The sequence below is a fragment of the Cellulomonas carbonis genome (assembly GCF_014636275.1).
Classification (GTDB): Bacteria; Actinomycetota; Actinomycetes; order Actinomycetales; family Cellulomonadaceae; genus Actinotalea; species Actinotalea carbonis.
In genome coordinates this window covers 167982-214697 of sequence record NZ_BMEB01000005.1, presented here as the reverse complement: position 1 = coordinate 214697, position 46716 = coordinate 167982, and the positions used below count along the sequence as shown (strand labels likewise).

The 46716-nt window shown below is 72.6% G+C and carries 35 protein-coding genes, 1 tRNA gene and 1 pseudogene (1 of these 37 cut by a window edge); 14 read left to right on the top strand and 23 right to left on the bottom strand.

Annotated features, from left to right (window positions below; translation table 11 throughout):
* Window positions 1-340 (bottom strand): annotated as a pseudogene (locus IEV86_RS15090) (hypothetical protein); the annotation flags it as partial.
* Between the two features lie 191 nt (window positions 341-531).
* The gene (locus tag IEV86_RS15085) at window positions 532-1125 is read right to left on the bottom strand and encodes a DUF6318 family protein (protein WP_152605512.1); all 594 of its coding nucleotides are present in this window, start codon (window positions 1123-1125) and stop codon (window positions 532-534) included.
* A 136-nt stretch (window positions 1126-1261) separates the two neighbouring features.
* Here IEV86_RS15085 and IEV86_RS15080 point away from each other — a divergent pair, with 136 nt between their 5' ends.
* Both IEV86_RS15080 and IEV86_RS15075 read left to right on the top strand, forming a co-directional pair.
* Complete coding sequence (locus IEV86_RS15080; RefSeq protein WP_229734677.1) at window positions 1262-4444, top strand: ATP-dependent helicase; 3183 nt, start codon at window positions 1262-1264, stop codon at window positions 4442-4444.
* Window positions 4441-7776, top strand: coding sequence for an ATP-dependent helicase (locus IEV86_RS15075; RefSeq protein WP_043602164.1), 3336 nt, complete (start codon window positions 4441-4443; stop codon window positions 7774-7776). The genes IEV86_RS15080 and IEV86_RS15075 overlap by 4 nt, the downstream gene beginning before the upstream one ends.
* Window positions 7777-7839: 63 nt before the next feature.
* Here IEV86_RS15075 and IEV86_RS15070 read toward each other — a convergent pair whose 3' ends face one another.
* Window positions 7840-9090, bottom strand: a complete 1251-nt coding sequence (locus IEV86_RS15070) for a phosphotransferase (protein ID WP_152605511.1) — start codon at window positions 9088-9090, stop codon at window positions 7840-7842.
* 123 nt (window positions 9091-9213) lie between these two features.
* On the opposite strand from IEV86_RS15070, the gene nudC reads away from it, so the two are divergent.
* The gene (gene nudC / locus IEV86_RS15065; protein ID WP_052425766.1) at window positions 9214-10179 is read left to right on the top strand and encodes an NAD(+) diphosphatase; all 966 of its coding nucleotides are present in this window, start codon (window positions 9214-9216) and stop codon (window positions 10177-10179) included.
* A gap of 65 nt (window positions 10180-10244) precedes the next feature.
* Here the strand turns inward: nudC and IEV86_RS15060 are convergent, their stop codons facing one another.
* On the bottom strand, window positions 10245-10469 hold the full coding sequence (locus IEV86_RS15060) for a mycoredoxin (protein ID WP_052425765.1): 225 nt from the start codon (window positions 10467-10469) through the stop codon (window positions 10245-10247).
* 169 nt (window positions 10470-10638) lie between these two features.
* On the opposite strand from IEV86_RS15060, the gene IEV86_RS15055 reads away from it, so the two are divergent.
* The 3 genes from IEV86_RS15055 (at window position 10639) to IEV86_RS15045 (ending at window position 13639) form a co-directional block, all read left to right on the top strand.
* Window positions 10639-12690: an ATP-dependent helicase gene (locus tag IEV86_RS15055; protein WP_043602031.1), complete on the top strand. Its 2052-nt coding sequence runs from the start codon at window positions 10639-10641 to the stop codon at window positions 12688-12690.
* Window positions 12691-12905: 215 nt separating this feature from the next.
* A complete protein-coding gene (locus tag IEV86_RS15050) occupies window positions 12906-13142 on the top strand; it encodes a hypothetical protein (RefSeq protein ID WP_152605510.1) in 237 nt (78 codons plus the stop codon).
* 140 nt (window positions 13143-13282) lie between these two features.
* A complete protein-coding gene (locus IEV86_RS15045) occupies window positions 13283-13639 on the top strand; it encodes a WhiB family transcriptional regulator (RefSeq protein ID WP_043602027.1) in 357 nt (118 codons plus the stop codon).
* Between the two features lie 54 nt (window positions 13640-13693).
* On the opposite strand, the gene IEV86_RS15040 is transcribed toward IEV86_RS15045, so the two are convergent.
* Both IEV86_RS15040 and IEV86_RS15035 read right to left on the bottom strand, forming a co-directional pair.
* A complete protein-coding gene (locus IEV86_RS15040; protein WP_052425759.1) occupies window positions 13694-14752 on the bottom strand; it encodes a ThiF family adenylyltransferase in 1059 nt (352 codons plus the stop codon).
* A 202-nt stretch (window positions 14753-14954) separates the two neighbouring features.
* The gene (locus IEV86_RS15035) at window positions 14955-15110 is read right to left on the bottom strand and encodes a DUF5679 domain-containing protein (protein ID WP_188484738.1); all 156 of its coding nucleotides are present in this window, start codon (window positions 15108-15110) and stop codon (window positions 14955-14957) included.
* Window positions 15111-15304: 194 nt separating this feature from the next.
* On the opposite strand from IEV86_RS15035, the gene IEV86_RS15030 reads away from it, so the two are divergent.
* A complete protein-coding gene (locus tag IEV86_RS15030) occupies window positions 15305-15943 on the top strand; it encodes a M48 metallopeptidase family protein (protein WP_043602025.1) in 639 nt (212 codons plus the stop codon).
* 66 nt (window positions 15944-16009) lie between these two features.
* Here the strand turns inward: IEV86_RS15030 and IEV86_RS15025 are convergent, their stop codons facing one another.
* Window positions 16010-17530, bottom strand: coding sequence for a zinc-dependent metalloprotease (locus IEV86_RS15025; protein WP_052425758.1), 1521 nt, complete (start codon window positions 17528-17530; stop codon window positions 16010-16012).
* A 234-nt stretch (window positions 17531-17764) separates the two neighbouring features.
* Between IEV86_RS15025 and IEV86_RS15020 the strand changes: the two genes are divergently transcribed.
* A complete protein-coding gene (locus tag IEV86_RS15020; RefSeq protein WP_229734676.1) occupies window positions 17765-18970 on the top strand; it encodes a YlbL family protein in 1206 nt (401 codons plus the stop codon).
* 51 nt (window positions 18971-19021) lie between these two features.
* On the opposite strand, the gene IEV86_RS15015 is transcribed toward IEV86_RS15020, so the two are convergent.
* A complete protein-coding gene (locus IEV86_RS15015) occupies window positions 19022-19636 on the bottom strand; it encodes a PPA1309 family protein (RefSeq protein WP_043602023.1) in 615 nt (204 codons plus the stop codon).
* A 123-nt stretch (window positions 19637-19759) separates the two neighbouring features.
* Here IEV86_RS15015 and IEV86_RS15010 point away from each other — a divergent pair, with 123 nt between their 5' ends.
* The 3 genes from IEV86_RS15010 (at window position 19760) to IEV86_RS15000 (ending at window position 24663) form a co-directional block, all read left to right on the top strand.
* Window positions 19760-22765, top strand: a complete 3006-nt coding sequence (locus IEV86_RS15010) for a UPF0182 family membrane protein (protein WP_043602021.1) — start codon at window positions 19760-19762, stop codon at window positions 22763-22765.
* A gap of 154 nt (window positions 22766-22919) precedes the next feature.
* A tRNA-Met gene (locus tag IEV86_RS15005) sits at window positions 22920-22996 on the top strand.
* A 224-nt stretch (window positions 22997-23220) separates the two neighbouring features.
* Complete coding sequence (locus tag IEV86_RS15000; RefSeq protein WP_229734675.1) at window positions 23221-24663, top strand: hypothetical protein; 1443 nt, start codon at window positions 23221-23223, stop codon at window positions 24661-24663.
* Window positions 24664-24768: 105 nt separating this feature from the next.
* Here the strand turns inward: IEV86_RS15000 and IEV86_RS14995 are convergent, their stop codons facing one another.
* The 3 genes from IEV86_RS14995 to IEV86_RS14985 are packed head-to-tail and all read right to left on the bottom strand — an operon-like array spanning window position 24769 to window position 27062.
* A complete protein-coding gene (locus IEV86_RS14995; RefSeq protein ID WP_043602019.1) occupies window positions 24769-26133 on the bottom strand; it encodes a hypothetical protein in 1365 nt (454 codons plus the stop codon).
* Window positions 26130-26552: a hypothetical protein gene (locus IEV86_RS14990; RefSeq protein WP_043602018.1), complete on the bottom strand. Its 423-nt coding sequence runs from the start codon at window positions 26550-26552 to the stop codon at window positions 26130-26132. Before IEV86_RS14990 ends, IEV86_RS14995 begins: the two co-directional genes overlap by 4 nt.
* A gap of 45 nt (window positions 26553-26597) precedes the next feature.
* Complete coding sequence (locus IEV86_RS14985; RefSeq protein WP_052425757.1) at window positions 26598-27062, bottom strand: hypothetical protein; 465 nt, start codon at window positions 27060-27062, stop codon at window positions 26598-26600.
* A 328-nt stretch (window positions 27063-27390) separates the two neighbouring features.
* On the opposite strand from IEV86_RS14985, the gene mobF reads away from it, so the two are divergent.
* On the top strand, window positions 27391-30972 hold the full coding sequence (gene mobF, locus IEV86_RS14980; protein WP_052425756.1) for a MobF family relaxase: 3582 nt from the start codon (window positions 27391-27393) through the stop codon (window positions 30970-30972).
* A gap of 446 nt (window positions 30973-31418) precedes the next feature.
* Here mobF and IEV86_RS14975 read toward each other — a convergent pair whose 3' ends face one another.
* From IEV86_RS14975 to IEV86_RS14930, 11 genes are all read right to left on the bottom strand, one after another.
* On the bottom strand, window positions 31419-32291 hold the full coding sequence (locus IEV86_RS14975) for an SMODS domain-containing nucleotidyltransferase (RefSeq protein ID WP_043602016.1): 873 nt from the start codon (window positions 32289-32291) through the stop codon (window positions 31419-31421).
* The gene (locus IEV86_RS14970; protein WP_052425754.1) at window positions 32288-33214 is read right to left on the bottom strand and encodes an S-4TM family putative pore-forming effector; all 927 of its coding nucleotides are present in this window, start codon (window positions 33212-33214) and stop codon (window positions 32288-32290) included. The genes IEV86_RS14975 and IEV86_RS14970 overlap by 4 nt, the downstream gene beginning before the upstream one ends.
* Before the next feature lie 10 nt (window positions 33215-33224).
* On the bottom strand, window positions 33225-34061 hold the full coding sequence (locus IEV86_RS14965) for an SMODS domain-containing nucleotidyltransferase (RefSeq protein WP_081978405.1): 837 nt from the start codon (window positions 34059-34061) through the stop codon (window positions 33225-33227).
* A 64-nt stretch (window positions 34062-34125) separates the two neighbouring features.
* Window positions 34126-35370, bottom strand: a complete 1245-nt coding sequence (locus IEV86_RS14960) for a transglycosylase SLT domain-containing protein (RefSeq protein ID WP_052425753.1) — start codon at window positions 35368-35370, stop codon at window positions 34126-34128.
* Complete coding sequence (locus IEV86_RS14955) at window positions 35367-36944, bottom strand: type IV secretory system conjugative DNA transfer family protein (RefSeq protein ID WP_202595125.1); 1578 nt, start codon at window positions 36942-36944, stop codon at window positions 35367-35369. Before IEV86_RS14955 ends, IEV86_RS14960 begins: the two co-directional genes overlap by 4 nt.
* 242 nt (window positions 36945-37186) lie before the next feature.
* Complete coding sequence (locus IEV86_RS14950) at window positions 37187-38281, bottom strand: DnaB-like helicase N-terminal domain-containing protein (protein ID WP_161784007.1); 1095 nt, start codon at window positions 38279-38281, stop codon at window positions 37187-37189.
* A gap of 11 nt (window positions 38282-38292) precedes the next feature.
* Window positions 38293-38997: a putative type IV secretion/conjugal transfer ATPase gene (locus IEV86_RS18015; RefSeq protein WP_229734674.1), complete on the bottom strand. Its 705-nt coding sequence runs from the start codon at window positions 38995-38997 to the stop codon at window positions 38293-38295.
* Complete coding sequence (locus IEV86_RS18010; protein WP_229734673.1) at window positions 38970-39404, bottom strand: putative type IV secretion/conjugal transfer ATPase; 435 nt, start codon at window positions 39402-39404, stop codon at window positions 38970-38972. Before IEV86_RS18010 ends, IEV86_RS18015 begins: the two co-directional genes overlap by 28 nt.
* 152 nt (window positions 39405-39556) lie before the next feature.
* Window positions 39557-40978 (bottom strand): SCO6880 family protein, encoded by a 1422-nt coding sequence (locus tag IEV86_RS14940; protein ID WP_202595124.1) that lies wholly within the window; start codon window positions 40976-40978, stop codon window positions 39557-39559.
* Complete coding sequence (locus tag IEV86_RS14935) at window positions 40975-42186, bottom strand: type IV secretion system protein (RefSeq protein ID WP_188484737.1); 1212 nt, start codon at window positions 42184-42186, stop codon at window positions 40975-40977. The genes IEV86_RS14940 and IEV86_RS14935 overlap by 4 nt, the downstream gene beginning before the upstream one ends.
* Window positions 42116-42409: a DUF6112 family protein gene (locus IEV86_RS14930; protein WP_043602010.1), complete on the bottom strand. Its 294-nt coding sequence runs from the start codon at window positions 42407-42409 to the stop codon at window positions 42116-42118. The genes IEV86_RS14935 and IEV86_RS14930 overlap by 71 nt, the downstream gene beginning before the upstream one ends.
* 538 nt (window positions 42410-42947) lie before the next feature.
* Between IEV86_RS14930 and IEV86_RS14925 the strand changes: the two genes are divergently transcribed.
* Entirely contained in the window at window positions 42948-44339 is a 1392-nt protein-coding gene (locus IEV86_RS14925) for a hypothetical protein (protein ID WP_152605509.1), read from the top strand.
* Between the two features lie 331 nt (window positions 44340-44670).
* Complete coding sequence (locus IEV86_RS14920; RefSeq protein WP_043602008.1) at window positions 44671-44940, top strand: hypothetical protein; 270 nt, start codon at window positions 44671-44673, stop codon at window positions 44938-44940.
* A 69-nt stretch (window positions 44941-45009) separates the two neighbouring features.
* On the opposite strand, the gene IEV86_RS14915 is transcribed toward IEV86_RS14920, so the two are convergent.
* Window positions 45010-46716, bottom strand: partial view of a LysM peptidoglycan-binding domain-containing protein gene (locus IEV86_RS14915; protein ID WP_043602006.1) — the 3' portion only. The gene runs 1356 nt beyond the window's last position; 1707 of the gene's 3063 nt are visible here — the last part of the coding sequence; its start codon lies beyond the right edge, outside the window; its stop codon occupies window positions 45010-45012.

Sequence of the window (46716 nt, the reverse complement as noted above, 5' to 3'; positions counted from 1 at the left end):
TGAGGGTCTGGGGTGTGGGGTCGGTCCACAGGATGACGGGTTTGCCGATGAGGTTGCGGCCGTCGGCGGGTTGGTGGTGGGTGGGGGAGGGGGTCAGGGGCAGGCGGCGGAAGTCGGTGGCGGTGAGCACGACGGTGGTGGCGGGGTCCTCGGGGCAGCCGCCGTTGTCGACTTGCTCCCAGGGGCCCGTGAAGGCTCCGGACGCGTCGACGGGTCGGCGGAAGAGGGGGTCCAGGGCGGTCGTCCCGTCCTGGCACTGGCGCACGACGACGCCGCCCTCGTCGGCGTCGGTGCACGGAGCTGAGGACAGGCCACGGTCCGTCGCGCCGCAGTAGGACACCGGCCGACGCTCGAACCGGTACTCGGCTCGCGACGTGCCCTCTCGCGACTGTGCCGCCTGCGCGGACGCGGCTCGCGTGGAGCCCCCGATGGTGACGCTGCTGTCGCTCGCTCGACCGGAGATGCTCGAACGGTCGTCCGATGAGCCGGGGGACAGTACGAGCAGCCCTGCCAGGAGGACAGCGCCGCCGATCACGCGACCGCCTCCTCGCGGGCGCTGCCCGTGACGAGCTTCCAACCGTCGCCCGGCAGATATCCGACCTCGAGGAGCAGGTAGCCCTCCTCCGCCGGGTACCGGTGGTCGACCGCCCCGTCAGGCCCGAGCTCCACCGCTTCCTCGGCGCGGAAATGGACCTCCACCGCGAAGATCTTGAACGTCTCGTCGAACGCGACGCTCCTGGCCGTGAGGACCTCGAGGTCGCCCCCGTCCTGCCGCCCCCCGCTGTCATACAGGGCGCGAACCTCGGTCGTCGTGGTCGTGCAGAACCCGCATGCGGCCTCGCCCGAGGCCTCCCACGTCGTTGTGTCACCCGTCTTCGTCACGTACTCGTACAGCTCCACGAAGTAGGTCGCCGCGGCCTCGGCCCCCGAGTCGTCGGCGGTCGCCATCGCTGCGGTCTGCTGGGGCGGGGTGGGGACGTGTGACGGCTCCGGCGTCGGGCTCGCGACGGTCACCGGCCGTGGCGTGGGTGACGGTGCGACGTCGTCGGCGCACGCCGAGAGCGCGAGGACGGCGAGCAACCCCGGCGCGAGCGCGGTCAGCACACCCCGCAGCCGACCGGACACACCATGACGAAACGCCCCCTGTCCCATGGTCACGGGACCCTAGCGGGGAGCGGCGCGCCGGTGGGGCGGGTCGTGGACCCTGTGGACGAGCGCGCCGCTGCGGGCCGTGTCGGTGGGGTGTGGTGGACTCACCGCCGTGCCGCTCACCCTCCTGCCGCCCGTCGGGCACGCCGCGCTGCCCGCGGCGGACCCGGCGCAGCAGGCGGTCCTCGACCACCGCGGCCCGGCGCTGCTGGTGCTCGGGGCGGCCGGGACGGGCAAGACGACGACGGCGGTGCGCCTGGTGGCGGACCGCGTGGCACGGGGCGACGTCACCACCGACGACGTCCTTCTCGTCGCCCCCACCCGGCGCGCCGCGGCCGACCTCCGGGACCGCGTCTCCGCCGTCCTCGGCCGGACCACGGGGCGTCCCGTCGTCCGCACGGCCGCGTCCGCGGCGTTCTCCGTCCTGCGTGTGCGGGCGGCGCTGCTCGGCGACCCGCCGCCCACGCTGATCTCCGGGCCCGAGCAGGACCTCGTCCTCGGTGACCTGCTCGCGGGCCACGCGCTGGGCGAGGGTGCCCGGGTCGCGTGGCCGGCCTCGGTACCGCCCGAGGCGCGCGCGCTGCGTGCGTTCCGGGACGAGCTGCGCGACCTGCTCATGCGCGCGGCGGAGCGTGGGCTCGGCCCGTCCGACCTGCGCCGCCTCGGCCGGGCGCACGGCCGTCCCGAGTGGGTCGCCGCGGCCGACGTGTACGCGGAGTACCTCGCCGTCACGCAGCTGCGCTCGGGAACGCCCGACGTCGGTGCCCGCCTCGACCCCGCGGTGGTCGTCGACGAGGCCGCGGAGGCGCTCGCGTCGTGGGAGGGGGACGTCCCGGGCACCGCCCGTCCTCGTTGGTCGCTCGTCGTCGTCGACGACCACCACGAGTCGACGGCAGCCACGGTGCGGCTGCTGCACGTCCTGGCGCAGGACGGCAGCGACCTCGTGCTCCTCGCCGATCCGGACAGCGCCGTGCAGACCTTCCGCGGTGCGAGCCCGGCGCTCATCGACCGCGCGACCGTCGCGCCGCCTGCGGTCGAGCTCGGCGCCTTCGGGGCCGAGGAGGTCGTGCTGCCGACCGTCTGGCGGCACGGGCCCCGGCTGCGCGCGGTCGTGCGTGACGTCACCGCCGAGATCGGGGGAGCGGGACGCCGCCAGCGGTCCGCCGTCGCGCTCGACGCCGGCCGGCCGGGCACCGCCCAGGTCGCTCTCCTGAGGTCGCCCGCGCAGGAGGCCGCGTACGTGGCGTACGTCCTGCGCTCGGCGCACCTGCACGACGGCGTGCCGTGGGACCGGATGGCCGTCGTCGCGCGGTCCGGTGCGCTCGTCGCCGACCTGCGCCGCAGCCTCCTCGGTGCGCAGGTCCCCGCTGCGGTCGTCGGCAGCGACCTCCCGCTGCGCTCGGAGCCCGCCGTGCACCCGCTGCTGCTCGCGGTGGCACGGTCCGTCGACCCGGGTGGCCTCACCCCGGACGAGGCCACCACGCTCCTCACCTCGCCGCTGGGCGGGCTCGACGCGGTCGCCCTCCGGCGGCTCCGCCGCGCCCTGCGCGCGCACGAGGTCGCCGAGGGCGGGGGTCGGGCGAGCGACCCGCTCCTCGTCGAGGTGCTGACGCGGGGGATCGACGTCGACCTGCCCCCGCTCGTCCGCCGCCCCCTGCGTCGGCTGACGACGGTCCTGGCCGCGGGGCGCGAGGCGGCCGTGCAGCCCGGGTCGACGGCGCTGGACGTCCTCTGGGCGGTCTGGTCGGCGTCCGGCCTGGCCGACGTGTGGCGGCGCGCGGCCCTCGCGGGAGGGCCCGGCGGTGCGCGAGCCGATCGTGACCTCGACGCCGTGCTCTCGCTGTTCAAGGCCGCGGAGATCTTCGTCGACCGGTTCCCGCAGGCGCCGGTCGACGCGTTCCTCGAGCACCTCGAGGGCCAGGACCTCCCGGCCGACTCGCTCGCGGCGCAGGCCGACGTCGGAGGTTCGGTCGCCGTCGTCACTCCCGCCGGCGCCGCGGGGGGCGAGTGGGACGTCGTCGTCGTGGCCGGCGTCCAGGAGGGCACGTGGCCGGACCTGCGCCTCCGCGACTCGATGCTCGGCGCGCAGCGGCTCGTCGACGTCCTCGCGGGCCGCGCGGTGCCCGGCGACGACCCGGTGCGCGACGCGCGCGCCGCCGTCCTCGACGACGAGCTGCGTGCGTTCGCCGTCGCCGTATCGCGTGCTCGAGGTCGCCTCGTCGTGACCGCCGTCGACGACGCCGACCACCAGCCGTCCTCGCTTCTGGACCTCGTCGACCCCGGGCCGGACGACGGACCGGACCCGCGCCGCGTGGACGTCCCGCACGCGCTGGACCTCCGCGCGGTCGTCGCCCAGGCGAGGGCCGAGCTCGAGCGTGCGGTCGCCGCCGACGAGCCGGATCTCGACCGGCACCCTGCGGCGCACCTGCTCGCGCGTCTCGCCGCGGAGGAGGTCCCCGGGGCCGACCCGGACGAGTGGTACGCGGTGCGCCCGCTCACCACCGACGCCCCTCTCTGGCCGGAAGACGTGGCCGTCCGCCTCTCCCCGTCCCGGCTCGAGTCGGTGTCGACCTGCGCCCTGCGCTGGGCGCTCGAGGAGGCCGGCGGCAAGGCCGGGGACACCGGTGAGCAGACGCTCGGCAACCTCGTCCACGGGGTCGCCGCCGCTGTACCGAGCGGCGGGGAGGACGAGCTGCTCGCCGAGCTCGACCGACGGTGGCCGTCGCTCGGGCTCCCCGAGGGCTGGGTCGGCGCCGTGCAACGACGCCGGGCCGAGTCGATGATCCGTCACCTGGCGCGCTACCTGGCGGCGGCGGGCGAGGTCGTCGCCGTCGAGCGTCCCTTCCGCGTCGAGCTCGACGGGGTCGTCCTCCAGGGTGCGGTCGACCGGGTCGAGCGGGTCGGCACGGCCGACGACGGGTCCGCGCTGCTGCGGGTCGTCGACCTCAAGACGGGACGCAAGGCCGTCACCGAGGCCGAGGCCCGTCGGCACGCGCAGCTCGGGGCCTACCAGGTCGCCCTCGACTCCGGCGCCTTCGAGGACGTCGTCGGGCCCGCGCGCAGCGCCGGTGCGAGCCTGGTCTACGTCGGCACGACCAACGCCAAGCCGTGCGAACGGCGGCAGTCCGCCCTCCACGACGACGCCGACCCGGCATGGGTCGACGACCTCCTCGGCGACGTCGCCGGCACGGTCCGCAGGTCGGCGATGCAGGCGCGCGAGAACGACCTGTGCCGTGTGTGCCCCGTCAGCAGGTCGTGCCCCGTCCAGACCGGTGGCCGGGTGGTGGGGTCGTGACAGTCACCGACACGGGCCTCGGCGCGGTCGACGTCGCCCGGCTGCTCGGCCTGCCCGAGCCCACGCCGGAGCAGGTCGCCGTCATCGAGGCGCCTCTCGAGCCCGTCCTCGTGGTCGCGGGGGCCGGCTCGGGGAAGACCGAGACCATGTCCGCGCGGGTCGTCCACCTGATCGCGAACGGGCTCGTCGAGCCGGACCGCATCCTCGGTCTCACCTTCACACGCAAGGCCGCAGGCGAGCTGTCCGAGCGCGTCCGACGCCGGCTCAGGGCGCTGCGTCGCGCCCAGCGGGGCGACGGACGCGGCGCGATGCTCGTGACCCCGACGATCTCGACGTACAACTCCTACGCCGCGGGGCTCGTCGGCGAGCACGCCATGCGCCTGGGCATCGAGCCCTCGTCGCGGCTGCTGGGGGAGGCGGCCCGGTGGCAGCTCGCGCAGGACGTCGTGGAGCACTGGGTCGAGGACCTCGCCGTCGACCTCGCGCCCGGCACCGTGACCGAGGCGGTGCTCGACCTCGCCGGCGCCCTCGCCGAGCACCTGCGCACACCCGACGAGCTGCGCGCCGAGTGCGACCGGCTCGTCGACGCGCTCACCGACGCGCCGCCCGGCGACAAGCCGCTCAAGAAGCACGCCCAGCTCGTGACGCAGGTCCGCGACTCGCTGGCGCTCCGGTCGCGCCTCGTGGACCTGGTCGTCGAGTTCACCGCGCGCAAGCGCGAGGCCGACCTCGTCGACTTCGCGGACCAGGTCGCGATCGCCGCCCGGCTCGCACGGGACGTCCCGGAGGTCGGCGCGGCGGAGCGCAGCCGTTACGGCGTGGTGCTGCTCGACGAGTACCAGGACACGTCCGTCGCGCAGCTCACCCTCCTGGGCCACCTCTTCGGCGGCGCGTCCGCGGGGCCGGGACATCCCGTCACCGCGGTCGGCGACCCGCACCAGTCGATCTACGGGTGGCGCGGTGCGAGCGCGGGTGGCCTCGAGCGCTTCCCCGAGCAGTTCCCCGCCGTGGACGACGACGGGTCGCGTCCCGCCGCGGTCCTCGCCCTGTCGACGTCGTGGCGCAACGACCACGCCGTCCTCGACGCGGCCAACGTGGTCGCCGCGCCGCTGCGGACGCCGGGCGCTGCGGTCGAGCTGCCGGTGCTCGCGGCTCGCCCCGGGGCCGGCACCGGCTCGGTCGACGTGGCGGTGCTGGACACCGTCGAGGACGAGGCACGGGCCGTCGCGGAGTTCGTCGCCTCCCGCCGCGTGGCCCTCGGCACGGGACGCGCCGACGGGTCGCCCGTGACGGCGGCCGTCCTGTGCCGCAAGCGCTCGCAGTTCGCCGCGCTCCACCTCGCGCTCGTCGAGGCCGGTCTGCCCGTCGAGGTCGTCGGCCTGGGCGGGCTGCTCAGCGCACCGGAGGTCGTCGACCTGGTCGCGACCCTCGAGGTCGTGCACGACCCGGCGCGCGGCGACTCCCTCATGCGCCTGCTGACCGGCCCTCGGATGCGGCTCGGACTCGCCGACCTGCACGCACTGGGCGAGTGGGCCACCGCGCTCGCCGACGACGGAGCGCCCGCGCGGCGCCGCGGACGACCGGTGAGCGGCGGCTGCCCGCCCGGCGAGGGGACGCCTCCCGACGAGCCGGTCGCGACGGAGGCCGACGTCGTCGACGACCGCAGCATCGTCGATGCGCTCGACTCACTGCCCCGGCCCGGCTGGCGCAGCAGGGGCGGCCGCACGCTCACCGAGGCGGCGCACGCCCGGCTGCTCGAGCTCGGGCGGATGCTGCGCCACCTCCGCCAGCACACGTCGCTCGCCCTCGTGGACCTCGTCGCCGAGGCGGAGCGGATGCTCGGACTCGACATCGAGGTGGCCGCGGTCCCCGGACGGCGTCCCGCTGCTGCACGGGCCAACCTGGACGCGTTCCGCGCGGTCGCTGCCTCCTTCACGCAGAGCGCGGAGGTGTCGAGCCTCGGTGCGTTCCTCGCCTGGCTCGACGCCGCCCAGGAGGAGGAGCGCGGGCTCGAGGCGCCGGTCGCCGAGATGGACCCCGACGCCGTCCAGCTGCTCACGGTGCACGCGTCCAAGGGCCTCGAGTGGGACGTCGTCGCAGTGCCCGGCCTCGTCGAGAAGTCGTTCCCCGACGCGGGTCGGACGTCGGGGTGGACGACCGAGCGGGGGTCGCTGCCCACCACGCTCCGCGGCGACCGGGACAACCTCCCCGACGTCGACCTCACCGGCGCCGCCGACCTCGCCGAGCTCCACGCCCGCCTCGAGCAGCTCAAGGCCGACACCGCGGCGCACCAGCTGCACGAGGAACGCCGCCTCGCCTACGTGGCCGTCACGCGCGCTCGGAGCGCCCTCCTCCTCACCGGCTCCTGGTGGCGGGACGGCGTCCGGCCGGCGGCCCCGTCCCGGTTCCTCGTCGAGCTCGACGAGTCGGCGGACGTGCGCACCGGACGACTCGCGTGGGCGCCCGACCCCGCGACCCCCGACGAGGACGGCGCGGCCCGCACACCGGTCCGTCCGCCGGCGCCCGAGGTCGAGCCGCCCGTCTGGCCCCAGCCCGAGCCGCTCGGGGCTGCGCGTCAGCGCCACGTCGAGCGGGCCGCCGCGCTGGTCCGAGCCGCTGCGGCGTCGGACGGCCCGCCGCCGCGCACGTCCCGGTCCCCGCTCGACGAGGTCGTCGACCTGCTCGTGGACGAGCGTCGCCGCGTGCGCGAGGGCCGGTCCACCGTCCACCTGCCCGCGCACCTGTCCGCCTCCGCCGTCGTGCGGCTCGCCGAGGACGCCGAGCAGTTCGCGAGGCAGCTCCGCCGCCCCGTGCCGCAGGCCCCGTCCGTCCACGCCCGCCGAGGCACCGCGTTCCACGCCTGGGTCGAGCGCTGGTACGGCCGGGCGGCCCTGCTTGACGTCGACTCCCTGCCCGGCGCCGACGACGAGACGGTGGGCGTCGACGACGACCTCGCGCGGCTCCAGCAGACCTTCCTCGACTCCGAGTGGGCCGGTCGGGTCCCCGCGGCCGTCGAGGTCGACGTCGAGACACCCGTCGGCGGCGTCGTCGTCCGGTCGCGCATCGACGCGGTCTTCCCGGAGGCGGACGGCGGCGTCGTCGTGGTCGACTGGAAGACCGGTCGCCCGCCGACCGATCCCGAAGCGCTCGAGGCGCGCGAGCTGCAGCTCGCCGTGTACCGGCTCGCCTGGGCGCGCTGGCGCGGTGTCCCGCTCGAGAAGGTCCGCGCCGCGTTCTACTACGTCGGCAGCGGCGAGACCGTCCGGCCCCGGCGGCTGCTCACCGAGGCGGAGCTGGAGGCGCTGGTGCGACGAGCCGACGCACCGGGCTGACGCGTCACCGGCCCACCCGCGTCCCAGGCGACTGGCCGCCGCCTCCGGCGGTGCGGCCCGCCGTCAGTGCCGAGGACGCCGGTCGCCGTCGCCCAGGTCCTCGACCACGTCCGGAACCTCGGCAGCCACGGTCGCCTCGCCATGGGACTCCCCACGGTCGGCGATGCGCTCGGACCCGGCCACGTCCCCGGACCCGGGCTCCTCGCCGGACCCGACCTCGTCCTCAGCCCCGGGCTCCTCGCCGGACCCGACCTCGTCCTCGGACCCGACCCCGCCCTCGGACCCGGCCTCGTCCCCGGCGACAGCCTCGTCCTCAGTCGGCTGCGGCTCCCCGCGGACCGGCCCGTCGGCCTCGGGCCCATCCGCCGTCGCCGCCCACCCCGCGACGACCGGCGGCTCCTCGACCGAGGTGTGCTCGTCGAGCTCCACGAGCATCGCCGTCGCGTCGTCGACGATCTCGGGGTCGTCGACCCGGACGCCGTGCAGCAGCCACCGCGCGAGCGCCAGCTCGCCGGCGAGCAGCGCCCTCTCGGCGAGGTGCGGGTCACGCAGCTCGGTCCGGCGCTGGTGGTACGCCTCGAGGATCGGGTCGACCGCCTCCTGCGGCGCCGCGACGAGCAGCCACGCGAGGTCGTCGGCGGGGTCCGCGACCTTCGCCTCCGACCACCCGAGGACGGCCGTGAGCCGGTCGCCGGCGTGCAGGACGTGCTCGGCCGAGAGGTCGCCGTGGACCACCGTCGGTCGGAACCGCCACGTCGCGACGTCCTCGAGCGCGTGCTCCCACCTGCGCAGCAGGCCCCCGGGTACGCGGCCCGTGCGCGCCGCCTCGTCGACCTCCGACAGGCGGCGACGGCGGTACGCCTCCGCCTCGTAGACCGGCAGGCCCGCGTCCTCGACCGTCGAGGGCGGGAGCTCATGGAGGGCCGCGACCGCGCGGCCGACGTCTGCGGCGAGTCCCGGTCCCGGTCCCAGCCGCTCGAGCGGCAGCGGCCGGCCGGGGAGCAGCGGGTGCACCATCGCGCGTCCGCCCTCGGGGAGGTGGGCGAAGCCCGCGGGTCGCGGCACGTCGAACGGGAGCCGGCCGTCGTCGACGTGGCGCACGAGCGCCTCGAGCAGCACGACCTCCGCCTCGAGCGCGGCGCCCGCCGTCGGCGTGCGCGGCGCCCGCACGACCCACCGCCGCCCGTCCGCCCCGAGCACCACCGCGGCGTCGACGTCGCCTCCGGTCTGGCCGCTCGGCCGCGCGTCGAACGCGTCGAGGCCCGGGACGGCGACGGTCGCGAGCGCGGCGAGCGTGAGGGGGGAGCGGGGCACGGGCCAACGCTACCCGCGGACCCGTCGACCGCACCGAGGGCGTGCCGGGGGCGCAGCGGACCGCTCGCCTCGATCCCGCTCCGAGGACCTGGGCCGTCGACGCGACGACGTACGGTGACGGTCGTGGACTGGACAAGGCTGCCGCTCGCCCGTGGGACCGTCGACCGCGCGGCGCACCGCCGCGCGGACCCGCGGACGTTGGTCGACGGCTGGGCCGACAGCAGCACGCGTCTGGTGCTCGTGCGCGACGGACGGCTCGCGGTCCACGCGGACGACGCCGGGACCAGGCTCGCCACACCGGCGCCGCAGGACGTCCCGCACCTCGCCCCGGGCCGCGCGCCCGACGGCACGGTCCGCGTCTTCCTCGGCGTCGGCGCCGACGGCGGCGCGGTGCACGCGCTGGTCCTGCCCGACACCGCGGGCGACGTCGACATCGAGGGCGTCCCCACCGGACCGGCGGACCCGCCCGGCGTCATCTGGTCCACGCTGCGCGACGTCGGCCACCTGCTCGACGACGAGGGTGCGCTCCTCGGCGCGACGGCCGTCGGTCTCGCGGCGTGGCACGAGCGCCACCCGCGGTGCCCGCGCTGCGGCGCCCGGACCGAGCCCGCGACCTCGGGCTGGACGCGCCGCTGCACCGCGGACGGCAGCGAGCACTACCCGCGCACGGACCCCGCGGTGATCATGGCCGTGGTCGACGACGACGACCGGCTGCTGCTCGGCCACGCGACCCACTGGCCCGCCCGTCGGTTCTCGACCCTCGCGGGCTTCGTCGAGCCGGGGGAGTCGGTCGAGGCCGCGGTGCGTCGCGAGGTGCAGGAGGAGGTCGGTCTGCCGGTCGGCGAGGTCACCTACCAGGGCAGCCAGCCGTGGCCGTTCCCCGCGTCGCTCATGCTCGCGTGCACGGCCCGAGCCACGGCGACGCGGATCACGGTCGACCACGACGAGCTCGCCGACGCGCGGTGGTTCACGCGCGACGAGCTCGCCGCGGCCGTCGACGCGGGCGACGTCCTCCTGCCGATGCGGACGTCGGTCGCGCGGGCGCTCATCGAGCAGTGGTTCGGCGGCCCGCTGGGCCCGTCCGACTGACGTGTGCCCGTCCGACTGACCAGCGCGCGACCGGCCGGGCCGCCGCCGACGCCCCGGCCCACGGGTCAGGCGCTGAGGCGTGCCTGGACCTCGGCGAGCGACGGGTTGGTCGCGGCGCTGCCGTCGGGGAAGACGAGCGTGGGGACGGTCTGGTTGCCGCCGTTGACCCGCTCGACGATCTCGGCCGCACCCGGCGTCTGCTCGATGTCGACCTCCGTGAACGCGACGCCCGCGGACTCCATCTGCGACTTCAGGCGGCGGCAGTAGCCGCACCACGTCGTCGTGTACATCGTCACGGTGCCGGGCTCGGGCAGGGTGGTCACGTCGTGCCTCTCGTCGGGGATCGGTGCACCACCGTAACGACGACGGGCCCGCGGTACTTCCCGAGCGGCGGTCCGGGCCACACAGCCGGGCGGCCCGCGCGGACGCGTGTCGGCGGGTCCTGCGACACTTCCTGCGATGTCCGCAGACCAGCTCCTCGACGCGTTGGACCCCGACCAGCGTGCCGTCGCGACGGCGCTCCAGGGCCCCGTCTGCGTGCTCGCCGGGGCGGGCACCGGCAAGACGCGGGCGATCACGCACCGCATCGCGTACGGCGTGCAGACCGGCACGTACTCGCCGACCAGCGTCCTCGCCGTGACGTTCACGGCGCGCGCGGCGGGGGAGATGCGGACCCGGCTGCGGGACCTCGGCGTCGCGGGGGTTCAGGCCCGCACGTTCCACTCGGCCGCGCTGCGCCAGCTCGGCTACTTCTGGCCCAAGGCGGTCGGTGGCGCGGTCCCGCGCCTCGTCGAGCACAAGGCGCGGCTCGTCGCGGAGGCGGCGTCCCGCATCGGGCTCGCGACGGACCGGCTGACGGTCCGGGACCTCGCGTCCGAGATCGAGTGGTCGAAGGTGAGCCTCGTCCCGGCGGAGGACTACGCGGCGGCGGTCACGGCGGAGGGTCGCCCGACGCCGGCGGGCCAGGACGCGGCCACGGTCGCACGGCTCCTCACGTCCTACGAGGACGTCAAGACGGACCACGGCGTGATCGACTTCGAGGACGTCCTCCTGGTCCTCGCGGGCATCCTCCAGGCGCGTCCGGACATCGCCGACGAGGTGCGTCGCCAGTACCGGCACTTCGTGGTCGACGAGTACCAGGACGTGTCGCCGCTGCAGCAGCACCTGCTCGACCAGTGGCTGGGTGGCCGCCACGAGCTGTGCGTCGTCGGCGACCCGAGCCAGACGATCTACTCCTTCACGGGCGCGACGCCGTACCACCTGCTCACGTTCACCCAGAAGCACCCGGGCGCCGAGGTCGTGCGGCTCGTGCGCGACTACCGGTCCACCCCGCAGGTGGTCGACCTCGCCAACCGCACGCTGCGGGCCGCGGGCCGGGACCAGGTCGGCGGTCTCGAGCTGGTCGCCCAGCGGCCGCCCGGTCCCCCCGTGGGTCTGACGGCGTACGACGACGACGAGGACGAGGCCGCGGGTGTCGCGGCCCGCATCGGACGACTCGTCCGTGCCGGGACGCCCGCGCGGGAGATCGCCGTCCTGTACCGGACCAACGCGCAGTCCGAGGCGTTCGAGCAGGCGCTCGCGGACGCCGGCATCGGCTACCTCGTGCGCGGGGGCGAGCGGTTCTTCTCCCGCAAGGAGGTCCGTGACGCGGTCCTCCTGCTGCGCGGCGCGGCGCGCTCGATGGCGGACGCACCCCTCGGCGACGCGGTGCGCGACGTCCTCGCGACGGCCGGCTGGACGCCCGAGGCGCCCGCGGCGCGCGGTGCGGTCCGCGAACGCTGGGACTCGCTCCAGGCCCTCGTCGCCCTCGCGGACGACCTCGCGGCGACGCCCGGCACCGGTCTCCCGGCACTCGTCGCCGAGCTCGACGAGCGCGCCGCGGCGCAGCACGCCCCCGCCGTCGACGGCGTGACGCTCGCATCGCTCCACGCGGCGAAGGGGCTCGAGTGGGACGCCGTCTTCCTCACCGGCCTCAGCGAGGGCCTGCTGCCGATCTCCCTCGCGGAGACGGATGCGGCGGTCGCCGAGGAGCGACGCCTGCTGTACGTCGGCATCACGCGAGCCCGCGAGCACCTCGAGCTGTCCTACGCGCGTGCCCGCAACCCCGGCGGCCGGCCGAACCGGCGGCGGACGCGGTTCCTCGACCGGATCTGGCCCGACGACGCGTCGTCCTCCCGCCGCGGGACCCGCACGGGTGCCGACGTGCGCACGCCGGCCGGCCGAGGCCCTGGACGGACGAGCGTGGCGACCGTCGACCCCGACGACGCCGACCCGGCGCTGTACGAGGCGTTGCGCGAATGGCGGCGCGCGACCGCGGAGGAGCGCGGCACCGCGCCGAGCATGGTGCTCAGCGAGAGGACCCTGCGCGGACTCGCGGCGTCGGCGCCGACGACGGCCGCCGAGCTCGCGCGGGTGCCCGGGATCGGCCAGACGCGCAGCACGGTCTACGGCGAGTCGCTCCTCGCTGTCGTCGAGGCCCATCGCCGCGGTCGCGCGTCGTCCGGGCGGTGACCGCGGCCGAGTGTCCCGGGCACGTCCTCGGAGCCGCCGGAGCCGCTGTCCCGGGCGCGTTCTCGGACCTGCGGGAGCCCCGGAAGAAACTCGTCGAGAACTCGTCGGATAAATAGGTTGTGCCCGTTCAGGACGCGGTCCTAGGGTTTCTCCCGTCCTTGTGAGCAGGGTCGGACCGAAGAGGTCGGGCCCGGAACGAGAGGAGGTGGCACGTGATGGAGATGACGACAGTGGTGACGTCCGCGTTCTCCCGTCCCGTCGCGCCCACCCCGACCTCGTTCCAGGGGCGTGGTGTGCCCGCAGGCGCGCAGATCGTGCGGCGTCGTGACGGGCTGGGCGGCCTTCGTCCCGCTTCCCGGTACGGCTTCGGTCGCACCGACGCGAAGCGCGGCGGCCTTCCCATCGCCGACGCCACCGAGCTCGACTCCCTCCCAGGGGCTTCCCCGGTCTGACGACCGAGCAAGCACAGGCCGCGGAGTCCACTCGGGACCCGCGGCCTTCGTCTTTCCTCCACCCGATCGGGTGGTCGGCGAAGGTCCGCCGTTCCCGGCACAGAAGACCAGCTGACCAACTCCGACACCAGGAGGACATCGTGCGGCTCACGACGCTGCTCGACACGCTGAACCAGGGCGGATCCGGCCCCTGGCCCACGACGCCCACCACCTCCGCCGCCACCGACGGCGACGCCTTCGACCGGCTGGTCGCGACCCTCATCCCGTGCCGGGAGCACGACGCCGAGCTGTGGTTCGCCGAGTCCACGGCGGACGTCGAGCTGGCGAAGTCGCTGTGCCAGGAGTGCCCCGTCCGAGCGGGCTGCCTCGCCGGCGCCATCGCCCGCGAGGAGCCGTGGGGCGTCTGGGGCGGCGAGGTCTTCGTCGGCGGTGTGGTCGTCCCGCGCAAGCGGGGCCGCGGCCGACCGCGCAAGGACGAGGCCGCCCCGGCGGCATGACGCACGGGACCCCCACCGCCTCGGGTGGGGGTCCCGTGGTCGCACCCCGGACGGTCAGCGCCCGGCGGCGGGCAGCGCGCCCGCCGTCGCACGTTCTTCCTCGACGGGCCCGGCGCAGCCGCGCTCGACGGGCCCGGCGCAGCCGCAGTCCGGGTGGGGCGCCCACGACGTGACGACCGGCATGAGGTCGGGCAGGCGCAGCTCGACCGACGCCCCGTCGGTGGTCGCCGGGCGACCGTCGACCGCCGCGAGGCACTGCGCCGCCGCGAACCCGACAGCCGTCGCGGCGAGCGTGGTCTCCTCGCCCCCGACGACGGGCCGGACGGCACCCGCGAGCTGGGCCGCCACGGCGGGCCATCCGTCGTCGACGTCGCCGCGGTGGAGCTCGACGCAGCGCAGGCACGGGCCGTCCCCGGGCCGGACCAGCGGTCCGACGGAGACGGACGCCTCGCGTGCGACCACCGCGAGGTGCGGGACGTCGTCCGCCATGAGCCCGAGGTGGCGTCGCGGGTCGGCGACCTGCTGCTCGACCAGCACCACCAGGTCCGGCCGCCCCGCCCCGGTGCGCACGTGGGGCGCGAGCTCGTGCAGGAGTCGGCGGACCACCGCGTCGCGCCGCGCGCCGACGTCGTCGGGCCGCAGGCCGGTCGCCCCGACGTCAGCGGAGGTCACCGACCTGTCGTCGACCGGCTGGACCGTCCCGACGCCCGCCGAGGCGAGTGCGGTGGCGATCCCCGTCCCGAGCCGGCCGAGCCCGACGACGCGCACGTGCGCGCGGGACCGTCGCCCGAGCAGCGCCGTCGCGGTCCCGGTCGCGTCCAGGAGGGACCACGCCATGTGGTCGTGCGACGCCGGCGGGTCGGGCGCCCTGTCCGTCAGCAGGTTCACCGACCGCAGCAGCGCGACGACGGCGCGTCCTTCCTCGGGCTCCACGCCCTCGGCCCGCAGCCGCGCGTGGATGACGCGCACGTCCGCGCCCCCCGCCAGGCCGGCGAGCGCGCGGGCGGCGGGCGGGCTCAGCTGGCCGAGCGTGACCGCCCAGCGCGGGTCGGTCCCCACCTGGACCTGGGTCGGCCCGCGCCACAGGACGCTGATCCCCGGTCGTACACGCACTGGTTCTCCTCACGTCGGACCCTCAGCGTGGTGGCCGACGTGGACGACCGCGGGTTGTCCACAGGGAGCCGTCCGCGGCGGACGTGCGGCGCGCCGGCGGCGGCGCCCCGCGCGCGGTGCGTCGCGGTGCAGCCGGGCCGCCGTGTCCCGGAGACGCCGAAGGCGGCCCCCCGCAGGGGGCCGCCTTCGTGCAGCAGGTCCGTCAGGCCTTGCCGAGGATGCGGTTCAGCTTCGTGCTGCACACGGGGCAGGTGCCCTTGGCCATCTTGCGCCCGTTGGCGACGACGACCTCGCCCTCCGCCTCGCGCTTCTCCTTGCACTTCACGCAGTAGAACTCGCCCTTGTAGGTCTCGGCCATGAGGTTCTCCGTTCGAAAGGCTTGCGCACCGGACGTGATCGACCCGGCCGGCGGGGGAGCCGCGGGCGGTGGCCCGGGCGTCTCCCAGCGACGGACAGCGTAGTGGCCGCTGCGCACGAACGCCGTTCGGGCGCCCCGGCGCGCCCTGGGGAAGATCGTGCGGGGCGCCGCAGGTCGAGCGCTACGGTGCTCCTGTGGCTCACGACGACGCGCCGGCCGAGGGCGACCTCGTCGAGGTGCGACGGAGCGCGCGGCGCGTCCGGACCGTGACCGCGTTCCGGGAGGGTGGCCGGACGGTCGTCGCGATCCCGGCGCGCTTCACACCCGCGCAGGAGCGCGAGTGGGTCCGCCGCATGGTGACCAAGCTCGCCGCGCAGGACCGCCGCCGGCGGCCCTCCGACGACCAGCTCGCGGCACGCGCCGCCGACCTGTCCGCGCGCTACCTGGGTGGGCGCGCTCGACCGACGAGCGTCGCGTGGTCGAGCAACCAGGGCCGGCGCTGGGGCTCCTGCACGCCGTCCGACGGGTCGATCCGGGTGTCGACGCGCGTGCGCGGGATGCCCCGGTGGGTCCTGGACTACGTGCTCGTCCACGAGCTCGCGCACCTCATCCACAGCGGTCACGGCCCCGAGTTCTGGGCAGCCGTCGGCGCCTACCCCCGTACCGAGCGCGCGCGGGGTTTCCTCGAGGGCTGGGCCTTCGCGTCCGACGCCGCACGGTCCGACGAGGACGACGACGAGCTCGAGCCGGGCGAGGGAGAAGGTCCTCCCGACGACGAGGTGGCCGTCACGACGGACGACGTCGACGACCTGACCGACCCACGGGGTTCCTGAGCCGAGCGCCGGGACGCACCCGGACACCCGTCCACCCGGACGTCGGGAGCGGCTCCCGGGCCGGGTTCAGGCCCTGCCGGAGCCCGTCCCGTCGTCGTCGGAGGTGGTCGGGCCCTCGTCCGAAGCGCCCTCGCCGGAGCTCGCCTCCGCCGTCGGGCCCTGCTCGCCGTGGCCGGCGGCGTCGTCCGCCGCGAAGATCTCGGCGAGCGCGCGGTCGAGGTCGGCGTGGTCGTCGCCCGCGGCCGCACGTCGTGCGGACCAGCCCGTCGGGTCGTCGAGGTCGTCGGGCGTCGGCAGCAGGTCCGGGTGGTCCCACACCGCGTCGCGTGCCGTGGCCCCGCCCTCGCGTGCGATCTCGGCCCAGAGACGGGCCGCGTCGCGCGACCGGCGCGGGCGCAGCTCGAGCCCCACGAGGGTCGCGAACGTCTGCTCCGCGGGTCCGCCGGCCGCGCGGCGGCGCCGCAGCATCTCGCGGAGCGCGACGGTGTGCGGCAGGTGCGGAGCGGCGGCCGCGGCCGTGACCTCGTCGACCCAGCCCTCGACGAGCGCGAGCGCGGTCTCGAGGCGCGTCAGCGCGGCCTGCTGCGCCGGGGTGTTCTCGGGCGAGAAGACGCCCCCGGACAGCGCCTCCTGGAGCGCACGGGGGTCGGTCGGGTCGATCTGGCGGACCGCCTCCTCCATCGCGTCCATGTCGATCGTGATGCCGCGCGCGTAGGCGTCGACGGCGCCCATGAGGTGGCCGCGCAGCCAGCCGACGTGCGTGAAGAGCCGCGCGTGGGCCGCCTCGCGCAGCGCGAGGAAGATGCGGACCTCGTCGACCGGGACGTCGAGCCCCTCGGCGAACGCGGCCACGTTGCGCGGCACGAGCGCCGTGCCGGGGCCGGCGATGAGGGGCAGGCCGACGTCGGTCGAGCCGAAGACCTCGTGCGAGAGCGTCCCGGCCGCGTGGCCGACCTGCATGCCGAAGACCGCGCCGCCGAGCTGGCGGAGCATGCCCTGCGCGCCCTCGGTGACCTCGGGACCGCCGAACGCGGCGAGGTCCTCCGCCTGCGACGCGAGCGCGGCGGCGAGGGCGTCGGCGACCGAGCCCGCGACCGGCTCGGCGAGCGTGCGCCACGTCCCCATGGTGCTCTCGACCCACTCCGAGCGGCTCCACACCCGGGCGGGGCCGCCCGCGGCTGGCAGGTCGGTCGCGGCGTCGAGCCACAGCTCGGCCACGCCGAGCGCGTCGACCGCCTGGCGCCGTTCCGCCTCCCCGACGACGGGGTCGCCCTCGGCCACGGCCGTCTGGCGTGCGAGGTCCCGCGCGACGTCCCAGTTCACCGGGCCCGTCCCGCCCTGCGCGAAGAGGCGCTGGACCTGCTGGAACATGGCCGACAGCGCGGCGGGGTCGGACGGCAGCCCCGCCGCCTCGGCGATCTGCGAGAGGTCGAGCGGCCGGCCCTCGGCGTCGGTCATGCCCGGCAGCCCGCGCTCGCGGATCTCCTCGATGACCTCGTCGGCGTCGGCGCCGAGCATCTGCCGTAGCAGGGCCTCCCACTGCGGCGGGACGTCGGGCCGGTCGGGGTCAGGGGGCGGGGTGCTCATCGGTGTCCTTCCCTCGGGCTGGGCCGGTCACCACGGTAGGCGCAGCGCCCGGCCGTCGGGCGCTCCGGACGCCGTGCCGGGTGACCTTTCGCTCTGGGCGCAGCCGGTCCGGCCGGGTTGCGTGCCGTCGGGGACCCGCGCCCGGTGCGGTCACCGTGCCCGTCGTCGTGCTCGTCGTCGTGCCCCCCGCGGACCGCGTCGCCGCCGCCCAGGAAGGGCGGGGATGATGTCCCGGTGAACCGCCCCCGCATGCGCCTGCGCGCCGACCGGACGGAACCGGCAGCCGACCCGCAGGCAGCACGCCTCCGTCGCGAGGGCCGGCACGCCGCCGCGGCGCCGCCGCAGGACGACCCCTTCGCCGACCAGCCCGCCGACTGGGCACCCGTGCCGGTCACGCCGCGCGCCGTGACGCTCTCGGTCGCGACCGTCGCGACGACGCTCCTCGTCGCGATCGCGGCGCTCGTGCCGGTGCCCTACGCCATCTCCTCGCCCGGGCCGACGCGGGACACCCTCGGCGACAGCGGGGGGACGCCCCTCATCACGGTCGAGGACGACACGCCGACGTACGAGTCGACCGGTGAGCTCCGCCTCACGACGGTCTCGGTCTCGGGCGGCCCGGGCTACCCGGTGACGCTGCTCGACCTGGTCGGCGGGTGGCTCGACCCCGCGCGTGCGGTGCGTCCCGTCGAGGAGGTGTTCGCGCCCGACGAGTCGCAGGAGGAGATCGACGAGCGCAACCAGGCCTCGATGGTCTCCTCGCAGGAGAACGCGACGGTCGCGGCGCTCGAGGAGCTCGGGTTCGAGGTGCCCGCGGTCCTCGACGTCGAGGGCGCGGTGCCGGGGACGGGCGCGGTCGACGTCGTCGAGGAGGGCGACGTGATCGTGTCGCTCGAGGGGCAGGACCTCGCGGGGTTCTCGGACCTGACGCGGCTGCTCGACGAGATCCCGGGCGGGACCACCGTCACGCTCGGCGTGCTGCGCGGCGGCGAGCCGACCGACCTGGAGATCACGACGACGGACGACGGCGAGGGCGGCTCGCTGCTCGGCGTCTACGTCGACCCGGAGTTCGACCTGCCCGTCGACGTGCAGATCCAGATCGAGAACATCGGCGGCCCGAGCGCGGGGATGATGTTCGCGCTCGGCATCGTCGACCGGCTCACGGAGGCGGACGAGACGGGCGGGCTGACCGTCGCGGGCACCGGGACCGTGGACTCCTCGGGCGAGGTCGGCCCGATCGGCGGCATCCGGCAGAAGCTCGTGGGGGCGCTGCGCGACGGCGCGACGTGGTTCCTCGCCCCCGAGGACAACTGCGGGGAGGTCGTGGGGCACGTCCCCGACGGGCTGCGCGTGGTGGCCGTCGGCACGCTCGCCGAGGCCCGTGACGCGCTCGAGGCGATCGGCGCCGGCGACGGCGCGGACCTGCCCTCCTGCGGCGGCTGACGCCGGTCACGCCTCGACCGCTCCCCGCCCGGCGGGCCGGACGGGCGACGGTCAGAGGAACGTCGCGCGGATCGCCTCGGTGAGGCCCGGCACGAGGTCGGGCCCGCCCGCGACGGCGGCGTCGTCGTCGTGGGCGCGCGTGCGCAGCACCGACCAGGTCTCGCCCGTGCGCAGCGCGCCGACGGCGATGCGGACGTCCTGCCGGTCGGGGTGACCCATCAGGTACGCGAGCGCCTCGTCGGGGTCGGCGGGCATCGCGTCCTCCGCGGCCGAGGGCAGGACCACGCGCTCGACGACGACGGCGGCGCCCGCGACCGTGTCGGGCCACGTCAGGATCCCGAGCAGCTCCTCGAGGCTCTCCACCTGGGGGAGCCCCTCCTGCTCGACCGAGGTGAGGTGGTGCTCGTCGCCGCGTGCGGCGTCGACCACCTCGGGGGCGAGCTGCGCGGCGAGGCCGGGCTCGGCCTCGAGCGCCGCGGCCGTGCTCACGAGCGCGAAGACCCGCACGGGACCGTCCCAGCCGCCGCCCGCGACGTGACGCTCGATCTCGCGCACCGACGTCGCCAGGTGCGCCGTCGCCGGGTCGGGGGCCGTCGCCCCCGTCTGCTCGTCCTGCCGCTCGTCGTGCGGCTCCTCGTGCGGGGCGGGCTGGGTGGCGTCCGTCATGCCCCCATCGTCGCAGGTGTGGGAACCTGGGCCCTGGCCTGCTCGTTGTCCCGCCGGTGGTCCGTCGCGGTGCCGGTGCGTCGACGGCGGTCGCCGTCCTGTCGACGACCCGAAGGTGCAGACGTGAGCTTCGCCTCAACCCCCCGTCCCGCCGCCGCCCGCCCGGGTGGCCGACGTCGAGGTGCGCTCGCACCGACGATCGTCGTGCTGGCCGCCCTCGGCGTGCTGCTGATGATCGCGGCGCAGCTGTGGACGGAGGTGCTCTGGTACGACGTCGTCGGCTACGTGGACGTCCTGCGGACCGAGTGGCTGACGCGCGGCCTGCTGTTCGCCGGCGGGTTCGGGCTCATGGCGGCAGGCGTGTTCGCCAGCCTGTCGGTCGCGTACCGGTCGCGACCCATCTACGCGCCGTCGACGCCCGAGCAGGCGTCGCTCGACCAGTACCGCGAGATGATCGAGCCGCTGCGCCGCCTGGTCATGCTCGTGGCGCCCGGGCTGCTCGGGTTCTTCGCGGGGGCGGCCGCGTCGGCGCAGTGGGAGACCGTGCTGCTGCTGCTCAACCGCGAGCCGTTCGGCCAGACCGACCCGCAGTTCGGGCTCGACCTGTCGTTCTTCATGTTCACGCTGCCCGCGCTGCGGTTCGTGGTGTCGTTCCTCATGGCGGTCGCGATCATCGCGGGCATCTCCGCCGTCGCGACGCACTACCTGTACGGCGGCCTGCGCCTGGGCGGCACGGGCGAGCGGACCACGCGCGCGGCACGGATCCACCTCGCGTCGATCGGCGCGGTCATCATGCTGCTCGTCGCCGCGAACTACTGGCTCGACCAGTACTCGCTGCTGACCAAGGCCGGCGAGCGGTTCGAGGGTGCGTCGTACGCCGACGTCAACGCGGTGCTGCCGTCGCGCATGATCCTCGCGGGCGTCGCCGTCGTCGTCGCGCTCGCGTTCGTCGCCGCGGCGGTCCAGGGGTCGTGGCGCTTCCCGGCCATCGGCGTCGGCGTCATGGTGGTCTCGGCGGTCGTCGTCGGCGGCATCTACCCGGCCGTCGTCCAGCGCTTCCAGGTCGCCCCGAACGAGCAGACCGCCGAGGCGGAGTTCATCCAGCGCAACATCGACGCGACGCGCGACGCGTTCGGGATCGACGACGTCGAGGTCACCAACTACGAGGCCACGCTCGACCCCGAGCAGGGCGCGCTGCGCGAGGACGCCGAGACGACGGCGAGCATCCGCCTGCTCGACCCCGCCGTCGTGAGCAACTCGTTCCGCCAGCTCCAGCAGAACAAGCAGTACTACAACTTCCCCGACACGCTGTCGGTGGACCGGTACGAGATCGACGGCGAGCAGCGCGACACCGTCATCGCGGTCCGCGAGCTCAACCTCCAGGGCCTGGGCGCGAACCAGCGCACCTGGGTCAACGACCACACGGTCTACACGCACGGCTTCGGCGTCGTCGCCGCGTACGGCAACACGACGCAGGCCGACGGCCGCCCGGCGTTCTTCCAGGGGGGCATCCCCTCGACGGGTGCGCTGGGTGAGTACGAGCCGCGCATCTACTTCGGCCAGAGCATGCCCGAGTACTCGATCGTCGGGGCGCCCGAGGGGACCGACCCGTGGGAGCTCGACTTCCCCGACGACGAGGCCGGCGGCCAGGTCAACACGACCTACCCCACGGACGACATCGCAGCCGGTCCGAGCGTCGGCAACGCGTGGAACAAGCTGCTCTACGCGCTGAAGTTCGGCTCGGAGCAGATCCTCTTCTCGGACCGCGTGACGACCGAGTCGCAGATCCTCTACGAGCGGGACCCGCGCGACCGCGTGGCCAAGGTCGCCCCGTACCTGACGCTCGACACGCGCGTGTACCCCGCCGTGGTCGACGGCCGCGTGCTGTGGATCGTCGACGGCTACACGACGTCGGACCAGTACCCGTACTCGGCGTCGCGCCCGCTCGAGGACATCACGCTCGACTCGCTCACCGCGCGGTCGGACGTCATCGCCGAGCTCGCGCCGCAGCGCGTCAACTACATCCGCAACTCGGTGAAGGCGACGGTCGACGCGTACACGGGCGAGGTCACCCTCTACGCGTGGGACACCGAGGACCCGGTCCTGCAGACGTGGACCAACGTGTTCCCGACGGCGGTGCAGCCGATCAGCGAGATCAGCGGCGAGCTCATGAGCCACCTGCGGTACCCGGAGGACCTGTTCAAGGTCCAGCGCGCGCTGCTGGCGACGTACCACGTCGAGACGGCCGCTGAGTACTACTCGGGTCAGGACTTCTGGCGCAACCCGGTCGACCCCGTGACCGAGACGCAGCTGCAGCCGCCGTACTACCTCACGCTGCAGATGCCCACCCAGGAGGAGTCGACCTTCTCCCTGACGTCGACGTTCGTCCCGGGCGGCAACACCGACCGCCAGGTGCTCACCGGGTTCCTCGCGGTCGACGCCGAGCCGGGCGACACCGCGGGGGAGAGGCGCGAGGGCTACGGACAGCTCAGGCTGCTCGAGCTGCCCCGCAACTCGACCGTCCCAGGGCCGGGACAGGTGCAGAACGCCTTCCGCTCGAACCCCGACGTCTCCGAGAGCCTCAACGTGCTCCAGCTCGGCGACTCGCAGGTCGTCAGCGGCAACCTGCTGACCCTGCCGGTCGGCGGCGGCCTGCTGTACGTGCAGCCCGTGTACGTCCAGGCCTCCGAGGGCACCCGGTTCCCGCTCCTGCAGCGCGTCCTCGTCTCGTTCGGCGAGGAGATCGGCTTCGCCGAGACCCTCGAGGAGGCCCTGGACCAGGTGTTCGGCGGTGATGCGGGCGTCGAGCCCGACGCCGACGACGGCGACCTCGAGACGGTGCCCGACGCGCCCGTCGAGCCGCTGCCCGACGGCGAGGAGGAGCCCGCGCCGACCACGGAGCCCACCACCGAGCCCACGACCGAGCCGACGACGCCGGCCGACCCGGGCACCGACGCGGGCGACGCGCGTGCGCGGCTCGACCAGGCGCTCGCGGACGCGAACGAGGCGCTCCAGGACGGCCAGGCGGCGCTCGCGGACAACGACTTCGCGGCGTACGGCGAGGCCCAGGAGCGGCTGCAGGACGCGCTCGAGCGGGCGATCGCCGCCGAGGCGGAGCTCGAGGGCTGAGCCGGCACGGGGCACCCGGGCGGCGTGACGCGCGCGACGCCCGGGTGTCCGTGGGGTGACCGTCTCCTCGACCGTGTGTGGACGCGGTGTGACGCACGTCCCGTCCGGCGGATTTGCCCCGGGCGGGACGGCCCGCATATGGTTACGGAGCCGACGCGGGGTGGAGCAGCTCGGTAGCTCGCTGGGCTCATAACCCAGAGGTCGCAGGTTCAAATCCTGCCCCCGCTACCAGTGAAGTAGGAGGTCAGAGGCCCTCCCGATCATCAGATCGGGAGGGCCTCTGACGTTGCGGTAAGCACTTGGTCAGCAGCGGACGCCGGCGGATGCTCGCGGACACGCGCGCGTTACGGCGGTAGATGTGCGCCCGGGGGAGAATCTACGGTCAGGGCGGGCGGCCATCGCACCGTGAAACGACGCGGCCGACCGGCGGTACAGAAGCCCTAGGCTGGCTGACTGTGAGCGAGATCGCGCCACGGGCGCACGACACCGACGTCGCCGCAGCGGGTCCAGTCGGAGTCCTAGGCGATCTGGCCCGCTTCGAGGCGACGGTCCGGGCTGAACTCGAGCGTGGCGGGCTGCCCTCGCATGACGTCTTTGTCGACGTCAACGAGCGGGCGGTACTCGTCCAGAACATCGGTGGGGTACTCGCTCCCCTCCCGCCCGAAGTCCGTGGCAGGTCGTTCTACATCAGCAAGATGATCGCGGCCGCCACCGTCGGGCTGTTCGATGCCGCCCTGAACTACCTGTGGGACGAGCTCGTCAACGAGTTGCGCCGCCGGGTCGCGGGTTTCGACCTCAACTACTTCTTCGACATCGCCGTCGGTTCGGGCGACCTCCGTAAGTCTCTGAAGTCGGAGGCCGACCTCAAGCTGATCAACGACCAGAACCTGCTGGATGCAGCTCGGGAGATCGGCCTGATCACGGACGTGGGCTACAAGCGCCTGGACCACGTGCGATACATGCGCAACCACGCCAGCGCCGCTCACCCGAACCAGGTCACGCTGACCGGTCTGGACCTCGCCCAGTGGATGCAGGTCTGCATCCGTGAGGTGATCATCACCCCGCCGGACACTGTCACCGCGAACACCGGCAAGCTGCTCTCGAACATCAAGCGCGATCGCCTCACGGACGACGCTGTCCGGGACGCTGCGGTGTTCTTCGACCAGCTACCGCCCGACCGCGCAGCCACCCTAGCCAACGGCCTGTTCGGTCTCTACACCGCGCCGGCGCGGACGCCGGTCGTTGCCGACAACGTGCGCACCCTGTGGCCGAAGTTGTGGCCGTTCGTCGACGAGGACACTCGGCACAATTTCGGTGTGCGGCACGCGCGCGCCCGCGCGTCCGCCGACACCGACATCGCGACCGCGGGCCGCGAGCTGCTCGACCTCGTCAACGGCGCGTTCTATCTGAACGCCGACGTCCGTGCCGCCGAGATGTCTGAGGCGCTCGAGGCGCTTATGACCGCCCATCAGGGTTGGGACAACTTCAGCAACGAGATCGCCCCCGCCCGCCGGGTTGCCGCGCTCGCCGGCAGCAACGGCGATATCCCTCGCCCAGTCCGCGACCAGTACGTCAAGACGCTCGTGCGTACGTTCCTTGGGAACGGCTCGGGCGTCTCATGGGTCGCGTCGACCATCTACCAGGAGTTGCTCAGTCAGCTCGACAGCGATGCCGCGAGCCGAATGCTCCGCAGCTTCCTCGCCCCCGACGTCTCTAGCCGGCTCAGTTCCTCGAGTGGCCGAACGCAGTGGGCCGCCCTACTGGACATCATCGAGCTCAAGCTGACCTCGATGACCGATAGGTCGCTCCTGGCGGACATCCGTGCATTCACCGGGACGCCGGATCAGCTCCGGCTCGACACCAAGATTGTTAAGAAGGCGCGCGAGCGTCCTGTGTAGGTCGAGCCCAGTCCAGACTGGACGGGCGCGCATGAGCGGCTTCGGCGATGAACTGGGCCTGCCATGGGTGCCCCTTGCTGGATGTGGCCAGCGGGCGCTTGCCAGCTATGCCATGGAGATCGGAGACGCGTCCGTCGAAGCGGGTGCGAGACGGCCGACGGGTGCTGCGGTCGGGACATCGATCGGGTGAGAGGCGACTTCGGCATACAGCCGTGCCGTGGCTCCGGTGATGACGTCCGGTGCGTGGACGAGGCGCTGCTCCAGCCGAGCGGTGGCGAGGTCAGGTCGCTCACTCACCAGGTCACGCGGCAACATGCGAGCCGGCATGTACAGGAGGCCGGCTCGAGCCAGCCGATCGAACGTCGTTCCCTCGTGGACGGCGACGTCGGCCATGAGCTGTACGGCGCCGTTGAGTCTCGCGGCGATCTGCCGCTCGGCCGGGGTGAAGGGCGCGGACCCGTGGCGGTGCTCGATCGGGGCGAGTTCTCGGAGGAGACGACCGACGGCTGCGGCGTCGTCCCGGATGCTCGTCGCGGTCGGCGCAAGGATCGCGAACTCCGACAGTGCGTGGTGGAGGCGCTGCCACGCGCGCGCATGTCCGACCAGGGCGCCGGCTCCTCGGCCCGCGCCGGCGGTGTCGGGCGCTGCAAGGTCCGCCCCGTGGAAGGCGGCGGCGTGGGCGTGGACGGCGATGCCGAGGCCGGCCATCGTCCGCAGTGAGGCCAGCGCGTCGGACCGGTTGCCCGTGAGTTCCCAGGTGGCCTGGCGGAGCCGGACCATCCGATCCGTCAGCTCGGTCGCTGGGTCGTCCGTGCGAGGCCGCAGGGGGACCTGACCGAGAGCGTCGAGTTGAGCCTCGAGCCGTTCAGGCATCTCGGTCGGGAGCTTCCGAGCGAGATCGGCGAGGTGCTCAAGCCCGGGCAGCTGCCGCGCAACGACGCCGCGGGGCACGCCCGCTTGGATGGCGCGGAGCGCCAACGGGTCTTCGTGGGCGAGGACCGCTTGGGCTAGGTTGCCGAGGTCGGCGAGACCGGCGTCGAAGGTCGCCGTCGTCGTGTGGGCGGCGTCTGGTGTTCGCGGTCGTCCTTCACGCGTGTAGTGCGTGGCGACGAGGTCGGCGGCCGCGCGTAGCGACAGCGCGGCGCGTGCCCACGGCGTTCCTGCTCCGCCGATCTGGGACGGGTGAGGCCTCGCCTCGCCGGTGAGGGCCTCGATGCCGGCGGCCAGCTTGATGGCGGCTCGCTCGACCGGTGGTATGCCGTCGCGGCGGCGGGCCAGGCCTATCCGTCCGAGTTGCGCCGGCCACAGCAGGCGTCGGGTGTGGGAAGCGACGGCGTCGAGGAGTCCGTGGTAGTCGCCGATCGCATCGAGTGCCTCCCGCGGGGTCCAGAAGCGGTCCGCACGGAGGACGGTGGCGGCGTCGCGCACGTGCGCCGACGTCTGGGCCAGGAGGTCGGGGTAGGTGGTCATGACCAACGTCCGGTGACCTTGGCCCGCCCGGTGATCAGCCGGGCCATCACGCGGGAGAGCGCCGCCTGCGAGGGGAGGTCGGTCTCGACTTCCGCCAGGGCGGCCGCTCGGTCGAGGGCTGCCGCGGCGAGGCGATCGAGGACCGCCCGGGCTTCGTTGGCATCCTCCGGGCGGACGGTGCCGAGCCGGACCGGGGTGACGGTGGTTCGGACGTCGGGACGAGCCCACTCGAGCTCGTCCTGGGCCTCACGGAAGTCCATAGCGGCGTAGGAGACCGACACCCCGACGCCGAGCGGCACGGTCATGGCCAGGTTCAAGGCCCCCATTGCTGCGGTGTGCGTCAGCGCCCAGATGCCCGACCACCCGGTATCGGCGTCGTGCAGCAGGACCTCGGCGGGGCCGCTCCAGGTCGTCGTCATCGGGTCCTCCTCGTCGCGGGCGACGTCGTCGTGCCGCCTTCGCTCTCAGGTGTGCGCGGCGGGCGCCGAAGATGACCGACCTGTGGCCCGGCTGTCGGGCCACGGGATGAGGGCACCGGGAGTGGAGAAGCGCACCTTGCCGTCGACGTGATCGAGCACGGTCGCGGTGTGGGAGCCGCCGGCATGGGCGAAGGCCGCCAGGACCAGGTGGAGGTTCTCTCTGTCGAGGCCGGTGACGACGTCGACGACGTCGAGTGGGCGCTCGTCGAGCAGCGACGCCACCACGAACAGCAGGCGGCGTTCACCGCCAGACAGGACGGCGGCGTGCTCGCACAGGGCGTCGGCGTCCAGCCAGGTGACGTCGCCGTCGAGGCGAACCCATGGGAGCGCGGGGTCCGCGAACCGGCCGCCGAAGGCGCGCAGCAGCAGCTCGACCGCCGCCTCAAGGGGGAGCAGGCCTGCCGCCCACTGCCGAAGGCGCGTGCTCGTCCTCGTGTCGATGTTGTTCATGACCGTCTCCTTCCAACTGACGTCGCCGCCAACTTCCACGGCCGCCGCCGAGGAGAGGTGCGACCGACCCTCCGGCTGTGGACAGAGCCGTGGCAGAGAGAGGTGTGCACCGACCGCGGCGAAGCCGACGAGCTGAGAGGCAGGAGGTCATTGACACGTCTGGCATTCGAGGCTTAACCGGGCGCGAGGCGGTGCATCTTGTAGCCCTGGTCTGCACACCAGGTGGGGTGAGAACCACGAGGACGACGCCACCGACGGGCCGCGTGTGCGTTTGGTGGGGCGCGGGAACCGCTGCGGCGGCAGCAGTGGGCGGTGACCGGCCGTGGTAATGACGATGCACCGACTGACGGCCGGCGCCGGCTACCAGTACCTGATCAAGCACACCGCGTCGGGCGACTGCCGGCGGTCAGCGAAGGACGAGCTGACGGCGTACTACACCGCCTCGGGCAACCCTCCCGGCCGCTGGTACGGGCGCGGCTTGGACGCCGTGGGCGATCGGGGGCTAACCGCCGGAACCGTGGTCACAGAGCCGCAGATGGCGAACTTGTACGGCCAGGGCAAGGACCCCACCACAGGTGTCCCGCTCGGCCGGGCGTACCGGACCTACACGCCGGCGGCGGAGCGCATCGCCGCGCAGGTGGCTGCCCTCCCGCGGGAGCTGACCGGTGAAGCCCGCGACGCCGCGATCGCCACGATCACCCGTGTCGAACTGGCCAAGCACACGCCATCGGCCGTAGCCGGGTTCGACCTGACGTTCAGCCCGCCGAAGTCGATCTCGGCGCTCTGGGCCGTCTCCGACACGACGACCCAGGCTGCGGTCCTGGGCGCACATCGGGCCGCCGTCGAGCAGGCCCTCGCCTTCCTGGAGGACACCGCCGCGTTCACGCGTACGGGCACCAATGGATGCCAGCAGCACCGCGTCAGCGGCCTGATCGCCACCGGGTTCGACCACTGGGACTCTCGCGCCGGGGACCCCAACCTGCACACGCACCTCGTCGTCGCCAACAAGGTCCAGGGCCCGCGAGGAGCCTGGCTGTCGCTCGACTCGAGGGCGCTGCACCACGCGGTCGTGATGATCTCGGAGGTCTACGACGACCTGCTCACCGACGAGATCGCCCGCCGCCTACCCGTGCAGTTCGGGTGGCGTCATCGCGGACCGCGCCGCACCCCCGGGTTCGAGCTCGACGGGGTCGATGACGCGCTGATGGCGGAGTTCTCGACCCGCACCACGCAGATCGACGAGGCGATGACGGGAGTGCTGGGTGAGTTCTACGCAGCCCACGGCCGAGGCCCGAACCGTATCGAGGTCTCCCGGCTCCGCCAGCAGGTCACCCGCGCCACCCGCCCCGACAAGCACGTCACCCCGCTCGCCGACCTGATGACGGTGTGGAAGGCACGGGCCACCCGCCGCACCGGCAAGACGCCCCCCGAGCTCACCGCTGCCGTCCTGCGCCTGTCCCACACAGTCGCGCAGCGCGCCGACCAGATCCCGTCGCCCGTCATCGACCGCCTCGCCGAGCACACGATCGGACAGGTGATGACACGAAGGTCGACCTGGACCCGGTGGAACGTCATGGCGGAAGCGGCTCGGTCCACCAGGGCGATCCGCATCGCCACCCCCGCCGATCGCATCGCCCTGCTCGAGCGCGTCACCGACGCCGCCCTCGCCTCGTGCGTGAGCCTCCAGGCGCCGGACCCGCTGACCGTCCCCGCCACGTACACGCGGCCCGATGGCGCCTCGCAGTTCACCCGTGCCGGGGAGGACCGGTACACCCACCACCAGGTCCTGGATGCCGAAGCACGGCTCCTCGACGCGGCGACCCTCGACGCAGGGGCACCCTCCTCGCCGGCCTGGGTCGCGAAGGCCGTGACTTCCCGACCGGTGCAGCGCACGGGTGGGCGCGCCGTCACGCTGGCCCCAGACCAGGCCGACGCCGTCGAGCACGTCGCCGCGTCACCGGCGCGACTGACGGTCCTTGTCGGGCCGGCGGGCACGGGCAAGACGACGACGCTGACGGCGTTGAAGGGCGTGTGGGAGCAGACCTACGGCCGTGGCGCCGTCGTCGGCCTCGCCCCGTCGGCGACGGCGGCCGCAGAGCTCGGCCACGCTCTGGGAATCGAGTGCGAGAACACCGCCAAGTGGCTGCACGAGTCCACCGGCCCCGGCGCCGAACGCCGTGAGGACCTTCTGGCGCACCTGCACGCCGAGCGCACCGCCGCCTGCGGCGTCGACCAGCGCACCCGGCTCCGCACGATCGACACCGCGATCAACACCTTGACCGCCCAGGGGGAGCGCTACCGGCTGCGCCGCGACCAGTTGCTCATCGTCGACGAGGCCTCCCTGGCCGGAACGTTCACCCTCGACGCCCTGACCGCGCAGGCGTCCGCCGCCGGAGCCAAGGTGCTACTGGTCGGCGACCACAAGCAGCTCTCCGCGGTCGACGCCGGCGGCGCGTTCCACCTGCTCGCCGAACGCTCGCGACCCGCCACCCTGACCTCCCTGTGGCGGTTCAGCCAGCCCTGGGAAGCTGCCGCCACCCGGCGCCTCCGGACAGGAGACCGGGCTGTGATCGAGGTCTATGCCGAGCACGACCGGATCAGCGCTGGTCCCAAGGAGGTCATGGCCGAAGACGCATACACCGCCTGGCAGGCCGATACTGAGAACGGCATCCCGGCGATTCTCATCGCCGCCGACTCGCACACCGTCGACGTCCTCAACGACCGCGCCCACAACGACCGCGTCGCCGACGGTCTCGTCGCCCACGACGGCCTCACCAAGGCCGACGGGACCCAGATCGCCGTCGGCGACCGCGTCCTGACCCGCGCGAACAACCGACGCCTGCGCGCTCCGCACGGCTACGTCCGCAACGGCGACCTGTGGCAGGTCACCGCCATCATTGACGGCGCGCTCACCGTCACCCCCGTCGCCCGCCCTGGCACCGCGATGACCGCCACCGGCGAAGAGATCACGCTCCCGGCCGGGTACGTCGCCGAGCACGTCGAGCTCGGGTACGCCACCACCACGCACCGCGCCCAAGGCATCACCGTGGACCGGGCGCACGTCCTGGCGTCACCCGGCATGGTCCGCGAGAACCTCTACGTCGCCATGACCCGCGGCCGCCACGACAACCACGTCTACCTCGCCCTGGACGACGTCGACCCGACCTGCGACCACCTGCCAGGAGACCAGAGCGGACCAGACGGCGACGACGCCTTCGCGGCCATCCTCGCCACCTCCGGCGCGGAGCTGTCCGCCACCGAGATCATCGCCGCCTGGCAAGACGACGTCGCTTCCCTCAGACGACTCGAGCCCATCCGCCAGACCCTGATCGCCGACGCCGCCGGACCCCGCTGGGACGCCACCTTCCCCGACGTCGGCCTCACGGCCGACCAGTGCGAGCAGATCACCACCTCACCCGCCCGCGGACCGCTCATCACAGCACTGGAGCGCGGCCGCACCCTAGGGCACCCCATGCGGCAGGTCCTGGACAGCCTCGTCGCCGACCGACCCACCGACGGCGCATCCCCCGCGCACGATGTCGCCGCCGTCCTGCATTACCGGGTCGATCGTTGGCTGCGCACCCAGGTCGACGACCCCGGGACGATCCGCGTCACCCCCGACGTGGCGGATGCGCCCGACGAGATCGCGGACCTCCTGCAGCAGGTCGACCAGCTCATCGCTGAGCGAACGGAGGCCGTCACCGGCCAGGCCATTGATGCACGCTCGGACTGGCTCGTCGGGCTCGGCCGGGCACCCGACGACCCAGCCGACGGGTGGACCTGGCGCACCCGCGTCGCAGCGCACGTGGCGCGCGATGACTTCACGGCGGGGACCGCCGGAGACCGCCCAACAGCATCGCTGGCGAAGCACAGCCCAGCCGTCGACACCGAACGGAGCGTCATCCGATGACCGCCACCTCACCTCGACCCGGTTCTGATGGGTTCTTCCCGGAGCCCATGCTGTATCAGCCGAGTGGGCCCCCGATTCCGCTCCTCTGGGCCGCTCACACTCCAGAGGAGCAGCGTCACTACCTCGACAAACTCGAGGTCTGGGTCGCCTGGTTGATCGGCCACTACCGCCTCGACCACCGGTACGTCCCCGAGTGCTGGGCAGAGCACTGGGAGCTCATTGAGGAGCTCTCCGCTCTTCACCTCGCCTGGGAGGGCGCGTACGCGACTACCTCGCACGCCGACGCCCCGCTCACCTGGCACGAGCGCCTCGGACACGCACGCCCGAGGCTCGCCGAGTGGGTGGCGCGAACGGGGTGCCGCGCTGCAGAACACCGCGGGAGACGGTGAGTGCTCTCCTTCGCTCGCCCGACCTTCTGGCAACGCGGCCGCGCGCTCGAAGGCCTCCTACGCGGCCGGGAAGTCGTCACCGAGCACGATCTTCCAAAGACGCTTCGCCTCCGCGTGGTCTCCGTCCGCTTCGGCGGCACGTGCCCTCCGTGCTCGTTCGGCTGCAGACTCCAGTGACTGCCGTAACGACTGCTCTGCGCTCCAAGTCAGATATGTACACAGGTCACCGCTATGCCCACCGGGGTCGTTGACGTGCAGGTGGCGCGGTGCCCACTCGAAGAACTTCTCCAGCGCCTCGCGGTAATTGCTGCCAATCTTGCTAAACGCGGAGCCCGCGACCGTCTCCAGGTGGAACGAACGCATTCGCTTCGAGTGGGCGCGGTTCCATGACTTCGCGAGTCGAACGACTGGTGCGAGGTTGTAGCCTAGTTCTTGATTGCGTCTAGCGAACCACTGGCCGGCGATCCCCGGCGCCGTGTCGATCCACCCGCCGCTCCCATTGGGCAACTTGTACACGCCATCCCCGGCAGCGAAGACAGGCGCGACATCCACGTGGCCACCGGTCTTGTAGAACACCCGGACAGCCTGGCCGCGCGTCCCGACCTGCTGGATAGAGAGGCCAGAGTACGCATCGCGGATCCGGTAGATGAAGGCCTTCGAGTCCCACTGGTACTTAGCCCAGGCGTTGCTTACGTTCGAGAAGACCGCGAGCACGTCGATGTCATCGAAGGGGCGAATGATGGTGCCCTTCGCCGCGGAGCCCATCAGGACGCCTTCCGAGTACGGCATGTCCGCGGCGCTCGGGAACTTCTCGGAGAGCCGGTCGTCTACCGTCCTTTTTCGTGCTTGGATGATCGACGTTTCTTGGTACTCGGTGGCACTGATGTCCCCCAGGAACTGCGTGAACGCCTGCGCGGTCGTGAGTGTCACTGGTTGCCTTCCTCCTGCTGAGCGGTCCTGCCGATTGTCTCGGCAGCCTCTGACATCTCAGCCTCATTACCGCGTCGCAGGAGCCCGTAGAGCCAGTCCGGAACAAGGGGAGCGTCACGCCGAAGAGCAAAGAGCTGCGACTGCCATGCGACGAGGTGCTCGGGCGGAATCGGCGCGGCGGCGTCGGCCGCGATTGCGTCGTGGATCTCGTTCGCCAGCGCCTCCCGTTCGCGACTAGCCGCACGCACGCTCACGTACTCGTCCCAGGCATCCACCAGGGGCGGCAATACGGGTATCGCCACTGCGAGCAGGAACGTCGCCAAGCTGAAACGTGCGAGCAGCGAAATGATCACTGCGACGAGTGACCATCCGACCAGGACCCATAGCCAAAGGGTCGCATGTCTCTCGAGGAGTCGGCGGGTGTAGGAGACGTTTGCTCGCTGCGCGATGGCAATGGCGATACGCCCCGGTACGCCCTCTTGAATCGGGTACCAGTTCCGCAACCGCTCGACCGCGTAGGCAGGGCGCCGGCGCGTTCCCACGATTCGGGTGACGTCCTCGGGGAGCACCCGAGGTTCGCGGACGGCGATCGGCGGCATTCCAAAGATCGCGGTGTCGAACTGCTCTTGCACGGAGGCGCCCCGGGTCGCGTCACGGCGCTCAAGGTGTCGGAACAGCACGCGGCTGAGTACGTACCAGATCGCTGCTGTCGTCGCAGCAGGGACCGCCGCTGACGCGACGAAAGCGGCGAGCAGGGGCGCTGCGACTGCGATGATCCCGGTGCCGATCCCGCGGACGCCCGCCCAGCGCTTGGCCCGCGAGTAGAAACGCCTCTGGGCGAGCAGGAGCCTCAAGTTCGGGTCGGCGTTCTGCGCCTTCGCTATGTCAGCGGCTGCGGGCGGCGCGTAGGTGGTGTGTGCCATCGGAGCCGGGCTACCTGTTGAAGAGCAGCTTCAACTGCTCGATCGCGAGGGCCTCGTTCCCACTGCGGTGGTGGTCGATAGCCTTGTCGGCCCGTGCAGCCGCCTGCGAGAGCTTCGACAGAGCGTCCGACATCGTGGCTGTCGACGAGCAGGCGGTGAAGCGTGCCCCGAGGCCGGTCGGATCATTCATCGCGGCAAGACCGGCTCGGTGAATCTCACGGAGAGCGAACCCGAGGTCGTAGATGGGCACGTAGGAGTCCTGTGTGCTCATGTACTTCGTGGCGCGCATCTCGAGGTAGCACGATGAGACGGGCACGCTTCGCTCGTACTTCCACACCTTGAGCTGGCGGGCCAGGGTCTTCACCCCGCCGCTGAACCTGCGGTTGACACTATTGACGTACTCGGTGTGCGCCTCTGGATACGTCTTCATCCACCCGCCGGGCGAAGCCGGATCGGCGATCCAGTACCCGTGGTGAGCGTCAGCATCCGCAAGGTAGCCAGGGACTACCTCGACCCGGCAGTCGGAGAAGTTGCAGACGACGGCAGGGCTCCGTACCGAGACCGTAGTGTTCGTGAAGCGACCGACAAGCGCTTCGCGCACCCGGGTGAGCATCGAAGTCGAGTTGGCGGGCTTGCTGCCCCTGAGGGAAACCAGGAAGTCTGCGTCGCTGCGCCGCCAGACACCCGTGCCGTGACGAAGCGACCCGATCTCGAACATCCGGTAGACGCCGAGCATGTAGTCGAGCCGGGACTCGATCGAGCCCTCGTGGCTCCTTGCGGCGTCGAACTGGCTGCGCAGGGGCGTGTACAGCGAGTCGAGGTCCGAGAGCCACGAGGTCACGGTCACAAGAACGACCATAGTGCTCTGTGCTGATCACAGGACGGCGTTGTGACGGGCGCCGACCATGACGTCACCAGCGGGAGGGCGCGGGGTGCTGAGTGCCCTCGGGCAGCTTCGCGCCCTGGCAAACGGGGTTCGACCAGCCGAGGTACCCCGTGCCGTTGACGTATCCGGCATTGAGCCGGGCGAAGGAGAGCAGGTACACGCCGCCGTGGTTGCCGGTGGCAGAGTCGAAGGCACCGTTGGACGTCACCATGATCTTCTCCGGGTCGCATCCCGGGTCGGCTTGCACGACGACCGAGACGTGGCCGGCGGGTCTGCCGGTGCGCCAGAAGACGAAGGACCCGAGCGGTGGGCACGCGTCGTCGGGATGGGCGTTGCCCGTGGCCACCATCTGCCGCCAGTGCTCGGCTGCTGTGGGGTAGCCGGACCCAACGTAGCCGTAGGCGCGGCAGGCGAGGCGGTCGCAGAGCTGATGCCATCCGGAGGTGACACCGACGTACGACATCGCGGTGCGGACGGCCGTGGCGACGTCGTGCGGGGTGCCGGGCGGGACGACGACGTCGCCGGTGCCGAGACCGGGTAGGCACCCGACGCCCGAGGTGTCCAGGGGGCCAGACGGCTCGGGCGTCGGGGCGTTTGTGGGGCCGGTCCCGGCGGCGTCGTCGGAGATCTCGCTCCGGAGGCCGGCGTCGGGGACGGCACTCCACTCGGCCACGCGGCGGTTGACGTTCTCGATGAACTTCGCGGTGATGGTCGGGATGGTGGGGTAGGTGCGCAGCCTCGATTCGCCGGCGTTGTGCGCGATGATCAGCGCGTCGAGCACGGGCAGGCGCGACGACGCCCAGTCGGGGTGATCCGCGCGGATCTCGCGGACTCCGCCCAGGCGGTCGCACAAGTACTCGCCGCCGACGCGTGCGTGGATCGACGGGTCGGCGATGTCGCGGACGCCGTCGGCGTCGAGGTCGGCGTCGAACCCGTGGCCGTAGACGCCGGTCCAGATTGACTCGTTGATCTGGAACAGGCCCCACGTGCCTCCGTTGACGTCGTCGGCGTAGGCGTCGGGGCGGAAGCCGGACTCCTGCGCCATGACCGCCGCGATCCACGGCTCGGGCAGGTCCGGGCACGCCGCCTTGGCCTCACGGATCCACGTGCGCGCTTCCACGGGCACGGGCGCGTCCGGCGCCAGCGCGCCGCCCGCAGAGGTTCCGATGCACGCCGTCGCCCCCGCTCCGACGCCGATGGCGGTGAGCACGGCGATGGCTGGGATGGCGATGCACCCTGCTCCGCCGAGTGCGATGTGCTTCCTGATCACGATGCTTCCTCTCCGAGGGCGGAGCCGCCCGTGGCGGCTTCCACCCGCTTTTGGTCCGCCCGCAGTGCCGTTGCATCACGGCGTGCATTCCAGGCGGTGAGGTCGATGACGACGGGTCTGCTGTGGCGCAGGAGCAGGACACCGGTGCCGAAGGGAAGAGTGCGGAGCACTGACGGGGGCATCACCGGAACCATGCGGACCGACGTCGACGTCGATCGCTCACCACCGGGCCCCTGGGATCGGGTCTCGGTCAGTTCGTCGCGTTCGCCGAGGAGACGTGCGACGTCATCGAGGTCGCGGTACTTGGCGAGCCCGCCGAGGACGAGCTTGACGGTGGCGGCGTCCCAGATGGCGTCGGCGGCATGCTCGCCCCACCGGTTGCGCGCCTGCGCCAGCGACTGCAGCACCGCGAGTGTGGTGATGCCGGACCCTCCGCCCTCCGCCATGAGCTGCGGCAAGGACGGCAGAGGTGTGAGGTTGGCGATCTCGTCCAGCGCCAGCAGGAGCGGTGGGTCCAGGCGCGCGCCGGGGGAGCGGGCGGCCAGGGCGCGGGCGGTCTCGGTGATGTCTTCAACGAACGCTGCGACGAGCGGTGCGCAGGAGCCGGAAGTCACGGCTGAGGCGAGCAGGTACAGGGTGCCGGAGTCGCGGAGGAAGCCGGCGGGGTCGAATTCCTCGCCCGGGGCGGGGTCGACGGCAGTTAGGACGTCGGGGTCGGCGAGGGCGGCGAGGGACTGGCGGACCCCGAGCCAGACCGAGTCGCGCGTGCGCGGGTCGGCGTGGATCGCGGCCTCGAGGGCGTCGGCCCACCCGGACGCGGCCGCGGGATGGCGGTTGAGCGTCGTGACGGCGTCCTCAGCTAGCACCGGGTTCAGAGACCACCGGTAGAGGTCGACGGCGCGCCGCCCGTCGAGTGCGGCGGCGTGGAGCAGGCAACGCAGCGCGGTCTCGGTCTGTCCGGCCCAGAAGTCGGAGTCCGACACGGTGCGCCCGAACCCCGCGCCCGCGGCGAGCCCTCGCGCGCGGACGAGCGCCGTGCGGGGTGTCTCGCAGCCTCGCACCGGGGACCACCGCAGCCCACCGGGAAGGTCGGCGAGGCGCTGCGGGTCGAAGATCGCCACCGGCCCGCGCCGCGACCGCGCGTGCATCGTCACCGCCAGTGTGTCCGGTCGCGTGGACGTCGACACGACAGGCCCGGGGGCGTCCAAGACCCACGGGATGACGACGTGCAGGCCCTTCCCCATCCGGGGCGGCCCCACCAGCAGCGCCGAGTCCTCCACGGAGCACCAGAGATCTCGGCTCCCGGAGCGGCCGAGGCGGTAACCCACCTGTTCGGGTGCGGGTCGGCTGCCGGTGGAGGGGCGGACGATGGCGCCACGCCGCACCAGTGCGCGCCGACCGGCGGTTGCGGCGGCCTCGCCGGGTGTGGCGAGACCGGGTAGTGACCGCACGGCGGCAGGACCTGTCGCGTCGCCCGTCCAGCGGTTCGCGAGTCGCAACACCAGCCATGTCGCTAGGGCAGCGGTAGCGATGACCGCCCCGGTCCAGAACCAGTACGGGACGGGACCCGGCATCTCCGACGGCTCCGGCCATGCCGAACCCGGATTGCCGAGGGCTCCGAGCGCGCGTAACGCGTCCAGCACGCCTCCGGCGGGTGCCGGTCGTCCCGTGAGCAGGCAGGCCAGCGCGGCCCCGCACCACAGGACACTGCCGACCGCCAGGACGGCAGCGCCGGCGGCGAACGCCCAGCCGGTCAGATCGAGCCCGCCCGCGGCGCGCGAGGTCGGCGGGTGGCTCGCCCGGAGTGGATGGGCGTTCATCCGGCGGCCGGTCCATGTCGAGTGGCCTGCGGAGCTCGCTGCTGCCCAACGAGGGCGCTGTCGGTGCCCACGCGCTCGGGCAGCATGCCGGCGCCGTCGCGCAACGCCGTCGTGACGAGGCGACCGGTATCGATGAGGTCGGCGACGTTGAGACCGGGGTTGGCTGCGCCCTTGAGGAGCTGGTCGGCGCCGTTGTCCGCGATCCGCCGGAGCTGGTCCACCCACACCGCCTGTTCCGCCGTCCGCGGCGCGGTGTGGCGGGCGGCGTCCGTCACTTCGAGGAGTTCCGCGAGGGACGGCGTCGGCTGGCCGTGGTGGTTCAGCCGCGCCGTCGCGTGTGCCACGGTCACGAGGTCGACGGCCTGGCCCAGTTCTGCGAGCTCGAGGGTCGCGCCGTACACGGTGCGCCACGGCGCGGAGGAGATCCGTTGCGGCGGCAGGTGGCTGCCGACGGCGGCGACGTCCTTCGGGTGGGCGATCAGGCTGCCGACGAGGATCGCTTCGTGGAGGTGCTCGGCGGCGACGTCCCGGTCAGGGTGCGCCTGCAGCAGCTTGTCGGCGCCCACGCGAAGGTTGGGGTTGCGCAACGCCGCGTTCAGCTGGATCGGGGTGGGCGACTGGAGCGGGCGCGGTGCGCCGGCAGCCGCGTCCCATCTACGGCCAACGGACACGAGCGCGGCGTCGACTAGGGCGCACGTCGACGTCATCGGGACCGATTCACGTGACAACCATGACTGCAGGGCGCCGGCGCGCAGCAGTACACCGAGCCCCGCGATCTCGCGGCGCAGCCCGGCCTCCGCGACGATGCGCGCGTAAGACTGCGGGCTCGCGACGGCGGGCACGGCCGCCAGGCAGTCGTGCACCATGACGCCGGGGGAGGAGCCGACCAACCGCCCCGCCAGCGCGCTCGCGACGGTCATCGGGTCGATCGGGTCCCCCGCGATCTGCCGCTCGCACAGGAGAGTGAACAGCTGGCCGTGCTGCGGGTCAGTGAAGTCCGAGGGGCGCAGCCACGTCCGGAAGCTGCAGAGCGGTTCGGGGTCAAGCAGCACGGATCCCAGGAGCGCTCGCTCGGCCAGGACGGCGACCATGTCGGGGCGGATCATGGCTCATCCCGCATGGCGGCGTCGGTGTCGAACAGCGTGAGCTCGCTCGCCGTCAGGTGGTGGTGCACGACGTGGCTGCGGCGGGGCATCTTCCAGAGGCCCGTCCCACGAGGGAGCGTGGTGAGGATGTCGCGTTCGGCCGTCGAGAGCCCCAACGCCCTCCGCGTCCCCTCCAGCTGGTCATTCTCCTGCCGGTACACGATGCGGGTGGAGCAGTCTGCGAGCAGGCCTTCGGCCAGCGCCCGTGCCTCACTACCGGCGCGCCCGACGGCGTCCAGATCGGACAGTCGGTGCAGCACCAGCAGGTTCGCGATCCCGTAGGCGCGGGAGAGCTTCCATTGGGCCTGCATTCGCCGGACGAGCGGTACGGATCGCATAAGGCGCCACGCCTCGTCGTAGATCACCCAGCGCTTCGCGGTTCCCGAGACCAGGGCGTGCTCGAGCCAGGCTGAGGCACACGCCATCGCCACCGCGAGAGCGTCGTCGTCCGAACCGAGCCTGGACAGGTCGAGCACCGTCATGGGTGCAGCCCGGTCGAGCCGCTGGGTGGACGTCCCGTCGAACATCCCGGCGAGGTCACCACGGACCAGCCGGCGCAGCGCGTAGAGAAGGTCGCGCCCGTCGCCGTCGCCGTCGGCGGTCGCGCGGATCGCGAGGGCGTCGACGACGTCGCTCAGGGTTGGCTCCGGGCGAGGCTCCACACAGTCAGAGACGCTTCCAGGGCCTCGTGCTCGGACGGACGGAGCTCGCGGCGCAGCGTCAACTCGGCGAGCGCACCGAGGATCCGAAGCCGGGGTGCGTGCGCCTCAGTTGCGCCCATGCCGTGGGCGTCCAAGGGGTTGAGGCGGGTCGGCAGGCCAGGCCCGAGGCGGACGACGGCGCCTCCGAGGGCTTCGGCGACCGGGCTCCACTCACCCTTGGGGTCGCCAGGGACGTAGACGCGCCGGCCGGTGGCGATGGCACGCACGGCCAGCGACTTCGCCAGCGCCGACTTGCCCTGACCGATGACGCCGGCGAGCACAGTGTTCGGGTTGGTGAGCTCGCCAGCCGTGTACAGCGCCCACGGGTCGAAGCAGAACGGCCCGCCGGTCATCGCGTCGACACCCACGAGCGGCCCCGTCGTGCTGGGTGGTCCGGCGAGGAACGGGTAGGCGCCCGCAAGGGTGATCGATGACGCCCGGTGGGCGGGCAGGTGCAGCGATCCGGCCAGGCGGAGACGACCGCGCGGTGGCGCCGTCGTCGGTGCAGCCCCGCGGCGCATCACAGCACACCCCTGGCCAGCGGGACGGCGGCGGCCAGGTGGGCGGTCGCCTGCTGGCCGACGAGCCGGCGCATCTCGCACAAGGCCTGTGCGGCAGCGGCCTCGGTCGCGCCGCACGCGGCGTCGAGCTCGTCGAGCGTGCGTGCCGAGACGGTGACCAGTCCGGTGAAGCGGAGGTCCCCGTGGCCAGCGACAAGTTCCTGCTCGCGACGCAGGAGGTCGTCGAGCTCGGCGCGGATCGACTCGTCCTCGACCTGTCCGATGCGGCCACGCTGTGCGGCGTCGGCAGTGTGCTCAGCCTTCGCCCGCCGAATCTCGCGCAGGGACGCGGCGATCGGCAGCGGCTCCGCGATGAGCGTCACGGTCCGCACCACGTCGGGCGACAGCACGAGCGGCTGGAGGAAGCCCGGGTGCACCTCCGCGCGCGGCCACTCGGCGATCCAGTAGGTCGCATGCACCGCGCCGTCCGTCGTGATGTGGTTCCACGACTCTGCGACTCCCATCGCCGGCGGCGCGGTGGTCGCGACGTCGGTGCCCAATGGCGGGCACGTCGCCGGGTCGTAGGCGGAGCGCAGCAAGGCGTGCACCTGGACCGGTGTGGTCCAGGCGATGACGTCGACGTCCGCGGATCTCAGCGCGTCCGCCACGGACGTCAGTTCCTGCTCGAGCATGACGATGTCCGAGTGGCCGAGTCGTCTCAGCGCGCCGTGCGGTGGCCGCAGGGCGATTGCCAGCAGCGCCTCCGGTCGTCGCGTCGCGTAGGAGGCGTCGGCCATGAGCTCCGCGAGCACCGAGCCGGCCGACGATCCGGCGCTGACGGCGTTTTCCCTCCACCACCGGTGCACGGACGTCTCACCACACTGCGCCGTGCGCAGGATCAGCTGGACCCGGCGGACCGCGCGTCGACGACCGAGGGCGGCCAACGCGCGACCCCAGCCGTCGACCTTCAAGGTCTGCGTGCCCGGGTCGTCGAGTACGAACCCGCGGCCGCTGACGCATGCCACGGCGACGACCGACCCACCACGCCGGTCGACGAGCAGGGCTGCGCCGAGCGTCGGCGTGACATCGAGCGGGATCGCACCCACTCCGGGCAGCGCGAGCTCCGGGCGCGTGACCGGTGGCGTGACCTCCCGAGCTCCACCGGCGAGCCGACGAACGGCCCATGCGCTGCACACCGGCACCCACTCGACGAGCGGCCGTCCGCCGACCCCGGCGAGTGCCAACACGGTCAGCGGGAGCCAAAGTGCGGCAGAGGCAGCGAGCCCGACACCTCCGGCGGAGTAGACGCCCACGACGGCGACGAACACCGCGATGCCGAGGACGCCGACCTGTGCTCCACCCAGACCGAGGAGCACTCCTCGGCGTTCACGCCTGGCGAAGCGCACCGACGGTGCGTCCAGCGTCGACGTCGCCGCGCTCATGACCCGGTCGCCTTACCGGAGGCCCCACCGGACTTCGGTGGCGCGGTGGGCGGTGGCGCTGCCGCGACGGGCTTGATCGTGGCGGCAGCGCGGCCTCCCCGGGCGCCAGCGGCGCCGGAGCCGACACCGCGCGTCACCATCGTGAGCGCCGCATGCTGTGCCGCGACCCGGGCTGTCCGGCCGGACGCCTGCCCGGCGCGCGAGATCGGGTTCGCCGCGACGTTCTGGTGCATGAGGCTGGCGGCCTCCATGCCGGACCAGTGCACGAACCGCCACGTCAGCCAGGGTGCGAACAGCGCGATGGCCATGAGGAGCAGGCCGACGAGCAGGTCGGAGAACGACCGTGCGTCCGGCGTCGCCTCATCCGTGCCCGTGAGGTCCGGGCCCGTGCCGCTGAAGGCTGAGGCTCCGACCACGAAGACGACGACGATGACGAGCTTCGAGAACACGAGCGCCGCGACGATCTCCAGCCACCGCCGCGTCCACACGCGCGTCTGGTCCCACGCCGAGCCGGCGAAGGCCACGGGCGCGAAGACGGCGATCAGGATGAGGGCCGCCTTGCGGAAGAGCAGCACCCCCCACAGCAGCAGGAACGCCACGCATAGGAGGAAGCCGATGATGAGCTGCACGCCGGGGGACTGTGCCGATGCCAGGGCGGTGAAGTTGAAGAACTGGGCCGCGGCCGTGCCGACGGTCGTCCCGGCGGCGCTGGCGACCGCTTCGCACAGCTCGTCCACGGCCGTGAGAGCGAGTTGCGTGACCGCAAGGGCCAAAGCGCCGCCGAGGAGGGCCTTGCCCGCCCCGACGACGGCACGACCGAGACCCGCGCCTTCGCGCCGAAGGACCGATCCGATGACCTGGATGACGAAGAGCGCGACAACGAGCGGCAGGGTCACCGAAGCGATCACGCCGATGTTCGAACGGAGCCATGCGGCGGAGAGGTCGACTGCCGTCGAGGAGTCGAGCAGGCGCAGCGCCATCTCGCCGAGGTACGCGGCCGCGTCGACGAAGGCGCTCGCGACTCCGCCGAGCACGTAGTCCGATGCGGCGGTCTGGGCGGAGCCTGCAGCGTTCGAGACGAGGTCGCAGACGAAGACGATCGGTCCGACGCACGGGTCGAGTTCGGTCGTCGCCACGTCAGACTCCGGCCCCGAGGCCGGCGAAGAAGCCGACGATCGCGTTGGCCGCGCCGATGAGCAGCGCGCCACCCGCCGAGACGACGACGCCGGACTTGCCGCCCTGTGCGTACTGGTAGTTGCCCTGCTGGTGGGCGAGGGCCCAGACGATGACCGAGATAACGAGCCCGGCGACACAGGCCACGAGGCCCCACGTCAGCAGGGCGCCCACGATCGACCGGATCACGGGGAGCCCTGGGAGCCCGTCCTCGTTCGGACTGATGCCCGGGTCGGTGCCGACAAGCGCCAGGTCCATTGGTCGCAACATGATCGAACTCCACCTCTTCCGTGGGATCCCGCCTCGCTGGGCTGACATGAGGTGTGCGGCGCCCGAGCGAAGACGTGCCGATCCCCGAGGCGGACCTAGCGCCAGCAACCAGGGGACGGGTCAAGGGCAAAGGCAGCGGCCGGGACGGAGGCGTCGGTGGCGCGACAGTCGCCGGAGCGCGCGGTGACAAGCCGGTCCGAGCCGCCATCATGTGCAGATGGACAGAGCGCGCAGCGTCACCGAATGGACGGACTCCATGGTGGCCGCCGCAGTCGATGGCGACACACTCGACCTTGGCGGGATCAGGACTGATCGGCGACTCACAGTTGCGGAGACGGCTGCATGGGACGACCGACACGTCGTGCCCGCAGACGCGCTGCGCGCTGCGCTAGCCGCACTAGGCACGCGTACCTGTAGCCCGCGAGGCCTGAGGATCCGCCACGCCCGAATCGATGGTCCACTTGACCTCGGGTGGATCCAGTCCGCAGTCCCGCTCAGCCTGATCCGGTGTGATGTCCCAGAGGCCATGTCGATCGAGCATTCGCGCCTGCCGCTACTTGCCCTTACAGGGTCCAGGATTGCCGGGCTAAATGCGGACGAGGTCGAACTCAAGTCGGTGGCATGGCGAAACCTTTATTCAATCGGCGAGGTCAGCGTTGTAAACGCGCGCATCGCCGGCCAGGCAGATTTGGCCGCGGCGTCCTTCACGAACGTTCGCGGGCATGCATTGGTCCTCGACGAATCCGAGATTCGCGGGGGTCTATTTTTGCGAGGTCTGAGCGCTAGGGGCGAGGTCCGCGTCGCCGGGGCGCGGATCTTTGGGCCTCTCGACCTCGCGGAGTCAACGCTTGTTAATCCCAATGGCGACGCCTTGGCGATGTATAATGCCCAGGTTGATGGTGACGTGCGACTTCGCCGCTCAGTAGTGCAAGGACAGATTCATGCCATTGCGGTCAAGATCAATGGCCAGCTGAGTCTAAGCCTCGCCAATGTGACAAGCCGCAGCGATCTTGCGCTGGTGCTGAATAATGCACGGATCGACGGTGGCGTCCTGCTCAGGGGTGCGGTCTTGAGCGGCGGCATCCGAGCCGCACACGCGCGCGTTGCTGGCGACTTCAATCTTTCCGGGGCAACGATCCGCAGCGATCGAGTCGAGGCGCTAAGCCTGGAAGCGGCGACGGTGGGCGTGGTCTATATGCGACCGGCGCAGGCCAAAGGAGGAGCGAACCTCGCACACGCCGATATTGGTGCACTCATGACAGGGCCAGTCCTTCCTGAGCCCTTGGAGGCGACAGGGTGGACGATCCGGGCTATAGAGGGACCGGTGCATGATGACTGGCGAACGGCGCGAGCTTGGCTCGACTCCGGCCCCACGTACTCGTCTCAGCCATGGCATGAGGTGGCGGCGGTCCTCGATCGTTCAGGGCAACCCACAGAAGCGCGCCGGCTGAGAGCTGCTGCCGCTCATCGCGGTACGCGGTTCGTTCCTTGGTACGCCAAGCCCCTTCGCTGGGCCTATGGCGCGCTTGCGGGGTACGGGTACTACCCGATGCTTGCCGCTGGATGGCTAGCCATCGTCTTCTCTGTGGTGCTCGCATTGACGATAGCCGCCTCGGCTTCCTTCATCCCAACGGCGCCGGAGGACGCGCTCGAAGCGAGCCTCTCGTCGAGTGAACCTGGGCCAGTCAGGCCAACGGGGGCGACGTCCTGCGCTGAGATCAAGTCGAGCTACCCTTGCTTCCAACCGTTCGAATATGCGCTCGGCGCGACGCTGCCCGCCGCGGCGACCAGTACTGCAGAGCACTGGGAGCCTGAGGGGCCCGCCCTGGTGGGCGCACTCAGCGCCTTGCGCGCCTTTGCCTGGATCTTGACGGCTCTCCTCCTCGCTGGCGTTACAGGTCTTCTGCGCCGCGCATGACGACGTCGGACTTGCCGTCGGCGGGGACCTTCCGGAGTGTGCCGCCCCTGATCCACCGCCGACGATGGCTCTTCGCCACGTGCCCAGTGCGCGGGTTCGGGACGACCACCGTCCATCTGGGGCTACATCACCAAGCCGCGCATCCGCGTTGCTGGCGCCGGCGCCGCGACGACCGGAACTCGGGTGACAGGCGACTACCGGTTCGTCGAACAGTTCCCAATGGCCGACGGGTTCCACGAGAACGCCGAGTTCTTCACCCTCACCTACGAGGACCCCACGCTGGTCTCGCTCCGACGCCGGTTCGGGGCAATCGCGCCTCCCCTCTGGTTGCGTGCCGGCGCGCGGGGCGAGCGCATCGAGGAGGTGGCTGGAGAAGGCCGGTCGATCCCTGCGGCGGCCTGCTACGGGCCTGTTCGACACCAGCACCTGGGCGGCGTTCGTGGCTGCGGCGGCGAGGCGCGACGACCTCACTCACGCGTTCACCGTCACCGACTCCCTCGTCGAGTACCAGCAGATCGTTGCCCGGCTCGATCCGAGTCTCCCAACCACCCGCCTATACGGCGACCATCTGCGGACGTTCGAGATCAACACGACTCGGTGACCCGTGGTGGAAGGCGGGTAGGCGGGCGTGGTTGAAGTCAGACATCCGGGTGTGTGGATGCCGAGGACACTAGGACCGACCTGTGTACTCGACGAGAGGAACGTCAATATCGTCCGCCAGCCGCGCCCGGAGGCGGTCAATCGCTGTCGCGTCGTCGGTCAAAATCGCTGCCTCAAGGGCGTCGCTGAGCAGTAGCTCCGATGACTGATCCACCGCAAGGCCCTTCGTTGCTACCTCGAGCGCTGCCCGGGCGTCGCCGCCTTCAAGGAGCAGCCGACTGAGCACGTGGGCGACGTCTGCAACTGCGCTGATCATGTGCTGGATGTCGTGCTCGGCCCACGTGTAGTCGGAATCCCGGACGCCGAGGAGCGGGCGGTCCCGCACGAGGTCCATGGCAGCGCGCAGGTTATCGACTCGATCGACCCCGGCGGAAAGACCGCGGCGAGCGTGCCGCTGAAACGCCGCCCAGTCGCTGGTCACAGAATCGCCGAGCCGGTAGATGCCGTCGGCGCCGACGACTGGCAGGACCTCCGCGCCGACGCGCTGTCGGGTCCGGTAGACGAGGCTGTTGCGCGTCTGCTTGTCGACGCGCGCTCCGTACCAGAGTGCCTCGTCCAGTTCCGGCCCCGTGGCTCGGCCCCGTAGCGCGAGGTAGACGAGGAGCTCGGTCGAGCGCCGACTCAGTACGCCGGCGCCGCCCGGCAGTCCATCGATGGTGATGGGCCCCAGCACGCCGATCCGGACGGCCGAGCGGGCGCCGCCAGTTCCGCCGCTGTCGTCGTCACTCGTTTCCTCGTTCACGCCGGCAGCCGGAAGCGCAGCGAGCGCCTCGACGATCTCGACTTCGACAGGCTCGCGGCGCGCCAAGGTCTCCCCGTCCGTCCGTGGAGCGGCGACGGTCAGCAGTTCCACCAAGCGGTCGAAGTTCTCGAGAGTCAGCCGTTGAGGCGCGAGTCCGATCTCCAGAGGTCTGAGCCGCGCATCCGTGCCGTCCGCAGTCAGCGTCCAGTCCCCGACTCGCGGTGAGCCGACCGCGACGACGGCGCTTCCGCTCCATGGCTCGGCGACCGCCGCGTCCCCGGCGGTGGTCACGAAGACGACCGGGAGCCAGACGTCACCGACGATGCGGTCTGACCGGGCCTGGAGCGTGTCGTCCACTCCCGCGTCCGCGGTGGCACGGCGTACTTCGTGCAGTCGCCGGTCGACCGTGAGGGCGATGGCCTCCACCGGCGCGATCTGGAGGCGTGCCGGGTCGCACGCCTGCGCCAGCGGTTCGAATTCAGGACTGGCGACGAGGCCGATGCGGCCCGTGAGGTCGGAGGTGGCGAGCTCGGCGACGAGCGCGCGAAGGATCTCGGTGGCGGCCTCTTCGTCCCCGGCGATGGTCAGCGTGCCAGCCGCTTCGAGGTTGACGAGCACCGTTCCCTCGGACGTGTGCCCGAGAGTCACCAGCGCGGGAAACGGCTCTGGACGATCGGAGTCCTCGGTGGCGGTCGTGTCGGGGAGCGCCTCGTGGGGTGCCATCCACGTTCGCGCGTCGCTTGCCGTGTACGGCTTGACAGGGCCGTCGTCGTCCTCGGTGAGGTGCAGGACGACGGCGGAAGGTGTCACGGTGACGGCGCCGACGCGCGGGAGGTCACGCTCGGCTTCGTAGCAACGCGTCGCCAGATCGAGGAACGATGCCTTGAGGCGAGGGATCGTGATTGGGGGCACGGCGGCGCGCATGGTTCGCTCGGCGTCGTCGGCAGATGAGCCGGGGACTGGCAACGGGATCCG

Bases quoted from the DNA above. Each gene is read 5' to 3' on its own strand.
- IEV86_RS15060 (WP_052425765.1), bottom strand. From the start codon at position 10,469: ATGTACACGACGACGTGGTGCGGCTACTGCCGCCGCCTGAAGTCGCAG.
- IEV86_RS15055 (WP_043602031.1), top strand. From the start codon at position 10,639: ATGTCCGCAGACCAGCTCCTCGACGCGTTGGACCCCGACCAGCGTGCC.
- IEV86_RS15050 (WP_152605510.1), top strand. From the start codon at position 12,906: ATGGAGATGACGACAGTGGTGACGTCCGCGTTCTCCCGTCCCGTCGCG.
- IEV86_RS15035 (WP_188484738.1), bottom strand. From the start codon at position 15,110: ATGGCCGAGACCTACAAGGGCGAGTTCTACTGCGTGAAGTGCAAGGAG.
- IEV86_RS15025 (WP_052425758.1), bottom strand. From the start codon at position 17,530: ATGAGCACCCCGCCCCCTGACCCCGACCGGCCCGACGTCCCGCCGCAG.
- IEV86_RS15015 (WP_043602023.1), bottom strand. From the start codon at position 19,636: ATGACGGACGCCACCCAGCCCGCCCCGCACGAGGAGCCGCACGACGAG.
- IEV86_RS14995 (WP_043602019.1), bottom strand. From the start codon at position 26,133: ATGACCACCTACCCCGACCTCCTGGCCCAGACGTCGGCGCACGTGCGC.
- IEV86_RS14990 (WP_043602018.1), bottom strand. From the start codon at position 26,552: ATGACGACGACCTGGAGCGGCCCCGCCGAGGTCCTGCTGCACGACGCC.
- IEV86_RS14985 (WP_052425757.1), bottom strand. From the start codon at position 27,062: ATGAACAACATCGACACGAGGACGAGCACGCGCCTTCGGCAGTGGGCG.
- mobF (WP_052425756.1), top strand. From the start codon at position 27,391: ATGACGATGCACCGACTGACGGCCGGCGCCGGCTACCAGTACCTGATC.
- IEV86_RS14970 (WP_052425754.1), bottom strand. From the start codon at position 33,214: ATGGCACACACCACCTACGCGCCGCCCGCAGCCGCTGACATAGCGAAG.
- IEV86_RS14955 (WP_202595125.1), bottom strand. From the start codon at position 36,944: ATGCCGGGTCCCGTCCCGTACTGGTTCTGGACCGGGGCGGTCATCGCT.
- IEV86_RS14950 (WP_161784007.1), bottom strand. From the start codon at position 38,281: ATGGTCGCCGTCCTGGCCGAGCGAGCGCTCCTGGGATCCGTGCTGCTT.
- IEV86_RS14940 (WP_202595124.1), bottom strand. From the start codon at position 40,978: ATGAGCGCGGCGACGTCGACGCTGGACGCACCGTCGGTGCGCTTCGCC.
- IEV86_RS14930 (WP_043602010.1), bottom strand. From the start codon at position 42,409: ATGGACCTGGCGCTTGTCGGCACCGACCCGGGCATCAGTCCGAACGAG.
- IEV86_RS14925 (WP_152605509.1), top strand. From the start codon at position 42,948: ATGTCGATCGAGCATTCGCGCCTGCCGCTACTTGCCCTTACAGGGTCC.